Here is a 57,538-nt window from a genome sequence, read left to right on the forward strand (position 1 = left end):
GGCCAGGTTGTCCTGGCTGCGCAGCACGTTGAAATAGCTGTCAGCGGTTTGCAGGATCAGGTTTTGCTCGGTCGCCGAGAGTTGCAGAGCGGCCTGTTCGTTGACTTCCTTGGCGGCCTGGAACTGGAACCAGCGATCGGCGCGGAACAAGGGTTGCGCCAGGGTGGCCTGGTACGAATGAGCATCGCGGTTGGTCGTGCCCGAAGGTTGATCGAGCGACGTACGCACCTCGGAAACATTGGCGCCGCCCGAGAGGTTCGGCAGCAGCCCGGCACGGGCCTGGGGCACGACTTCTTTCTGCGCGCCGTATTGGGCGATGGCAGCCGCCAGGTCGGCGTTGTTGTTGACGGCTTCCTGATAAACGCTGACCAGGTCCGTCTTGGCCGATAAGGGCACATCTGCTGCCCAGGCCATTCCGTTGGACGCACAAGACACGGCAAGGGCCAGTGAGAGTTTGCGCAGCATAGACGATCCCTAGAATTGATATTGCAGAGGTAATTTGAGCGCCAAGGCTAAGGCCCCGCTTTGACAGCGTCAATGCCGGCTCAGCGTAGCGAGTGTAGTTGTGCATTGGGGCTGCAACAATCCTGATACTGCGTGTAATTACGCCATTCATCATGGTCTTTGCCGTGGGGTTGGCGTTCTTTGCCAGTTGTGTCTAGACTGGCCGGGTTCTTGTCGGGGTGCCTTGCTATGAGGCTGAGATCGAATAATTTCGGATCCCGTTGAACCTGATCAGGTTAGCGCCTGCGTAGGGAACAAGATTTCTCGTCACCCGGCGAGTCCTCTTGTGCTTCGTCCGGGATGTTGTTCGACAATCGAACACCCCTCGAGCACTGAGCACAGCACAGCTGGTTTTCCCAGCGCCCGTGCGTCCATTCGTTTACAGGTTCGCTCCGACAAAAATCCACTGCCTGGATGTGTGTCTGGAGAGCCCGTGATGACTACAAAAGCAAAAATCGCCACCAACCTGAGTGACTCGGCCAAGGTCGATCAGCAATCGGTGCAGCCGTTTACCCGCTCGCAAAAAATCTATGTTCAGGGCACTCGCCCGGACATCCTCGTGCCGATGCGCGAAATCAGCCTGGACGTAACGCCGACCGACTTCGGCGGCGAGGTCAACGCACCGGTAGTGGTGTATGACACCTCAGGCCCTTACACCGACCCCAATGTCATCATCGATGTGCGCAAAGGCCTGGCCGACGTGCGTTCGCCGTGGATCGAATCCCGTGGCGACACCGAGCGCCTGAGCGGCCTGAGCTCGAATTTCGGCCAGGAGCGCCTTGCCGATCCGGAGTTGACCAAGCTGCGCTTTGCCCACGTCAACAGCCCGCGCCGCGCCAAGCCGGGTGCCAACGTCAGCCAGATGCACTACGCGCGCCAAGGCATCATCACCGCCGAGATGGAATACGTCGCCATCCGCGAAAACATGAAGCTGGAAGTGGCCCGCGCCGCCGGCCTGCTGGACCAACAACACGCCGGCCACAGCTTCGGCGCCAGCGTGCCGAAAATCATCACCCCCGAATTCGTCCGTGACGAAATCGCCCGTGGCCGCGCGATCATTCCGGCCAACATCAACCACACCGAACTGGAACCGATGATCATCGGCCGTAACTTCCTGGTGAAGATCAACGGCAACATCGGCAACAGCGCCCTGGGTTCGTCCATCGAAGAAGAAGTGGCGAAACTGACCTGGGGCATTCGCTGGGGTTCGGACACGGTCATGGACCTGTCCACCGGCAAGCACATCCACGAAACCCGCGAGTGGATCATCCGTAACTCGCCGGTGCCGATCGGTACGGTGCCGATCTACCAGGCCCTGGAAAAAGTCGGCGGCGCGGCTGAAGACCTGACCTGGGAGCTGTTCCGCGACACGCTGATCGAGCAGGCCGAGCAGGGCGTCGACTACTTCACCATCCACGCCGGTGTGCTGTTGCGCTACGTGCCGATGACCGCCAAGCGCGTGACCGGCATCGTCTCCCGCGGCGGTTCGATCATGGCCAAGTGGTGCCTGGCGCACCACAAAGAGAACTTCCTCTACACCCATTTCGAAGACATCTGCGAAATCATGAAGGCCTACGACGTCAGCTTCTCGCTGGGCGATGGCCTGCGTCCGGGCTCGATTGCCGACGCCAACGACGAAGCGCAGTTCGGCGAACTGGAGACCCTCGGCGAGCTGACCAAGATTGCCTGGAAGCACGACGTACAGTGCATGATCGAAGGCCCGGGCCACGTGCCGATGCAGTTGATCAAAGAGAACATGGACAAGCAGCTGGAGTGCTGCGACGAGGCGCCGTTCTACACCCTCGGCCCGCTGACCACCGACATCGCGCCGGGCTACGACCACATCACCTCCGGCATCGGTGCGGCGATGATCGGCTGGTTCGGTTGCGCCATGCTCTGCTACGTCACGCCGAAAGAACATTTGGGCCTGCCGAACAAGGATGACGTGAAGACCGGGATCATCACCTACAAGATCGCCGCGCATGCCGCCGATCTGGCGAAGGGGCACCCGGGCGCACAGATCCGCGACAATGCCTTGAGCAAGGCGCGTTTCGAATTCCGTTGGGAAGACCAGTTCAACCTGGGCCTCGATCCGGACACCGCGCGTTCGTATCACGATGAAACCCTGCCGAAGGATTCGGCCAAGGTCGCGCACTTCTGCTCGATGTGCGGGCCGAAATTCTGCTCGATGAAGATCACTCAGGAAGTCCGCGAGTATGCGGCCAACCAGCGGATCGAGGCGGTCGACGTGGACGTCGCCCAGGGCATGGCCGAACAGGCTGAGCGCTTCAAGCAGGAAGGCAGTCAGCTTTACCAGAAAGTTTGATCTGACCCGGGATTGACGGTGCCTTTGGTGCCGTCTTCGCGAGCAAGCCCGCTCCCACATTAGACCGCGTCCGCCCGGACAACTCGGTCAACTGTGGGAGCGGGCTTGCTCGCGAAAGCGCCAGTTCAGACACCGAAACTCCCAATAACAAAATGTGTCCCTCTGAGATAACACCCTTGAGCATTCAACCCAGCACTTATTCCCCCGATATCGCGGTGCCGACCGACAAACGTGTCTTCGGCGGCCGCGATCTGTTTTCCCTGTGGTTTTCCCTTGGCATCGGCCTGATGGTGTTGCAGACCGGTGCATTGCTCGCGCCAGGCCTGGGCCTGTCCGGTTCGTTGCTGGCGATTTTTCTCGGCACGCTGGTTGGCGTTTTGCTGCTGGCTGCGGTTGGCGTGATTGGCAGTGACACTGGCCTGTCGTCGATGGCTGCACTCAAGCTCAGCCTCGGTGCCAAAGGCGCGAGCCTGCCGGCGGTGCTGAACCTGCTGCAACTGATCGGCTGGGGTTCGTTCGAAATCATCGTCATGCGCGATGCCGCCAGCCTGTTGGGCGCCAAGGCTTTCAGCGACGGTAGCTGGCTGTCCAATCCGATAATGTGGACGCTGTTCTTCGGCGCACTGGCGACCTTGTTGGCCGTTAGCGGTCCATTGACTTTCGTGCGGCAGATCCTGCGCAAATGGGGTATCTGGCTGCTGCTGGCCGCGTGCATCTGGCTGACCTGGAACCTGTTCGCCAAGGCTGACCTGGCCGCGTTGTGGGCCCAGGCCGGTGACGGTTCGATGCCGTTCGCCGTGGGTTTCGACATCGCCATTGCCATGCCGCTCTCGTGGTTGCCGCTGATCGCCGACTACTCGCGCTTCGGCAAGCGGGCGAAAAACGTCTTCGGTGGCACCGCCATCGGTTTCTTTATCGGTAATTTCTGGTTGATGAGCCTGGGCGTGGCCTACACCCTGGCGTTCGCGCCGAGCGGTGAAGTCAATGCCTTGCTGCTGGCGCTGGCCGGCGCCGGGCTGGGGATTCCGCTGTTGCTGATTCTTCTGGATGAATCGGAAAACGCCTTTGCCGATATTCACTCGGCGGCGGTGTCCAGCGGAATTCTGTTACGCGCCAAGGTCGAGCACCTGGCCCTGGCCATCGGCGTCATCTGCACGCTGATTGCCTTGCTGGCGCCGTTGGCCCAGTACCAGAACTTCCTGCTGCTGATCGGTTCGGTGTTTGCGCCGTTGTTCGGCGTGGTGCTGGTGGACCACTTCATCCTGCGCAAGCGTAGCGCCCAGGTGGCCTCGGCCGCATTGCGCTGGCCGGCGCTGCTCGCCTGGCTGGGCGGGGTCAGCACCTATCACTTGTTGGCCAACCTGTATCCGGATATCGGCGCAACCCTGCCAGCACTGGTAGTGGCAGGGTTGCTCCAGCTAGTGCTGGGCCGGGCCTTCAGTTACGGCCGGGAAACAGCTCGGGCTTGATGATGCCGTTCAGGCGAGGGTAGGGGATCTTCAGTTCGACATGGCCCAGCGCGTAAGGCGCGATGGTGCTGGTTTCGTACTTGAGGATCACACCGCCGTAGGTCAGCGCCACGTTCTGGGTTTTCTGGAACGGCCAGCTCTTCACGAACTCCGGTTCCTGATCGAGCTTGGTGCTGATCAGCCAGCTGTTGTGTGCCACCTGCGCGGCTTTCCAGAACGCGTCTTCCTGCCCTGGCACCAGCATGTCCGACAGCGTCAGCACTTTATGCTGCTGGCGTGAATAGTTGATGAAGCCCCGGCCCGGCGTGCCATGGGCACCGCCGGTGTCCAGATAGCTGGACAATTCGACGATCACCAAGCCGTCATGCTGCTCACGTACCTTTGCCTGCAGATAGCTGCTGAAGCGCGGGCCGGCGGTGCGCAAAAACTCTTCGCGATAGGCCGCCAGGGTCGGGGCAACCGGTGCGTCGGGCGAGGTGCGGGTCATCTGCAGCAGGCGCTTTTCGATGATGCCGTCCAGTGCCGGCTCGTCCGGGAAGTGCAGGGTGTCGATGTTGACCAGAGGGCAATCCGGGTTGCTGCAACCGGGCTTGAGTTGCTCGGAGGCGTCGCGGGTGGTTTCCAGCGGCGCCCGGTAATTGGGCTGGAACAGGCTCGCGCAAGCGCCCAGGGTCAGGGCGATAGCGGCCACGGAAGCAATTTTGAAAAGCGACATGAGCGTCCTTTCTGAAACAAGGGAAGGCAAAAAGTTACCCGCTTCGACTATCAACGGGGCAGTCAGTTCGCCACTAAGCTAATTAGAGTGGGTTTCGCCCTCACCGTCCATCCCGCTGACGGGAAAGGGGCTGCATCAAACATCACGGGCGCGTTAGGATGGCGCGAAGTCGAGGCCCAGGAAAAAAGCAGCCTCGAACAGGATTTGCAGTAAAAGAGGATAGTCATGACGGATTTTGCCAACGCCATTCCGACCGCCGTTGATATCGTGCGGCGCGAAAAGTGCTACGAGGGCTTCTACAAACTCGAGCGCGTGCACTTGCGCCACGAATTGTTCGCCGGGGGCATGAGCCGCGAGATCAATCGTGAAGTGTTCGTTCGCCATGACGCGGTGTGCATGCTGCCTTACGATCCACAACGCGATGAAGTGGTGCTGATCGAGCAGTTTCGCGTCGGTGCCATGGACAAGACCGACAATCCGTGGCTGATCGAACTTGTCGCTGGTCTGATCGACAAGGATGAAGTGCCGGAAGCAGTTGCTCACCGCGAGGCGCAGGAGGAAGCTGGGCTTGAAATCGGGGCGCTCTGGCCGATGACCAAATACTTTCCATCGCCGGGCGGCAGCAACGAATTCGTGCATCTGTACCTGGGGCGTTGCGACACTACCGGGGTTGGCGGCCTGCATGGGCTGGAGGAAGAGGCAGAAGACATCCGCGTCACGGTCTGGGCTTTCGAAGATGCCCTGCAAGCCGTGCGCGACGGGCGTATTGCCAACGCGGCGAGCATCATTGCCTTGCAATGGCTGGCTTTGAACCGCGTTGAAGTGAGGGGGTTATGGTCGTAAACAAGCTGCGCGATCGCTATCGGGTGGACCTGGTGGGGCTGCAAGCATCCTGCGAGGCGAACTACGCGCGCCTGATGCGACTGCTGCCGGACATGCGCAGCGAGCCCGCCGCGCGGCGCATCGCCGTGACCCATGGCGACCAGATGCTCGGCGTGCTGGCGCTGGAAGTGCTGCTGACTTGTCCTTACACCACGACCCTGCAAGTGCGTCAGGAACACAGCCTGCCCTGGCTGCCGGTGCCGCAACTGGAAGTGCAGGTCTATCACGACGCGCGCATGGCCGAAGTGGTCAGCGCCGAACATGCACGACGCTTTCGCGGCATCTATCCTTACCCGAACGCCTCGATGCACCAGCCGGACGAAAAGGCCCAGCTGAACATGTTTCTGGGCGAATGGCTGAGCCATTGCCTGGCGCTGGGGCATGAGTACGAAGTAGTACGTTAGTTGTGAAGCGCAGTTGTGAACTGCGTCAGGTTCACGGATTTCCTCTTTCGATCGTCCCCCAGCATAATTGCGGCACTTACCCATCCCCGTGATCACGCCCTGGGAGAACGCCTTGCCGAGCGTATCCACATTGACCACCGCCGATCCGGCGTTGCTGGTGCAACTCTCCGACAGCCACCTGTTTGCCGAAGCGGACGGCGCGCTGCTGGGCATGAACACCCGCGACAGCCTGCAAAAGGTCATCGAGCTGGTGCGCGCGCAACAGCCGCGGATTGACTTGATCCTGGCCACGGGTGATCTGTCCCAGGACGGGACGCTGGAGTCCTACCAGCAGTTTCGCGACATGACACGCCAGCTTGATGCGCCGGCGCGCTGGATTCCCGGCAATCACGATGAGCCGTGGATCATGGCTGAAGCGGCGGTGCAGAGCGCTTTGCTCGAACCGGTGGTGGATATCGGCAACTGGCGGGTCACGTTGCTCGATTCGGCGGTGCCAGGCTCGGTGCCGGGGTATTTGCAGGATGAGCAGCTGCAGTTGCTTGCCCGCTCATTGAGCGAAGCACCGGAACGTCATCATCTGGTGTGCTTCCACCATCACCCGGTGTCCATCGGTTGTGCATGGATGGAACCGATTGGCTTGCGTAATCCCGAGGCGCTGTTCGCCGTGCTGGACCGTTTCGAACAGGTGCGCGCGGTGTTGTGGGGGCATGTGCACCAGGAAATCGACCAGATGCGCAATGGCGTGCGGTTGATTGCCTCGCCCTCGACCTGCATCCAGTTCGAGCCCGGCAGCGAGGATTTCAAGGTCGGGGAACAGGCGCCCGGGTATCGCTGGCTGCGGTTGCTGCCCGATGGGCGGCTGGAAACCGGGGTGGAGCGGGTTATCGGGTTCGATTTCACTGTGGATTACGGTTCCAACGGCTACTGAGTTTTCATTTTTTCTGGAAAACCTAGTCGCGCCCTTCGCGAGCAAGCCCGCTCCCACAGGGGTGCTTGTGACCGACGCAGGTCCAGTGTGGGAGCGGGCTTGCTCGCGAAGGCGTCTACACAGACGCCGTGAATTCTGCGGATATCCCCGATTCCCCCGAGTCCCTGTAAACTCCGCCTCTTTAGCCGACGCACAGGGAGCTCAAATGTCCGGTTCGATCCTTTATATCCACGGCTTCAACAGCTCGCCGTTATCGAAGAAGGCCTGTCAGTTGATCGAGGTGATGGACCGTCTGGGTCTGAGCGAACACTTGCGCGTTCCGGCATTGCATCATCACCCGCGCCAGGCTATCGAGCAGCTGGAGCAGGCGATTGCCGAGCTGGGGCGGCCACTGCTGGTCGGCAGCTCGCTCGGCGGCTACTATGCCACTCACTTGGCCGAGCGCCTTGGCTTGAATGCCCTGTTGATCAACCCTGCCGTCAGCCCGCACCGGATGTTCGACGGCTTTCTGGGAACGCAGAAAAACCTGTACACCGAACAGACCTGGGAAATGACCCACGACCACGTGGTGGCCCTGGCCGAACTGGAAGTGCCGGCGCCCCAGGATCCGCAGCGTTATCAGGTATGGTTGCAGACAGCTGACGAAACGCTGGACTATCGCCTCGCCCAGCAGTATTACCGGGCATGCGCCTTGCGTATCCAGGCTGGCGGCGACCACAGTTTCCAGGGTTTTGCCACGCAACTGCCGGCCATGTTGAGTTTTGCCGGCATTGGCGCCGATTTGTATCAGGCAATCGATTTCACTGCATTGTGAGCGATAGCCCATGAATTCTTTTTTCACCGAACACTGACGACGAGACCCCATGGCCACTCCCAGCGCTAGCTCTTATAACGCAGACGCCATCGAAGTCCTCTCGGGCCTCGACCCGGTGCGCAAACGCCCCGGCATGTACACCGACACCAGTCGGCCGAACCACCTTGCCCAGGAAGTCATCGACAACAGTGTCGACGAAGCCTTGGCCGGGCATGCCACATCGGTACAGGTGATCCTGCATGCCGACCATTCCGTGGAAGTCAGCGACGACGGCCGTGGCATGCCGGTGGACATTCACCCCGAGGAAGGTGTTTCGGGCGTTGAGTTGATCCTCACCAAGCTGCATGCCGGTGGCAAGTTTTCCAACAAGAACTACCAGTTCTCCGGCGGTCTGCACGGGGTGGGTATTTCCGTGGTCAACGCCTTGTCCACCGAAGTGCGGGTGCGTGTAAAGCGTGACGGCAACGAATACCAGATGACCTTCAAGGATGGCTACAAGGCCACCGAGCTGGAAGTCGTCGGTACGGTCGGCAAGCGCAACACCGGCACCAGCGTGTTCTTCGCGCCGGATCCGAAATACTTCGACTCCCCGAAATTCTCCATCAGCCGCCTCAAGCACGTGCTCAAGGCCAAGGCCGTGTTGTGCCCGGGGCTGCTGGTCAGTTTTGAAGACAAGGCCACCGGCGAGAAAGTCGAATGGCATTACGAAGACGGCCTGCGTTCCTACCTGGTGGATGCGGTCAGCGAATTCGAGCGCCTGCCGAACGAACCGTTCTGCGGCGCTTTTGCCGGTAACAAGGAAGCCGTGGATTGGGCGCTGCTGTGGCTGCCCGAAGGTGGCGACGCGGTCCAGGAAAGCTACGTCAACCTGATCCCGACCGCCCAGGGCGGTACCCACGTCAACGGCTTGCGCCAAGGTCTGCTCGATGCGATGCGCGAGTTCTGCGAGTTCCGCAGCCTGTTGCCGCGCGGCGTTAAGCTGGCGCCGGAAGACGTCTGGGAACGCATCGCCTTCGTGCTGTCGATGAAGATGCAGGAACCGCAATTCTCCGGCCAGACCAAGGAGCGCCTGTCTTCCCGTGAAGCGGCGGCGTTCGTCTCCGGTGTGGTCAAGGATGCGTTCAGCCTGTGGCTCAACGCCAACCCGGAAACCGGCATGCTGCTGGCGGAACTGGCGATCAACAACGCCGGCCGTCGCCTCAAGGCCAGCAAGAAGGTCGAGCGCAAACGCATTACCCAAGGCCCGGCGCTGCCAGGCAAACTGGCCGACTGTGCCGGGCAGGACCCGATGCGTTCCGAGCTGTTCCTGGTGGAAGGTGATTCCGCCGGCGGCTCGGCCAAGCAAGCGCGGGACAAGGAATTCCAGGCGATCCTGCCGTTGCGCGGCAAGATCCTCAACACCTGGGAAGTCGACGGCAGCGAAGTGCTGGCCAGCCAGGAAGTGCACAACATCGCCGTGGCCATCGGCGTCGATCCGGGTGCGGCGGACATGAGCCAGCTGCGCTACGGCAAGATCTGCATCCTCGCCGACGCCGACTCCGACGGTCTGCACATCGCAACCTTGCTCTGCGCCTTGTTCGTCCAGCATTTTCGCCCGTTGGTGGATGCCGGTCACGTCTACGTCGCGATGCCGCCGTTGTACCGTATCGACCTGGGCAAAGAGATCTACTACGCCCTCGATGAAGCCGAACGCGATGGCATCCTCGATCGCCTGGTGGCCGAGAAGAAGCGCGGCAAGCCGCAAGTCACCCGATTCAAGGGGCTGGGCGAAATGAACCCGCCGCAGCTGCGCGAGACCACCATGGACCCGAACACCCGGCGTCTGGTGCAGTTGACCCTGGAAGATTTCGAGGCCACCTCGGAAATGATGGACATGCTGCTGGCGAAGAAACGCGCTGGCGACCGCAAGACCTGGCTGGAGTCCAAGGGCAACCTGGCCGAGGTGCTGGGCTGATGCGTCTGGGCTTTGCCCTGGCCTGTGGGTTGCTGCTGACGTCGATTACGGTATCTGCCGAGCCGGCGCCACAGCTGCGCGTGTTGTCCGGGCATGTCGTCGACGGCATGCGCGGTGGCAACCTGTCCGGGCTGGCGCAGTGCGGCAATGACCTGTGGGCAGTTTCCGACCGCGACGATGATCAGATCTACCGCCTCGATACCCGCGAATCCGTGTGGCAGGCACAAACGGTGCGCATCGACGTACCGCCGGTGCCTGACAGCGGTTTGCCCTGGGGGCTGAAATCTCGCGTCTGGGGGGCTTCGTTCGTGCGTGGCGGTGATCTGGACTTCGAAGGCATCACCTGCGACGGCGCAGGCAATCGCTACATCGTCAGCGAAGGCCATGCCGCTGTCTTGCAAGTGCCACCCGCGGGGCCCGCCATCTGGCTGAAAATCTCGCCGATGCTGGTTCGCGAGGCCCGGGCCCGAGGCCTGCTGTTGCAGTTCAATGCGTTGTTCGAAGGGCTGGCGGTCAATTTGGCAGGCGATCAGATGTGGTTCGCCGCCGAGCGTCAAGGCCGGGGACTGCTGATGATCAAGCGCAAGCAGACGTTGTGGGATTGCGACGGTGGTTGCGTGCTGCTGAGCGAGGCGGGCATGGAAATGCAGCCCGAGCAGTTTCCCCATGCCAAGCCCGCGCCGCGGGACTTCTCTGATCTGTCGCTGTTCAACGGCAAGCTGTTCACCCTTGAACGCAATGCCTACCAGATCTGCCGCCGTGATGCGCAGACGGCCAAGGTCGAGCGCTGCTGGTCGTACGCCGCCGAGTTGTTGCAGGAAAACCGTCGTTATCCACAGAACTACGGGCTGGAAGAAGCGTTGATCGTGGATGCCGATGGCGCCTGGATCGGTGTCGACAACAATTTTGGTGCGCGAGCCGATGGCGAAGTCCGTCCTGTGGTCTGGCGTTTCGCTGCACCGGAAGGTGGCTGGAGTGCCAGGCCATGAGACAACAACGCCCGGGGCAGCGTATCGGCCGGGTGTTCATGGTGCTGGCCTGGTGTGCCGCGCTGTTTCTGGCCACGCGATTTTTCGCTCAGTGGGAAGCGCGTCAGCAAAATCCGAATGTGGTGGTCAGCTCGGAGCAGGGCGAAGGTTTCATCGAGGTGAAACTGGTGAGCAACGCTCAGGGGCATTTCGTCGCCAGCGGCCAGATCAACGGCCAGCCGGTGGACTTCATGCTCGATACCGGGGCGACCGATGTGTCGATTCCGGCGGGCCTGGCCAAGCGCTTGAAGCTCGAAGAAGGATTCGGCGTGACCCTGAGCACGGCCAATGGCCTGAGCCAGGGCTATCGCACCCGTATCGAACGCCTGCAACTGGGCGACATCGTGTTGCGGGATGTACGCGCACTGGTGGCCCCGGGGCTGCATGGCGATCAGGTGTTGCTCGGCATGAGCGCACTGAACAAACTTGAATTTACCCAGCGCGGTGGCACCATGCTGCTGCGCCAGACAACGAACCGATGAGGCCCGCATGAGCGACTCCCTTGATCTCAGCCTGGACGGTGTAGAACGCCGCTCGCTGGCTGACTTCACCGAAAATGCCTACCTCAACTACTCCATGTACGTGATCATGGACCGTGCCCTGCCGCATATCGGCGACGGCCTGAAACCGGTACAGCGCCGCATCATTTATGCGATGAGCGAGTTGGGGCTGGACGCCGATTCCAAACACAAGAAATCGGCGCGTACCGTCGGTGACGTGCTCGGCAAGTTCCACCCTCACGGCGACTCGGCCTGCTACGAAGCCATGGTGCTGATGGCCCAGCCGTTCAGCTATCGCTACACACTGGTCGACGGCCAGGGCAACTGGGGTGCGCCGGACGATCCCAAGTCCTTCGCCGCCATGCGTTACACCGAAGCGCGGCTGTCGCGTTATTCCGAAGTGCTGCTCAGCGAGCTGGGCCAGGGCACGGCGGACTGGGGCCCGAACTTCGACGGCACGCTGGACGAGCCGCTGGTCTTGCCAGCGCGCTTGCCGAACATTCTGCTCAACGGCACCACCGGTATCGCCGTGGGCATGGCCACCGACGTTCCGCCGCACAACCTGCGGGAAGTCGCTACGGCGTGCGTGCGTTTGCTCGATGAGCCCAAGGCCACGGTCGAACAGCTTTGTGAACACATCCAGGGCCCGGACTACCCAACCGAAGCGGAAATCATCACCCCGCGCGCCGACCTGCTGAAAATCTACGAAACCGGTCGTGGTTCGGTGCGCATGCGCGCCGTGTATCACATCGAAGACGGCGACATCATCGTCACCGCACTGCCGCACCAGGTCTCGGGCGCCAAGGTGCTGGAACAGATCGCCGCGATGATGCAGGCCAAGCCGTCCAAGGCCCCGCAAATCGCCGACCTGCGTGACGAATCCGACCACGAAAACCCGTGCCGGATCGTGATCATTCCGGGCGCGCGGAAAAACTTCGACCACGATGCGCTGATGCAGCACCTGTTCGCCAGCACCGAGCTGGAGTCGAGCTACCGGGTCAACATCAACATCATCGGCCTGGACGGCAAGCCGCAGCTGAAGAACCTGCGGGCGCTGCTGGTCGAATGGCTGGAGTTCCGGGTGCAGACCGTGCGTCGTCGCCTGCAATTCCGCCTCGACAAGGTCGAGCGTCGCCTGCACCTGTTGGACGGTTTGTTGATTGCCTACCTCAACCTGGATGAAGTGATCCACATCATCCGTACCGAGGAGCATCCGAAAGCCGCGCTGATCGAGCGTTTCGCCCTGAGCGAAATCCAGGCCGACTACATTCTCGACACCCGTCTGCGTCAGTTGGCGCGACTGGAAGAAATGAAGCTGCGCGCCGAGCAGGATGAACTGCTCAAGGAACAGGCCAAGCTGCAAGCCCTGCTGAGCAGCGAAGCCAAGTTGAAAAAACTGGTGCGCAGCGAACTGATCAAGGACGCTGAAACCTACGGGGATGACCGTCGGTCGCCTATCGTCGAGCGCGCCGAAGCCAAGGCCCTGACCGAGCACGATCTGCTGCCGAACGAGAAAGTGACGGTCGTGCTGTCGGAAAAAGGCTGGATTCGCTCCGCCAAAGGCCACGAAATCGACGCCACCGGGCTTTCCTACAAGGCCGGAGATGGTTTCAAGGCGTTGGCAGCCGGGCGCTCCAACCAGTTTGCCGTGTTTATCGACTCCACCGGCCGCAGTTATTCGGTGGCCGCCCACACCTTGCCGTCGGCCCGTGGCCAGGGCGAGCCGCTGACCGGTCGCCTGACGCCGCCGCCAGGGGCGAGTTTCGAATGCGTGCTGATGCCCGAAGACGATGCGCTGTACGTGATCGCCTCCGACGCCGGCTACGGTTTTGTGGTCAAGGGTGAAGACTTGCAGGCCAAGAACAAGGCGGGCAAGGCCCTGTTGAGCCTGCCGAACAACGCCAAGGTCATGCTGCCGCGCCCAGTGGCCGATCGAGAGCAAAACTGGCTGGCGTCGGTGACGACCGAAGGTCGCCTACTGATCTTCAAGATCAGCGACCTGCCACAATTAGGAAAAGGCAAAGGCAACAAGATCATCGGGATTCCCGGTGAGCGAGTGGCCAGTCGTGAAGAGTATGTGACGGACATCGCCGTATTGCCGGACGGTGCAACGTTGGTGTTGCAGGCCGGGAAACGTACCTTGTCACTGAAAGCGGACGACCTCGAACACTACAAGGGTGAACGTGGCCGTCGTGGCAACAAATTGCCGCGTGGTTTCCAGCGGGTAGATGCGCTACTCGTCGAAAACCTCAATTAGGCGACTTAGAAGCGCCGAACTACGATTTAACCCGTAGTTCGGCGCTTTGCGCTGGAGTCGGAACGCATATTCACGGATGATATGGCCTTTCAAGCGCCGGCACTGCCGCGCGTTCTTCATATTTATTGAGTATTTTCACTGTGGTCAGCCTTTTAGCGATCACCTGGATGGGACGATGACTGCTCTGCGCCTTCCTTTTATTCTTTTGCTCGCCGGCGTTCTTGGCCTGGCGGGTTGCAGCGTTCACCAACCGGTGTCGTTGTATCAGCTGGACGCTGGTAGTCCGGTTCAGCCCGCACAGAACGCGGGCATGGCGGTATTGTTGGGGCCGGTCACCGTGGCTGATTACCTGCAACGCGAAACCCTGTTGCAGCGTCAGCCGGATGGCAGCCTGCAAGCCTCGACCGACGGTCGTTGGGCTGGCAGCCTTTCGTCGGATATCGATCAGTTGCTGCTGCGTCAGGTCGCAGGTCGCCTGGACAGCCAGCGCGTAGTGCTGGCCCCGGCAACAGTGGGCTTCACCCCGGACGTTCAGGTACTGCTGACCATCACGCGCCTGGACTCGGGTGAAAAACAACCGGCGATCCTCGACGCGCAATGGCGCCTGATCGACCGTCGCGGGCAGGTCCGCGACAACCGCATCATCCATTTGCAGGAACAGCATGCCGGTACCACGGCGGCTCAGGTCCAGGCGCAGGGCGTATTGCTGCAACGCCTGGCCGAACAACTGTCGGTGGCGCTCAAGCCGCTGGCCAATCAGCCGCCGATCGCCGACGTCCCGCGCAAGCCGGCAGCCAAGGCGGCAGCACCTGCGGTAGAACAGGAAAAGCAGCCGAAGATCCCGATGGCCGCGCCTATTCGTACGGATATGGAAGTGTTCCGCTTCTAAGCCTGGATGGATTTGAAACAAAGCCCGCATTGATGCGGGCTTTGTTGTTTCTGCAGGTTGGAGATATCTGGCGTCAGTTCCGGCCTCTTCGCGAGCAAGCCCGCTCCCACAATGATCTCTGTGAACACAGATCTTGTGTACGACCACGTCCCCTGTGGGAGCGGGCTTGCCCGCGAAGGCGTCATGACAGGCAACAAAAAAGCCCGCAGACGATCGCTCATCTGCGGGCTTCACTTGGCCGGGCCTAAGGCTTAGGCGCGACGCTCGTGCATCCGCGCCAATTGCCGTTCCAGCATCGATGGATACGGCTCCATCAACCGCTCCACGCAGCACGCACCTTCAGGGCTGGCAATCGGGCGGATCCGTGCGCGCTGGCGAATCAACGCGTCGTCACTGATCTTGCGCTCTACCAGCAGCAGGTTGCGGCTGTGTTGCGACAGGGCCAGGGCGTCCTGGGCGGGGTCGGTCAGCAGCAGGTCGATCTGGCTCAGGCCGAACAGTTCGTCGCCAAGGGTCAGGCCCAGCTGCAGTTGCAGGGTGATGCCGCTGTCCGCGACTTCGATCTGCAACTGGTGGCCGAGGGCCCGCAGCAGCTCGCCACAGCAAATGGCGTTGGTCAGGTAGTCGTCACCGCAGTCTTCCGTGTGGAACAGCATCAGCGTGCTGCCATCGTTCAAGGTCTCCACTTCGCCTTGATACAGCGATGCGGCCTGATCGAGGCAATCGCGATAGCGTTCGAGCAGTTCTTCAAGACGCGCCCGCGGCAGGCGTCGCAGTTGCTCCTGGGAGCCCAGTTGCACTGCCAGCACCGCGCTGTGTTGCGGCACGCTCGGCGTGGCCTTGCGAACCACCGGTTGTGGGGTGCTGTCCAGCGACTCGTCGCGCAGATCGGCGAACGGGTCTTCATCATCGTCGTCTTCGACGGTGCTGACGATCTGCCGTGGCGCTGGCTTGAGTGCCGCTACCGGGCGGCTCTCGTCGAAACTCGGGTCGCGCAGGTTACGGACTTCGAAGGCCGGGTCGGCCTCGTCATCCATGTCGTCGAATTCCGGTTCCGGTTCCGGCACAGGGGCGGGCTCCGGGGCGAAGTTGGCGTGGAGCTGACGCGCCAGGTCGCCGATTTCGTCCTGGCGGTCGGTGGCCGGGGTGTATTCATCGATATTGCGCAGCCACACCCGCAATTGCAGCAGGGGCGTTGAGAGATAACGCCCCATGCGCAGGCTCAGGGCCAGGGACAGGGCCAGCAGGATTGCGCTCAGAATGCCCATGCTTTGCAGGCTGATGGTCATCGGCTGCTGGAACTGGTCCATGTCCAGGCTGATACGCAATTGCCCGGCGGTCACGTCCTGGAAGGTGATCTTGCTCTGGTACATGCCCTCGGCTTCGCCCAGCAGGCCATGCTTGGGACGCTGGCCGGATTCGGCAAGGATGCGGTTGTCCGGACTGTAGATGGCGGCGTGGGCCACCAGCTTGTTCTTGGTCAGGTTATTGAGCAGCACGTTGAGGCTGAGGATGTCGTTGGACACCAACAGCTCGGTGGCCGAGGTGGCCGTCTGCGTGGTCAGGCTTTCGCCCAGCGCATCCGCCTGCTCGTGCATGGCCTGCTTGAACTGCAGGCCCATCACACCGGCATAGATGACCAGGGCCAGGGCGACCAGGATCACGTTATGGCTGGCGATGCGCAATGCAATCGGTACACGGCGGTGGCGCAGTGCCCGGAAGATCAGCAGGAAGAAGTTGTCGGTTTTTACTGGCGTGGGCCGGTTCACTTGAGCTCGGCTCTTTTGTCCGTGGAGTTGACGCGCAGTATAGCGACAGGCCCTAGGCCGTCAAAGCGCTCACGGTGCCCGATGGTCACTGAAAGTGGGTAGAATGCGGTTTTTTTCCACCTGCGGGGGTGCGCCTTGCGCGAAATCGTCCTGATAAACATCACGGGAGTCGACCGTCCGGGTCTGACTGCGGCCATTACCGGCGTTCTGGCCCAGGGTGGTGTGAACATTCTCGACATCGGTCAGGCGGTGATCCACGACACCTTGTCGTTCGGCATCCTGGTTGAAATTCCCGACACCGAGCAAGGCAAGTCCGTGCTCAAGGACATCCTGTTCAAGGGTTACGAGCTCGATCAACAGGTGCGTTTCACACCGGTGTCCGAAGTGGATTACCAGCAGTGGGTCGGTAACCAGGGCAAAAAACGCCACATCGTGACCCTGTTGACCCGCAAGGTGACAGCCGGGCAGTTGCAGGCCGTGAGCTCGATCACCGCCAAATATGGCCTGAACATCGACCACATCGATCGTCTGTCCGGGCGCATGCCGCTGGACACCCCGGCCGACAAGGGCAAGGGCTGCATCGAGTTTTCCGTGCGCGGCGAAGCGGCTGATCCGCAGGCGCTGCGTGCCGAATTCCTCAGCGTCGCCCAGGAACTGAACGTCGACATCGCCTTCCAGGAAGATTCGCTGTTCCGTCGCAACCGTCGCCTGGCGGTGTTCGACATGGATTCAACGCTGATCGAAGCCGAAGTGATCGACGAACTGGCCAAGGCGGCTGGCGTCGGTGACAAGGTCTCGGAAATCACCGAGCGAGCGATGGCCGGTGAACTGGATTTTCGCGCCAGCTTCAAGGAACGCCTGGCCTTGCTCAAAGGTCTGGACGTCAATGTGCTGGATTCCATCGGCGCCTCGCTGCGCCTGACCGAAGGCGCCGAAACCCTGTTCGCCGAACTCAAGCGCCTGGGCTACAAGACCGCGATTCTGTCGGGCGGCTTCACCTACTTCGCCAAGCAATTGCAGGCAAAGCTGGGTATCGACTACGTGTTTGCCAACGAACTGGAAGTGGTCGACGGCAAAGTCACCGGCGTGGCGGTCGAGCCGATTGTCGATGCGCAGCGCAAGGCGGATTTGCTGAAGGAACTGGCACACAAGGAAGGATTGCGCCTGGAGCAGACCATTGCGGTCGGTGACGGTGCCAATGACTTGCCGATGCTGGCGATTGCCGGGTTGGGTGTGGCGTTCCGTGCCAAGCCGCTGGTGAAACAGTCGGCCAAGCAGGCGATATCGACGCTGGGGCTGGATGGCGTGCTGTATCTGCTGGGCTTCCGCGATCGCGACGGGCAGCTCTAGGCACCACAAATAAATGTGGGAGCGAGCTTGCTCGCGATAGCGGTGTATCAGTCAACGAAGAAGTCGACTGACACTATGCAATCGCGAGCAAGCTCGCTCCCACATTAGATCTCTACAGGTCAGGCTTTTGGCGAGCCCATGCCCTGACCCATCTGCACCGCAGTACCGGCGGTCATTTCTTCAGCCCACTTCACCTGATCCGGCCCGAACAGCACGACAGCGGTCGAACCCAGCTTGAAGCGACCCAGTTCCGCACCTTTTTCCAGATGGATCGGCGCGCGCGCGGCTTCGTCGTAGCGGAAGGTTTTCAGCTCGCGTTTCGGCGGTGTGACCAGACCGGCCCAGACGGTTTCAATCGACGCCACGATCATCGCGCCCACCAGCACCACGGCCATCGGCCCGCGCTCGGTGTCGAAAATGCACGCCACACGCTCGTTGCGAGCGAACAGTTCCGGAACGTTTTCAGCGGTGGTCTGGTTGACCGAGAACAGACGACCCGGGATGTAGACCATCTCGCGCAGGGTGCCGGCCAGTGGCATGTGCACGCGGTGGTAGTCCTTCGGCGACAGGTAGATGGTCGCGAAGTCACCACCCATGAACGGCGCCGCGTTTGCCGCATCGCCACCCAACAGTTCCAGCACGCTGAAGCTGTGGCCCTTGGCCTGGAACACGCGGCCGTGCTCGATCGGGCCGAGCTGGCTGATCGCGCCGTCGGCCGGGCTGAGGATCGCGCCCGGGGTTTCGTCCAGCGGACGGGCACCGTCTTTCAGCGCACGGGTGAAGAACGCGTTGAAGTGCTCGTAGGCGGTCAGGTCTTCGACCAGCGCCAGGGACATGTCCACCTGATAACGCTTGGCGAACCAGGCGGTAAAGGCATTCTTGAACCAGCGCACGCGGCATTCGGCGATGCAGCCGGCCAGTCGCGAGAGCAAGTTGTGGGGCAGCAGGTACTGGCCGAGGAGAAACAGACGCTTGTTCATTAACGGTCCTTAAAAATCTTAAATTTCTACCGGGGTATCGGGATGGTTGCCCCATTCGCCCCAGGAGCCGGCGTAGCCTTTGACCCGCGGATAACCGAGAGCCTTGGCCACCAGATAGGTGAAGCCAGAACGATGGTGGGTCTGGCAGTGGGTAATCACTTCTTTGTCTTTGCTGATCCCGAGTTGTTCGAGGATCTGCGGCATGTCGGTGCGGATGCGCAGTTGGCGTGCCCGATCCATGCCGGCGGTCCATTCGAAATTGACCGCGCCGGGAATGTGCCCGCCCTTGGCTGCCAGGACTTTCTCGCCGGAGTACTCCAGCGGCCCGCGTGCATCCCAGATTGCCAGGTCGGCGGCGCCGAGACGGCTTTGCAGGTATTCGCGGGTGGCGGTGGGTTCGTCGTGCAAAGTCAGTTGAACCGGGCCGCCCACGGGTGGCGGGATCTGGATCGACATGGGCAAGCCTTCTGCCAGCCAGGCCGTCAGGCCGCCGTCGACATAGTGGTACTTGCTGTGGCCGATGACATCCAGCAGCCAGATGAAGCGTCCGGCCCAACCGCCGCCTTCGTCGTCATACACCACGTAGACCGCGTCGGGGTTGTGTCCCAACTCACCAAACAGCGTTTCGAGTGCTGCCTGCGGGGGCATCAGCCCCGGGGCAGGGGCCTGGCCGAGCTGCGTGCGCTTCGGATCGACAAAGCGCGCGCCGGGAATGTGCCCTTCGGCGTAGCGGGCGGGACTGGTCAAGTCCACCAGAATCAGTTCGCGGGCGTCGAGGCGAGGGAGCAAGTCGCTCGGCTCGATCACCAGCGGCAAGCCAGAGAAGTCAGACATGTGAGGTCTCCAGAGCACAAAAGGGAGGATTGTAACGCAGCTTATTGGCCACGGTGGCTAAAGCTGTGCAGGGCTTTTTCGATGCACTGTGCGGTTTTGCCGAAGGCCTGTACGGAAATTTCCGAAAACGGCCCGCCGCCTTGATCCGCCACGACGATCATGATCACCCGGCCATTGTTGACCAGCGAACGCAGCAGCAAGTGTTCGCCGCTGAACTGTGAGCGCAGGCCGTTGGGCAGCAGGGCCGAGAATTGCGTGTTGTTGGCTGGCGTCAGGCGCACCTGGGCCTGTTGCGCGAGCAGGCGCTGCAACACGTTGCTCTGGCTGACCACGAAGTTCAGCCCGGCCGCCTCCTTCGGCAGGCCGGCCGTCTGGTGCACGCGCAGGTTGGCGTGGGTGCGGTCGGCCATCAGGATCATCACCCGGCGCATGCCGCAGGCCACGAGGGCGTCCCGGGCGGCGATGGTCAAGTGCATGGCGTTGGTGAAACGACTCGGCTCGACCAGCAATTCGGCGCATTGCTTGCGCCACTTCGCCAGGTCTTCGGCGGTGGGTGCCGCTGCCGGCAGCAAGCCTGCGTGGACACGGTTCATGCCCCACGGCCAGATCAGCGACTCGGCGGGGTGCCAGAGGTCGGGCATGGCGTGTTGGCGTGCGCTGTTGGCGGCCTGCTGGTGTAGTTGTTGCTGCAGCTCGTCCATCGGCATTTGCAGGTAAAGGCTGGTCAGGTACTGCCAGCGCTCACTGTGCGGGCTGTCCCAGGCGTGTTGCGCCGACAGCGCCAGCCCGTTGGCCAGCAGCACCGTATTGGCCGGTTGATTGAGCCAGCGACGCAGGGTCGGATCGTCATCGAGGCGGTTCTGCTGGCGCAGTGGATGCTCGCTGTCACGGGCGATGCGCAGGACTTTCACCAGTTCGCGCTGTTCAGTGAGCAACAGGCGATAGCCCTGTTGCACCCAGATCGGCAAGCGCCAGATCTCCACCAGCGCCTGGCCAATGTCCAGCAGGCGTGCGCCAAACAGTTGCTGTTCGACTTTGCGTGCCGACTCACCTTTATGGATGACCCGCAGTTCCCAGTCTTCGAGCAGTTTTGGATGGGTCAGCGCCAATGGCCACAAGGGCGAAAGAAACAGCAGGCTGCCCCAGTGAATGTCCTGCCACAGGCGCGCCAGACGACTGGCAAAAAAGCCGTTGGCCTGTTGCGTGGCGTGCTGGCTGATCATCTGCAACTGACGCAGGGCTTTGGGAATCTCGGACTGGGGTTCGGCGGGCAGACGCGCGAGCAGCTCTTCGGTGCGCTTCAAACCGAGGCGACTGATCGCAATCTCAAGGTTTTCCGCAGGCTCGGTCATGCTGCCATGGGTATGCCGGTTGGCTTCGCGAATCACGCTCAAGGCCAGGGCCGGACTGCCTTGCATCAAGTCAGCGATGTCGCGCAGCGAGCTGCGATTGTCGCGGATGGCCTTGCAGACACGGTCGTGGCTGGCTTGCGGAACCGGCAGGCGTACGCCATCGAGAAGCTTGACCCAGCCTTCGAGAGTGGTCGGTTTCGGGGTTGGAACGTTCGTTTCGTTAACCATGGTGGGAGGCGATCATCGTCAACATTACCTGTGCCCGGATGGGGTCAAATCAGTTTTTCGCCTGAACTGGCTATAGTCTGGCGCAGTTTTGCCGATAAGGAGAAGAAGAGATTTTTTAACTTCCGAATATGACCTTGAACCCGACTCAGTAAGTGCTCTCCTAACCTATGGCTAAAATTATCGGCATCATCGTCGTATTCGCGAGCGTGCTCGGCGGATACGTGCTTTCCCACGGCAAGATTGCCGCCCTGATCCAGCCTTTCGAGGTCATGATCATCGGCGGTGCCGCCCTCGGCGCATTTTTGCAGGCCAACCCCGGCTACATGACGATGCACGTGCTCAAGAAGTCCCTGAGCATGTTCGGTTCGCGTTTCAACCACGGCTTCTATCTGGAAGTGCTGGGCCTGATCTACGAGATCCTCAACAAGAGCCGCCGCGAAGGCATGATGGCCATCGAAGGCGACATCGAGGATGCTGCCGCGAGCCCGATCTTCGCCAAGTACCCGACCGTTCTCAAGGACGAACGCATGACCGCGTTCATCTGCGATTACCTGCGCATCATGTCCTCCGGCAACATGGCTCCGCACGAGCTGGAAGGCTTGTTCGACATGGAACTGTTCAGCCTCAAGGAAGACCTGGAACACCCATCCCACGCCGTGAACGGCATCGCCGACGCCATGCCCGGTTTCGGTATTGTCGCGGCGGTACTGGGGATCGTGGTGACCATGGCTTCGCTGGGTGAGGGCGATCAGAAGTCCATCGGCCTGCACGTGGGTGCGGCACTGGTTGGTACCTTCTTCGGTATTCTCGCCGCCTACGGCTTCTTCGGCCCGCTGGCCCATTCCCTGGCCCACGATGCCAAGGAAGAGCTGAACGTCTACGAAGCCATCAAGGCCTCGCTGGTGGCTTCGGCTTCCGGCATGCCGCCATCGCTGGCCGTGGAGTTCGGGCGCAAGGTCCTGTACCCGGCACACCGTCCAAGCTTCGCCGAGCTGGAACAAGCGGTTCGCGGTCGTTAGTGCTTTGTTTCGCAAATACGTTCCTTTTTTGGCAAGTGACTGTTGTTGCCAGACAAGGCGCCGCGACGAGTCATAGCCCGCTATGGCGAGGAGCGGCAACGCGGTATGGCGACAACAGGCACTGCCAAAAAGGAACAGTATTTGTGAGACAGAGCACTTAGGTCATGGAAAATAACCAGCCGATAATCATCAAGCGCGTCAAGCGCATCGCCGGCGGGCATCACGGGGGCGCCTGGAAAATCGCCTTCGCCGACTTCGCCACGGCGATGATGGCGTTCTTCCTGGTGTTGTGGCTGCTGTCCACCGCCACGCCGGAACAGAAGATCGCCATCGCCGGTTACTTCAAGGACCCGATCGGCTTTTCCGAAAGCGGCACGCCCTACATCATCGATCTGGGCGGCACGCCGACCCTGGCGCCGGAAAATACCCTCAACCCCGAGGTGAAGTCCCAGCCGCAGCCGGACAAGGTCACCATCGATACCGACCAGGTCGAAGGCATGGCCGAGCAGGTCGAAAAAGAGCGCCTCGAGCTGTTGTTGCAAGAGCTGCAGAACAAGGTCGAAGAAAACCCGCAGCTGCAGAAGTTCAAGGATCAGATCCTGTTCGAAATCACGCCGGACGGCCTGCGTATCCAGATCATGGACGCGGAAAACCGCCCGATGTTCGACTCGGGCTCAGCTCGCTTGAAGCCGTATTTCGAAGACATCCTGCTGGCAATGGCCGACACCATCAAGGCGGTGCCGAACAAGATCAGCATCAGCGGCCACACCGATGCCAAGCCATACACCGGCACTGGTGATTTCGGTAACTGGGAGCTTTCGGCCAACCGTGCCAACGCCGCACGGCGTGCGCTGGTGGCGGGCAGCTATCCGGATGCACAGGTGGCGCGCGTGGTCGGTTATGCCTCGTCGGCTTTGTTCGATCGCGAGCATCCGTTCAACCCGGTGAACCGCCGTATCGACATCGTGGTGCTGACCAAGAAAGCCCAGCGTGCGATCGAAGGTTCGCAAGGTGCGGAGCCTGCTCCTGATGCGCCGCAAGGTTCGGCTGCTCCGGGAGCCGCACCGGCCGCACCGGTCGACCCGAACGCGTTGCCGGCGGACAAGGAGCCTCTGCCGGCTCACGAGCTTCGTGAGCGTCTGAACCTGTTCGATGACCCGACGCCGAAACCGGCTGAACCGCCCAAGCAGTGATCGACAAAAAAGCCGACAGCGATGTCGGCTTTTTTGTCGGCGCTTTCTGTATTAAAGGCCGCGGATGATTCGCGACTTGAGGTCGGCGTGAAAGCGATCCGCATTGGATTTGTTGACGCTGCGCACCGACTCGCTACCCGTCACCGATTCCAGCGACATCGAGCGCTTGAGTGTCGATTCATTGCGATAGGCATCAATGAAAAACTCGATGTCCCGCTCGCTGGTCAGCTTCGGCCACTTGTCCAGGTACAGCGGCAGCTCCGTCGGGCCGGTTTTGAACGAGCAGATACGTCGGTTGGTGATGGTCGCCTCGCCGATTTCGAACGGCACCCACCAGGACAGCGCGGTTTTCTCCGACACCACCGCCAGCAGGTGCGTGCATTCGCTGATGTTGCGGGTGATCACCCCGGTGATGTCATCGGTGGTCTGGGATTCGATATCCAGTACGTCGAGGTAGGTCTTGATATTGGCCTGGATCAGGCGCCCGTTGATTTTGACCGCGTGGGCGCGATCCATGTGGCGGTAGCTGATAAAAACTGGCATCAGAAATGTCCCTTGATCGCGAGTTCGCGGTAATAGGCGCCGAGGGCGGTGAGGCGGCAGCCGGTGGAGTGGATGGCGGCGTAGTACATGTGTTCGGCGTCCACCGGTTCGACCAGGCTGTGGCGGTTGCACTTTTGCAGTTGGGCGAAGACTTCGCCCTGTTCCGGGTTGAACTCGGGTTCGGTGGGCTCAAAGCTGGGGGCGAGGGGGTATACCGACTCCGCTTCGGCAAACCATTCGGGGAGTTTGCGCAGGATTTCCTTGGGGATCAGCGGCGACACTTCGCGCAGGGAAATGAACTGCGAGACGTTGGTCTTGAACACCGGACGCTGTTCCCAGGCGTCGAGGGCATTGTCGACAAACGAATAAAGGCTGCCGGGGGTGATCTTGCCCAGGATGTTCGCGGCTCCACCGTGCAGGGCCTGGAGCAGCAATCCGGTGAACACACCGTGCTGCCCTCCCTCCATCGCCGGCTCTTCCTTTTTGCAGGCGGTCAGAATGGTCATGCCTTCGCCGACCACGCTGCCTTCACTGCGCAAGGCGCGCAGTTCGCCGGCCGAGCCGCTCTGGCAACAGTCGAGAATGATCACTTTGTTTTTGATCTTGGTGGCCTTGCTCGCCCAGTTGAGAATGTCGCTGAGGCGAATCCCGTCCTTGGCGCTCTTGTAATCCTGCGGGATCAACATGCCTTCGTCGGTGTCGGTGTCGAAGCTGCCGTGGCCGGCGAAATACAGCAGCGCGACATTGCAGTCCCCGGCAAACAGCTCGCGGATCTGGTCTTCGAGTTTTTCCCGGCCCAGGTAGTCCTCGGCGGAGGTCAGTACGATGTTCTTGAAGTTCGGATCGCCATTGGCGTCGGTCTTCAAAACGGACGCCATGGCCATGGCGTCATTGCTGCAGCCGCTCAGGCGCGACACATGGGTGTAGTCGTTGATGCCGATAAACAGTCCCTTGCGCATGGTTACACCGCCGTGTGCTGGCGAATCGCATCGATGATGCTGTTGGTGTTCCACGCACATTCGGCATGTGCCGCGTCACGTACCACCGTGGAAATGCGCTCGGCACCGAACGGCTTGATCGCAATGATCACCTTGCCCATGCGCTTGGCGATCTCGATTTCCTTGTTGATCCACTTGCTGTAGGTGGAGTACATCCCGGCCATGATCAATACCGCCGAACACGGGCGGATCTTGTTTTCGATGGCCTCCTCAAGTTGTTTGTCGGTTTTCGCGCCGACAATCGGGTTGTCCGGTGGCACCGAAAAGTTCTTGTAGGTGAAACCGGGCTTGGCGTTAAGCAGGCGCACGAGATTGTCGTGGGCGTCGGGGTAGTTCCACGAGTGGCTGATGAACAGGTGGTAGGTTTGCATGGGTGTCCCTCGGTGTCGCTGGAGTGCGAAGAGGGTCTGAAACTAGGCTATTGGCTGGCGGCTACAAGGGGATGTGACTTAAAGAGAAATGCCCTACAAGCGCCGGTGCGGGTGTCTTACAGAAAGGTCTGGTGTTTAAGCAGGGGAAGATCCAGCCGCCGGCCGCCCCGCTGAAGGCAGGGCGGTCGGCATGTCTGTTTAGTAGCCGTTTTCCGGCAGGCTGGCGATGATCGAGCGGTAGCTGTTCATCCGTTGCTGCTGCACGCGGCCGTCTTCAAGGGCCTTGAGCAGGGCGCAGCCGGGTTCGCGATCATGCTTGCAGTCACGGAAGCGGCAGGTGCCGAGCAGATCGTTGAACTCGATGAAGCCGGCTTCGACGTCGGCACGGCTGACGTGGCCCAGGCCGAATTCACGGATACCCGGGGAGTCGATCAACTCACCGCCACCGGGGAAGTGGAACAACCGCGCGGTGGTGGTGGTGTGAGTGCCCTGGCCGGATAGCTCGGACAATGGGCCGACACGGGTTTCGACTTCCGGCAGCAGGCTGTTGACCAGCGACGATTTGCCGACACCAGACTGGCCGACGAACACGCTGATACGTCCGTCGAGTTGCTTCTGCAACTGCTCCATACCGTTGCCGTGGTGCGCCGACACTTCCAGCACCGGGTAGCCGAGGGTGCGGTACACCGCGAGCAAGGCATTCAGCGCTGGTGCGTTGTTGTCGTCGATCAGGTCGAATTTGTTCAGCAGCAACAGCGGCTTGATGCCCGCATGCTCGGCTGCGACCAGATAGCGGTCGATCAGGTTGGCGTGGGGCTCGGGCAGCGGTGCAAACACGATGACGATCATGTCGACGTTGGCCGCAACCGGCTTGAGCTGGCCACGGCTGTCCGGGCGACACAGCTCGGTGTTGCGCGGCAGTTGCGCCACGATCACGCCGATACCCTGGTTGCCGGCACGCCAGACCACCTGATCGCCGGTCACCAGCGCCGGCAGGTTGGCGCGCAGGTGGCAACGGAATACCTGGCCGGCCAGTTCGCCGTCGCGGGCCTCGACCTCGACCTGCACGCCGAAGTGCGCGATCACCAGGCCGTGCTGTTCCGGGCCCAGATCGCCGCCCTCAAGCGCCTCGACAGCCGAGGACTCGCGTTTGGCGGCGCGGGCAGCGCGTTCGCCCTGAATCTTTTCGATGCGCCAGTTTTGACGACGATTGAGTTGGCGTTTGGCCATGGGTGTTCCGTATAAAGAATGCAGCGATTAGGTAAAACGGCCGCGAGTTTAGCACGCCCGGCTACCGGCCTAGGCTAAACTGCGCAGCATTGCCTAGGAGCCGACACATGCAAAACCCACAGAACCTGATCTGGATCGACCTGGAAATGACCGGTCTGAACCCGGACACCGACGTCATCATCGAAATGGCCACCATCGTCACCGACAGTGACTTGAACACCCTGGCCGAAGGCCCGGTGATCGCCATTCACCACAGCGACGAAATCCTCGCCGGCATGGACGAGTGGAACACCCGTCAGCACGGCGGTTCCGGGCTGACCCAGCGGGTTCGCGACAGCCGCATCAGCATGGCCGAAGCCGAAGCCGAAACCATCGCCTTCCTGGAGAAGTGGGTGCCGAAGGGCAAGTCGCCGATCTGCGGCAACAGCATCTGCCAGGACCGTCGCTTCCTTTATACCCACATGAAATCTCTGGAAAGCTATTTCCACTACCGCAACCTCGACGTGTCCACGCTCAAAGAGCTGGCTGCGCGCTGGGCACCGGATGTGCGTGACAGCTTCAAGAAGGGCAGCACCCACCTGGCGCTCGACGATATCCGTGAATCGATCGCTGAGTTGCAGCACTACCGCACGCATTTCATCAAGTTCTGATTCACGGTTGTCCGTACCGGCCCCATCGCGAGCAAGCTCGCTCCCACAGGTAGAGCGTCGACCCTGTGGGAGCGAGCTTGCTCCGGGCGGCGTTCCGACGATGACGTCAGTTCAGTCACTTTGGATGTTGAGGCGAATCTCAGACGCCCTCTTTTGGTGCCTGAGTGAACTGAGTAGACTGCGCGCCTTTCTGCAAGGACCGCCACTATGCTGCTGATGCTCTACCTGATCGCCATCACCACCGAAGCCATGACCGGCGCCCTGTCTGCCGGTCGTCGTGGCATGGACTGGTTCGGTGTGGTGTTGATCGCTTGTGTCACGGCGCTGGGTGGCGGTTCGGTGCGCGATGTGCTGCTCGGGCACTACCCGCTGACCTGGGTCAAACACCCGGAATACCTGGTGCTGACCACGGCTGCCGCCATGATCACGGTGTTCACTGCGCGCTGGATGCGCCATCTGCGCTCACTGTTCCTGGTGCTTGATGCCATGGGGCTCGTGGCATTTACCCTGATCGGCTGCATCACCGCCCTGGAAATGGGCCATGGCATGTTGGTGGCATCGGTCAGTGGCGTGATCACCGGCGTCTTCGGCGGCATCCTGCGGGACATCTTCTGCAACGATATTCCGCTGATCTTCCGGCGTGAGCTCTATGCCAGCGTCTCGTTTGCGGCAGCGTGGTGCTACATGCTCTGCATCTATCTGCAATTACCCGATGAACAATCGATTCTGATCACCTTGTTCGGCGGTTTTCTGCTGCGCTTGCTGGCGATCCGTTTTCATTGGGAAATGCCCAAGTTCGTCTACAACGACGAAGCCTGACGTTCGGCGTGTTGCCGCAACGCCCATTCGACATGCTCACGCACCAGTTGCGAAGGATGCTGTCGTCGCGCCTTCAGCGCTTCCAGCACCGGAATCGTTGAAGGCGCATTGCCCAACCCCACCGCCAGGTTGCGCAACCAGTTTTCGTAACCGGTCCGGCGCAGCGGCGAACCTTCGGTGCTGCTCAGGAATTTCTCTTCATCCCACATGAACAGTTCTGCCAGCCCGGCGTTGTCCAGGTTGTGCCGCGGCTTGAAGTCGCTTTCACCGGACGGGCGGGCGAAGCGGTTCCACGGGCAGACGATCTGGCAGTCATCGCAACCGAACACCCGATTGCCGATCAGTGGCCGCAGGTCTTCAGGGATCGGGCCTTTGAGTTCGATGGTCAGGTAGGAAATGCAGCGTCGGGCATCCAGCACATAGGGGCCGACGAAGGCGTTGGTCGGGCAAATGTCGAGACAGGCGCTGCACCGTCCGCAGTGTTCGGTGGCGTGGGGCGGGTCGACCGGCAGCGGCAGGTCGACGAACAGTTCGGCGAGGAAGAAATAACTGCCTGCCTTGCGATTCAAGACCAGGGTATTTTTGCCGATCCATCCAAGACCCGCCTGTTCGGCGATGGCTTTTTCCAGCACCGGGGCACTGTCGACAAAAGCGCGGAAGCCGAACGGTCCGATCTCGGCCTGAATTTTTTCCGCCAGTTGTTGCACGCGTTTGCGGATCAGCTTGTGGTAATCGCGACCCAGGGCATAACGCGAGACGTAGGCTTTTTCCGGTTGGGCGAGCATTTTTGCCATCTGCGTGTCGCCGGACAGGTAATCCATGCGCAGGGACACCACGCGCAAAGTGCCCGGCACCAGCTCTTCGGGGTGCGAGCGCTTGCTGCCGTGGGCCCCCATGTAGTCCATTTCGCCGTGGTAGCCGGCTTCGAGCCAGCGTTCCAGGTGCTGCTCATGCTCGGCCAGGTCGAGGCCGCTGATGCCGACTTGCTGGAAGCCCAGCTCGCGACCCCAGTCCTTGATGGATTGGGCGAGGGCAGGCAGGTCTGTGGTAATAGCGGGCATGAGGCGAGAGAAACCGGAGCTGAGGTGCGTATAATTCTGCCAGACATCGGAGCCCGAAGACGCATGCCGCACACTAAAGATGAATTACCCGACGTGCTGTACAGCACCGCCCAGGTGCGAGCACTCGACGCGAGCCTGATCGCCGCCGGCACAGCGGGCTTCGAATTGATGCAGCGCGCGGCGCGGGCGACGTGGCGGGCGCTGGTGCGGCAATGGCCGACAGCGAACGAACTGAGCGTACTGGCCGGTCATGGCAACAATGCCGGAGACGGGTATCTGGTAGCCGTATTGGCCCAGCGTGCCGGTTGGTCGGTGCGGGTGCTGGCGGTAGGGGATCCGCAGCGCTTGCAGGGTGATGCGGTGTTGGCCCATGCCGAGGCGGTGTCTGAAAACGTGCTCATCGAGCCCTGGACGGCACAATCCGGATTGCGCGGCATTGTGCTGGATGCTTTGCTTGGCACTGGTCTGAGCGGCGATGTCCGTGAGCCGTATGCCAGCGCCATCGCCGCGATCAATGCCAGCGGACTGCGGGTTGCTGCGGTGGATATTCCGTCAGGGTTGTGCGCTGATACGGGGCGCATCCTTGGTCGTGCCGTGCATGCCGACCTGACGGTCACGTTCATTGGCTTGAAGGTGGGGGTGTTCACCGGCGAGGCGGCGGATGTGGTCGGCGAACTGGTGTTCAATGACTTGCACGCCGATTCGCAGTTGATTGGTGGCGCGGTGTTCACCGCTCGTCGTCTGACGGCCGCTAACCTTCCGCGTCCAGCGCCCCGGCCCCCGACCTCCCATAAAGGCCGATTCGGCCATGTGTTGCTGATCGGTGGTGATCGTGGGTTGGGCGGCGCGATCCTGCTGAGCGCGCAAAGTGCGCTGCGTAGCGGGGCGGGCATGGTGTCGGTGGCGACCCGCAGCGAACACGTGTCCGCCGCGCTGGCGCGGATCCCCGAGGCGATGGTGCTGGGCACTTCGTCGGCCAATCAGCTGATGGTTTTGCTGCAAAAAGTTTCCGTGTTGGTTGTCGGTCCGGGGCTGGGGCAGGCTGGCTGGGGGCGCAGCTTGTTATCGGCTGCTGCCAATGCACCGCTGCCGCAAGTCTGGGACGCCGATGCGCTGAACATGTTGGCCGAGGAGCGCGTGAGTTTGCCCGGCAATTGCGTGATCACTCCGCATCCGGGCGAAGCGGCACGTTTACTTGGAGTGAGCACTGCCGACGTTCAGTCTGACCGTCCCGCCGCAGCCCATGCCTTGAGTAAAAAATATACAGCTGTCGTCGTCCTGAAAGGTGCCGGCAGCCTGATCGCCCATCCTGATGGGCGCCTGGCGCTGTGTCATCAGGGCCATCCGGCGATGGCCACCGCCGGTTTGGGCGACGTGCTGGCCGGTTTGCTCGGCGCATTGCTGGCCCAGGGCATGGAGCCATTCGACGCAGCCTGCCTGGCGGTCTGGCTGCACGCCAATGCCGGCGAGCAACAAGGAAAATCGGGCCGTGGGCTGGCGGCCAGTGATCTGATCCCAGCCATTCGTCAGTTGTTGGAGGAGCAAGCACCGTGTCTGAAGTAACCCTGTACCTGGCCGATGAGCAGGCCATGAGCGACTTTGGCGCACGCATTGCCCGAATCACCCTGGGCCATGGCCTGATCTTCCTCGAGGGCAACCTGGGGATGGGCAAAACCACGTTGTCCCGAGGCATCATCCGCGGCTTTGGGCATGTCGGGGCAGTCAAAAGCCCGACCTTCACCCTGGTTGAACCCTACGAGATCGGCGACATTCGCGCCTTCCATTTCGATTTGTACCGTCTGGTCGATCCGGAAGAGCTAGAGTTCCTCGGTATCCGCGACTACTTCGAAGACGATGCCCTGTGTCTGATCGAATGGCCCGATAAAGGTGCAGGCTTTTTGCCAAAGCCTGACCTGACCATTACCATTAGCCCGCAAGACAGCGGGCGTTCGCTGAAAATTTTATCCCAGGGCTCGCGTGGCGAGGCCTGGTGTGCCGCTTTGGCATTGGAATCCAAATAGATGATGGGGTTAGGTATGCGCTTTCGCGCGTTGGTGGCTGCCGTAGGGGTGTTGTTTTTGGCGGTGACCGTCGACGCTGTGGCCGATTCGAAGGTCAACAGTGTTCGTCTGTGGCGGGCACCGGACAACACGCGACTGGTGTTTGACCTGACCGGCCCGGTGCAACACAGCGTCTTTACCCTGACGGCTCCGGATCGCCTGGTCATCGACATCAATGGCGCGACCCTCGGTGCGCCGCTCAACGTCAACACCTCGAACACCCCGATTACCGCCATGCGCTCGGCCCAGCGCACGCCGACCGACCTGCGGGTGGTCATCGACCTGAAAAAGGCCGTGACGCCGAAAAGCTTTTCCCTGGCGCCGAACGCCCAGTACGGCAACCGGTTGGTGGTCGATCTGTTCGATAACGCCGCAGACGCCGCGCCTCCTCCAGCGCCGACGCCGTCGGTCGCCACGGTGCCCGCCGTACCGGTCACGCCGACGGAACCTGCAATCAAATTGCCGCCAGCCCCGGCCGGCAAACGCGACATCATTGTGGTGATCGACGCCGGACACGGTGGCGAAGATCCGGGTGCCTCGGGCTCCCGTGGTCAACGGGAAAAAGACGTGGTACTGGCCATCGCGCGTGAACTGCAACGGCAGGTCAACGGCATGAAAGGCTTCCGCGCCGAACTGACCCGTACCGGCGACTACTTCATTCCGTTGCGCGGCCGTACCGAAATTGCCCGCAAGAAAGGCGCCGACCTGTTCGTCTCGATCCACGCCGACGCCGCGCCTTCGGCTGCTGCTTTCGGTGCATCGGTATTTGCCCTGTCCGATCGCGGCGCGACTTCTGAGACCGCCCGTTGGCTGGCCGACAGTGAAAACCGTTCCGACCTGATCGGTGGTGCCGGTAACGTCAGCCTCGATGACAAGGACCGCATGCTCGCCGGCGTACTGCTTGACCTGTCGATGACGGCATCCCTGACATCCAGCCTGAACGTTGGCCAGAAGGTGCTGAGCAACATCGGTCGGGTGACACCGCTGCACAAGCAACGGGTCGAGCAGGCCGGGTTCATGGTGCTGAAGTCACCGGATATTCCATCGATCCTGGTGGAAACCGGGTTTATCTCCAACGCAAATGAAGCCTCGAAGCTTGCCGCGTCGAGCCACCAGCAGGCGCTGGCGCGTTCGATCAGCAGCGGCGTGCGCCAGTTCTTCCAGCAGAACCCGCCGCCGGGCACTTACATTGCCTGGCTGCGTGACTCCGGCAAGATTGTGCAGGGGCCGCGTGATCACCGCGTCAACCCGGGCGAGACCCTGGCGATGATCGCCGTGCGCTATCAGGTATCGCCCGCGACCCTGCGCAGCGCCAACAACCTGCCGAGCGATGAGCTCAAGATCGGTCAGCACCTGACGATTCCGGGCACTGAACTGGCGGCCAAAGAATGAATCAGGTCGTGAACAGTAGCGCTCGAATCGAGTTGCTCAGCCCGCGACTGGCGAACCAGATTGCTGCGGGTGAGGTGGTCGAACGTCCGGCTTCGGTGATCAAGGAGCTGCTGGAAAACAGCCTCGACTCCGGCGCCAAACGCATCGACGTCGATGTGGAGCAGGGCGGCGTCAAGCTGCTGCGGGTGCGCGACGATGGCAGCGGCATTTCCGCCGATGACCTGCCGCTGGCCCTGGCCCGTCACGCCACCAGCAAGATCCGCAACCTGGAAGACCTCGAACAGGTCATGAGTCTGGGGTTTCGCGGCGAGGCCCTGGCATCGATCAGCTCCGTCGCGCGCCTGACCCTGACCTCCCGCACCCGCGACGCCGATCAGGCCTGGCAGGTCGAGACCGAAGGCCGTGACATGGCGCCCCGCGTGCAGCCTGCGGCCCACCCGGTGGGCACTTCGGTTGAAGTGCGCGACCTGTTCTTCAATACGCCGGCGCGGCGCAAGTTTCTCAAGACCGAAAAAACCGAATTCGATCACCTGCAAGAAGTGATCAGACGCCTGGCTTTGGCGCGCTTCGATGTGGCGTTCCATCTGCGCCACAACGGCAAGACCATCCTCAGCCTGCACGAGGCCCATGATGATGCGGCCCGTGCCCGGCGCGTGGCGGCGATCTGCGGTCCGGGTTTCCTCGAGCAAGCGCTGCCGATCGAAATCGAGCGCAATGGCCTGCATCTATGGGGCTGGGTCGGCCTGCCGACCTTCAACCGCAGCCAGGCCGATTTGCAGTATTTCTTCGTCAATGGCCGTGCCGTGCGCGACAAACTGGTGGCCCACGCCGTACGCCAGGCTTATCGCGACGTGCTGTTCAACGGTCGGCACCCGACCTTCGTGCTGTTTTTCGAAGTCGATCCGACCGGTGTCGATGTCAACGTGCACCCGACCAAGCACGAAGTGCGCTTCCGTGAAGGCCGCATGGTCCACGATTTTCTCTACGGCACCTTGCACCGCGCCCTGGGCGATGTGCGCCCCGACGATCAACTGGCGGCGCCGGTTGCCACGGCCATCGTCCGGCCTTCCGGCCTCGAGGCCGGTGAATTCGGGCCCCAGGGCGAAATGCGCCTGGCCGCCAATGCGCTGCTGGAACAGCCCCAGGCTCAGCCGTCGTTCAATGCGCCGGCGGGTTCGGGGGCTGGCGCGGGTTATCAATATCAGTACACGCCGCGTCCGCAGTCCGGAGTTCCTGTCGCCGAAGCGCAGGCCGCCTATCGCGAGTTTTTTGCGCCACTGCCCGAGGCCAATGCCGTCGCGCTCCCGGCAGGGCAGGACGACATCCCGCCGCTGGGTTATGCGCTGGCACAACTCAAGGGTATCTACATTCTTTCGGAAAACGCTCAGGGCCTGGTTCTGGTGGATATGCATGCCGCCCACGAGCGGATCATGTATGAGCGTTTGAAGGTGGCGATGGCCAGCGAGGGCCTGAGCGGCCAGCCGTTGCTGGTGCCGGAGACCCTGGCCGTCAGTCAGCGTGAAGCCGATTGCGCCGAGGAACATGTCGCCTGGTTCCAGCGCCTGGGCTTTGAATTGCAGCGCCTGGGCCCGGAAACCCTGGCGATCCGGCAGATCCCGGCGCTGCTCAAACAGGCCGAAGCCAACCGGCTGGTCGCCGACGTCCTGGCTGATCTGATGGAGTTCGGCACCAGCGACCGCATTCAGGCGCACCTGAACGAATTGCTCGGGACCATGGCCTGCCACGGTGCGGTTCGTGCGAATCGGCGCCTGGCCTTGCCGGAAATGAACGGTCTGCTGCGTGACATGGAAAACACCGAGCGCAGCGGTCAATGCAACCATGGCCGACCGACCTGGACCCAACTGGGCCTGGACGATCTGGACAAACTGTTCTTGCGCGGTCGTTGATGAGCCAGTTCCCACCTGCGATTTTCCTGATGGGCCCGACCGCCGCCGGCAAGACCGACCTGGCCATCGAACTCACCAAAGTCCTGCCTTGCGAGTTGATCAGCGTCGATTCGGCGCTGGTCTATCGTGGCATGGACATCGGCACCGCCAAGCCTTCCAAAGAGCTACTGGCGCAGTATCCGCATCGTCTGATCGATATTCTCGACCCGGCCGAGAGCTATTCGGCCGCGGATTTCCGCCGTGATGCCCTGGAAGCCATGGCCGATATCACCGCGCGCGGAAAAATTCCGCTGCTGGTGGGCGGCACCATGCTCTATTACAAGGCTTTGGTTGAAGGTCTGGCGGATATGCCGGCCGCCGATCCCGAGGTCCGTGCGCAAATCGAAGAAGAGGCTGCGCGCCTTGGCTGGCAAGCCTTGCACGAACAATTGGCGGTGGTCGATCCGGAGTCCGCGGCGCGAATACATCCGAACGATCCCCAGCGATTGAGTCGAGCCCTGGAGGTTTATCGTGTCAGCGGTCAAAGCATGACCGCCCTGCGATTGCAACAATCTGTGCAAAGTACCGAAGCAGCCGCTTCGGGACTGCAACAATTGCCCTATACTGTCGCGAACTTGGCCATTGCTCCGGCAAATCGCCAGGTACTGCATGAGCGAATTAAACAAAGATTCACTTTAATGTTGGAACAGGGATTCATTGACGAGGTCGTAGCCCTGCGTAATAGAGGTGACCTGCATGCCGGGTTACCGTCTATACGTGCAGTAGGCTACCGCCAAGTCTGGGACTACCTGGATGGCAAGCTGACGTCAGCCGAGATGCAGGAGCGTGGAATCATTGCCACGCGCCAATTGGCGAAACGCCAGTTCACCTGGCTGCGCAGTTGGACTGATCTGCATTGGCTGGACAGTCTGGATTGCGACAATCTGCCGCGCGCCTTGAAATACCTTGGGACCATCTCCATATTGAGCTGAGTCCTTGCAATTGCCGTCTATCCTTTGGGGGTGTGGCGGCCAAAGCCATCTGTTTACCTATTTTTTATATTGAATCCTTAAAGGAGTGCGGCACATGTCAAAAGGGCATTCGCTACAAGACCCTTACTTGAATACTTTACGCAAAGAGAAAGTTGGGGTGTCCATCTACCTGGTCAACGGTATCAAACTGCAAGGCACGATCGAGTCTTTCGACCAGTTCGTTATCCTGCTGAAAAACACCGTCAGCCAGATGGTTTACAAACACGCGATCTCTACAGTGGTGCCGGTTCGTCCAATTCGTCTGCCTAGCGCAACCGAATCCGAAGCAGGTGACGCTGAGCCAGGTAACGCCTGATAGGAGTCTCCTTTGTTCTTTGAGCGCCACGGTGGTGGTGAGCGAGCCATTCTCGTTCACTTGGATGGACAGGACCCTGAGGCGCGCGAAGATCCGCAGGAGTTTCAGGAGTTGGCTATTTCGGCTGGCGCCGAGACCGTCGCGTTTTTTAACGTGCCGCGTCATCGGCCAACCGCCAAAACCCTGATCAGCAGCGGCAAGGTCGAAGAATTGCGCGACCTGGTCCAGGCCGAACAGGTCGATCTGGTGATTTTCAATCACATCCTCACGCCCAGTCAGGAACGTAACCTCGAACGTATTTTCGAGTGTCGCGTGATCGACCGCACGGGTTTGATTCTCGATATCTTCGCCCAACGCGCCCGCACCCATGAAGGCAAGCTCCAGGTCGAACTGGCCCAGCTTGAGCACATGAGTACGCGGCTGGTTCGCGGCTGGACTCACCTTGAACGGCAGAAAGGCGGTATCGGCCTGCGCGGTCCGGGTGAAACCCAGCTGGAAACCGACCGGCGTCTGTTGCGGGTTCGCCTGAGGCAGATCAAGGGACGCCTGGAAAAGGTCCGCAGCCAGCGTGAGCAATCGCGCCGTGGCCGCAAACGGGCTGACATTCCGACGGTTTCACTGGTGGGTTATACCAACGCCGGCAAATCGACGCTGTTCAACTCGGTGACCGATTCCGACGTCTTCGCGGCTGACCAGTTGTTCGCCACCCTCGACCCGACCTTGCGCCGACTCGAGCTCGATGACCTGGGTCCGATCGTGCTGGCGGACACTGTGGGCTTCATTCGCCACTTGCCGCACAAGCTGGTCGAGGCATTTCGGGCTACGCTCGAAGAGTCGAGCAACTCTGACCTGTTGCTGCACGTGATCGACTCCCATGAACCCGAGCGCATGGCCCAGATTGAACAGGTCATGGTGGTGCTCGGAGAGATCGGCGCTCAAGACTTGCCGATCCTGGAGGTCTATAACAAACTCGATTTGCTCGAGGGCGTGGAGCCGCAGATCCAGCGCGATGCCGATGGCAAGCCGCAGCGGGTCTGGCTTTCGGCGAAAGATGGCACCGGTCTTGACCTGCTCAAGCAGGCCGTGGCCGAGTTGCTTGGCGATGAGTTGTTTGTTGGCACCTTGCGCTTGCCGAACCGATTTGCTCGACTGCGTGCGCAGTTTTTCGAACTCGGAGCGGTACAGAAAGAAGAACACGACGACGAAGGCATCAGTTTACTGGCCGTTCGTTTGCCACGAGCCGAATTGAATCGGCTGGTGAGCCGCGAAGGTTTGCAACCGATGGAATTCATCGAGCAACACACTTTGCAATAAAAGCCTGAGAAAGCGGTTGTGCCGCGGTGACAGGCATTCTGTAGCATTGGTCGGCGCGCCGTGGGTGCGTCTTTGCTTTATCAGATGGAGAGCGCTATGGCTTGGAATGAGCCGGGTGGCAACTCGAATAATCAGGATCCTTGGGGTGGCAAGCGTCGTAACAACGGCGACCGCAAGGGACCACCGGATCTCGACGAGGCCTTCCGAAAGCTGCAGGAAAGCCTGAACGGTTTGTTCGGTGGCGGTAAGAAACGTGGTGGCGACGACGGCGGTGGTCCGGGCAAGAGTGGCGGCTTTGGCGGCCTGCTCGGCATCGGTCTGGTCGTGCTGGCCGCCGTTTGGCTGTACAGCGCGGTTTATGTTGTCGACGAGCAGGAGCAAGCTGTAGTGCTGCGCTTCGGCAAGTACTACGAAACCGTGGGTCCGGGCCTGAACATCTACTTCCCGCCGATCGACAAGAAGTACATGGAGAACGTCACGCGCGAGCGTGCCTACACCAAGCAGGGCCAGATGCTGACTGAAGACGAGAACATCGTCGAAGTGCCGCTGACCGTGCAGTACAAGATCAGCAACCTGCAGGATTTCGTGCTGAGCGTCGATCAGCCGGAAATCAGCCTGCAGCACGCGACCGACAGCGCCTTGCGCCATGTGGTGGGTTCCACCGCGATGGACCAGGTACTGACCGAAGGTCGTGAGTTGATGGCCAGCGAGATCAAGGAGCGTCTGCAACGCTTCATGGACACCTATCGCACCGGTATCACCGTCACCCAGGTCAACGTTCAGAGCGCAGCGGCACCGCGTGAAGTCCAGGAAGCCTTCGATGACGTGATCCGCGCCCGTGAAGACGAACAGCGTTCGCGTAACCAGGCTGAGACCTATGCCAACGGCGTCGTGCCGGAAGCCCGTGGTCAGGCCCAGCGCATTCTCGAAGATGCCAATGGCTACCGTGACGAGACCGTCTCGCGCGCCAAGGGTGAGGCCGATCGCTTCACCAAACTGGTCGCCGAGTACCGCAAGGCTCCTGAAGTCACCCGCCAGCGTCTGTACCTGGACACCATGCAGGAAGTCTTCACCAACACCAGCAAGGTTCTCGTGACCGGCAACAAGAACGGCCAGAACAACCTGCTGTACCTGCCGCTGGACAAGATGGTCGAAAGTGGTCGCAGCACCAGCACTCCGGTGACCGGCGCGGCAGCCACCAGCAATGAAGCGAATGCGCGTGCGGCAGCAGATCTGCAGCAACAGCAAGCACGTACCAGGGAGAGTCGCTGATGAGCAATAAATCGCTGATCGCCCTTATTGTTGGCGTCGTCGTGGCGATCGCTGCCTGGAACTGCTTCTACATCGTGGCTCAGACCGAGCGTGCGGTGTTGCTGCAGTTCGGTCGCGTGGTCCAGACCGATGTCCAGCCAGGCCTGCATGTGAAAGTGCCTTACGTTAACCAGGTGCGTAAATTCGACGCACGCCTGATGACGCTGGATGCACCGACACAACGCTTCCTGACGCTGGAAAAGAAAGCCGTGATGGTCGATGCCTACGCCAAGTGGCGCGTGAAGGACGCAGAGCGTTACTACACCGCGACTTCCGGCCTCAAGCAGATCGCCGACGAACGTCTGTCCCGTCGTCTGGAATCGGGCCTGCGTGACCAGTTCGGTAAGCGCACCCTGCACGAAGTGGTGTCGGGTGAGCGTGATGCGCTGATGGCGGATATCACGGCTTCGCTGAACAAGATGGCCGAGAAAGAACTGGGCATCGAAGTGGTCGATGTTCGGGTCAAGACCATCGACCTGCCGAAAGAAGTGAACCGCAGTGTGTTCGAACGTATGAGCACCGAGCGTGAGCGTGAAGCTCGCGAGCACCGCGCCAAGGGTAACGAGCTGGCTGAAGGCATCCGTGCCGACGCCGATCGTCAACGCCGCGTGCTGCTGGCTGAAGCCTATCGTGAATCCGAAGAGGTTCGCGGTGACGGTGATGCCCAGGCTGCTGCGATCTACTCCAAGGCCTACGGTCAGGATCAGGAGTTCTACGCGTTCTACCGTAGCCTGCGCGCCTACCGTGAAAGCTTCGCGAACAAATCCGACGTCCTGGTCCTCGACCCAAGCAGCGACTTCTTCCACTACCTGGAAAAAGCCAAGCCTTGATACGACGTTGACCTGATTTATCCCCCGCCGGGCGGCTAAAACCTCTGGCGGGGTGATCCTTTGGGAAAACGTGTGTATGATGCGGCAGCCGGGAAATTCCCGGCTTTTTTGCGTCTGCATGTTTGATTGCTGTTTTCAAGCAGATGCCGGGCCGATTGGCTCGACAGTTTTTCGAGGAAAGTGGTTGGCGAAGCCGGTAGAAGGGCTTTTCGCTCCGTCGCTCATGCGCGTGGTTTGTGCGCAAGCCGATCATTTTCTGCTTCACTCAAGGCTCGCCGACAGGCTGGTCGCCAGGAGATAGGGGAAGGCGTAATGGCAACGGTAGACCGCTGGCTTCTGCCAGATGGCATCGAAGAAGTACTGCCACCGGAAGCTGCGCGTATTGAAGTCGCGCGTCGTCAGGTGTTGGATCTGTTCCAGAGCTGGGGTTACGAGTTTGTCGTGACTCCCCATATCGAGTACCTGGAATCCCTGCTGACCGGCGCGGGCCAGGACCTGGATCTGCGCACCTTCAAGGTCATCGACCCGCAATCGGGCCGGCAGATGGGTTTCCGTGCCGACATCACGCCGCAAGTGGCGCGCATCGATGCGCACACCCTGCGTCGTGAAGGCCCAAGCCGTCTGTGCTATGCCGGTAGCGTGCTGCATGCTCAGCCTCGCGCCTTGTCGTCCTCGCGCAGTCCGATTCAGCTGGGTGCCGAGTTGTACGGCGACGCCAGTCCGAGCAGCGACGTCGAAGTCATCAGCCTGATGCTGGCCATGCTGCAACTGGCCGATGTGCCGGATGTGCACATGGACCTCGGTCATGTCGGTATCTACCGTGGCCTGGCCCGCGCCGCCGGTTTGTCCGGTGAAGTCGAGCAGCAGTTGTTCGATGCCTTGCAACGTAAGGCCATCGACGAGGTCATTACCTTGACCGAAGGCTTGCCTGCCGATCTGTCGGGCATGCTGCGGGCGTTGGTCGATCTGTGTGGCGGTCGTGAAGTATTGAGCGCGGCCCGCGAGCGTCTGGCCAAGGCGCCGGCCCCTGTTCTGGCAGCGCTGGACGACTTGCTGGCGATTGCCGAGCGGCTGTCCGTGCGTTTCCCTGAGCTGCCGCTGTATTTCGACCTGGGCGAGTTGCGCGGTTACCACTACCACACCGGTGTGGTGTTCGCTGTGTTCGTACCGGGTGTTGGCCAGTCCATTGCCCAGGGCGGTCGTTACGACGACATCGGCGCCGACTTCGGTCGCGCCCGTCCGGCGACCGGCTTTTCCACCGATTTGAAAACCCTGGTGACCCTGGGGCGTGCTGAGATCGAGCTACCGTCTGGCGGTATCTGGATGCCTGACAGTACGGATGCGGCACTCTGGCAGCAGGTTTGCCAGTTGCGCAGTGAGGGTCAGCGTGTCGTTCAGGCCTTGCCTGGACAGCCTTTGGCCGCCGCCCGTGAAGCGGACTGCGACCGGCAATTGATTCAGCAGAACGGGCTTTGGCAAGTATCGCCACTGGCTTCTTGAGTTTTCCCGCCGGCTGCCGCCGGCACCAAGTTTGCGCGAATGAGGACAAGTGTTATGGGTAAGAATGTCGTAGTCCTGGGCACCCAATGGGGTGATGAGGGCAAAGGCAAGATCGTTGATCTGCTGACCGAACATGCTGCCGCCGTAGTGCGTTACCAAGGTGGCCACAACGCTGGCCACACCCTGGTGATCGACGGTGAGAAGACTGTCTTGCACCTGATCCCGTCGGGCGTGCTGCGCGAAGGCGTGCAGTGCCTGATCGGCAACGGCGTGGTGGTTGCACCAGACGCCCTGCTGCGCGAGATCACCAAGCTGGAAGAAAAAGGCGTACCGGTGCGCGAGCGCCTGCGTATCAGCCCGTCCTGCCCGCTGATCCTATCCTTCCACGTTGCGCTGGACCAGGCCCGTGAAAAGGCCCGTGGCGAGCTGAAGATCGGTACCACCGGTCGCGGTATCGGCCCGGCCTACGAAGACAAGGTTGCACGTCGTGGCCTGCGTGTGGGCGACCTGCTCAACATGCCGCGCTTTGAAGACAAGCTGCGTGAGCTGGTGGATTACCACAACTTCATGCTGGTGGGTTACTACAAAGAGCCAGCCATCGAATTCGACAAGACCCTGGCCGAGTGCAAGGAATACGCTGAGCTGCTCAAGCCGCTGATGCTGGACGTGACTGCCGAGCTGCACGACCTGCGTCGCGCTGGCAAAGACATCATGTTCGAAGGCGCCCAGGGTTCGTTGCTGGACATCGACCACGGCACCTACCCGTACGTGACCAGCTCTAACACCACTGCTGGCGGCGTTGCTACCGGTTCGGGTGTTGGCCCTATGTTCCTGGACTACATCCTGGGTATCACCAAGGCTTACACCACGCGTGTAGGTTCGGGTCCATTCCCGACGGAGCTTTTCGACGAAGTCGGTGCGCACCTGGCTAAACAAGGCCACGAGTTCGGCGCGACTACCGGCCGTGCTCGTCGTTGTGGCTGGTTCGACGCTGTTATCCTGCGTCGCGCTATCGATGTGAACAGCATCTCGGGCATCTGCCTGACCAAGCTGGACGTACTCGACGGTCTGGAAACCATCAACATCTGCGTCGGCTACAAGGATGCGGAAGGTAAGGCCGTTGCCCCGACTGATGCTGACAGCTATGTGGGCCTGCAGCCTGTGTACGAAGAAGTGCCGGGCTGGACCGAGTCGACCGTGGGTGCCAAAACCCTGGAAGAGCTGCCGGCTAACGCCCGTGCTTACATCAAGCGCGTTGAAGAGCTGATCGGCGCGCCGATCGACATTATTTCGACGGGCCCGGACCGCAACGAAACCATCGTTCTGCGCCATCCGTTTGCTTGATAAGTCGTTGATGTAAAACACAAAGGCCCCTTAATTGGGGCCTTTGTCGTTTATGCCTGTCGGACGGCATGACCTTTGCTGTGAACATTAAAAAAGCATTGCTTCCGGCGTGCTATCAATTTAATGGCGCCAAAGCAGAGGGATTTCAGATGTCGGCCGTTCTCTCGTTGTTACAAAGCCGTTTGTTGCGGCCTGTGTTCGTTACTCTTGGTATCGCCCTTTTGGTGCAGGTGCTGGTGGCTGTTGCTCTGACCCGGAGCACGGTGACCGCACTGGAAGCCGACTTGGGCCAGCGCCTGGGTGCTGACAGTCAAAAGCTATCCGCTGAGCTTGAACAGGCTGGGCGCGAAGTCACGTCGAGCCTCGACAGCCTCTCCACCAGTACGCGTCAGCGCCTGACAGCCGGTTTGTCCTCGCGTCTTGAGCAAGAGCAGGCGCAATTGCGTTCGACCCTGGAGAAGGACCTGAAGGACTCCGCCAGCGACATGGCGCAGCTTCTGGCTTCCGTCGCGCCCCGCGCCATGTGGGACAACGACGTTCCGACACTTTCCGAGTTCGCCCGCCGGGCCCAGCGCAATCCCAATGTGCTGTTCGTGGTCTATGACGACGCCACCGGCCAGCACCTGACGCGCTACCTCAACCGGGAAAACCCGATCAACAAGGCGCTGCTGGAAAAGGGCCAGGGCGAGCGTGCGCTGGACAAGGTGCTGGATGCGGCGAAGAACGATCCTTCGGTGTTCTACATCGAGGCCCCGATCAATCCTAACGGCGTAGAAATCGGCAAGGTCCTGATGGGGGTCTCGACGGCTTCGGTGGAGACTGATCTGGCGGCCCTCGACAAGCGCTTCTCGGCCTTGATCGCCAGCAGCGATCAACTGGTGGGCGACAGCCTCAAGGGCGCGGCCGCCGACAGCGCCACGGCCATGCGCTCGCGCCTGCAGTCGGCGCAGTCCACGGCGGCTGAAATGAAGGCCAATACCACCAGCACCGTGCAGGAAGCTGCTGCGACATTGCGCTGGCGCATCGGCGTGTGTCTGGCGGTGGTGGGTTTCGGTGTCCTGCTGTTGTTAGCGGTGGTGCTCGGTCGCCGAGTGGTCAATCGCCTGAAAATGCTGATCGAAGCCATGGATGACCTGGCGGCGGGCGAGGGCGATCTGACCAAGCGTGTGCAGATCAACAGCAAGGATGAAATCGGCGACATGGCCTCGGCGGTCAATCGCTTTGTGGATAAGTTGCAGCCGATCGTGCGCGAGGCGGGCGATGTGGCCCAGCGTACCGGAGTGGAGATCGGAGCGATGACCTTGCGCAATGCCGGTGCGGATGCAGCGGCTGGCATGCAGCGAGACGAGGTGGCGGAGAGTTTGCGTGCGCTGTCGCAAATGGCTGATGAGGCCCAGTCGGAAAGCCACGCGATGCAGGCGGCGCTGAAGCAGGTGGTGGACATTCGCCAGGCCACCGATGAAAACACTCGGACGTCAGCGAAAGTAGGCAGCCTGATCGAGGAGCTGGCGGGTCAGGTTAATACCGGGGCGCAAGTCATCGAGCGCCTGGCGCAGCAAAGTGAGCAGATTGAGGTGGTGCTGACGGTGATTCACGGCATCGCCGAACAGACCAATCTGCTGGCGCTGAACGCGGCGATTGAGGCGGCGCGTGCCGGCGAGACCGGGCGCGGGTTTGCCGTGGTGGCCGATGAGGTGCGGGCGCTGGCGAGCAAGACGCAAAGCTCCACTGGCGATATTCAGGCGCATATCGTGGCGTTGCAGCAGGGCGCGCGTGAGGCGGTGGCGGCAATCGGTCAGGCCGGGCGCCAGGCCAGTGAGGGTTTGCTGGTGTTGCGTGACAGTGCGCGGTTGCAGCAGTCGGTGCAGGCGTCCGTCGAGCAGGTCCATGCGGCGATCGGTCTGGCCACCCAGGCGGCGGCGCATCAGGCACAGGGCGCGCAGGCAGTGCGAGGGCGGGTCCAGACCATTCATGCCCAGGCCGAGAAGGCGGCGCAGGCTGTCGTGGAGACCACAGCGAGCGGCAAGGTGCTCGATGGTCTGGCGGCGCAGTTGAAGGCGAGCCTGGGGCAGTTCAGGGCTTGATCTATTGTCTGTGCCAGCCCCTTCGCGAGCAAGCCCGCTCCCACATTGGCTCTTTTTGAACATCATATTTGTGTTCGACAGAGGACCACTGTGGGAGCGGGCTTGCTCGCGAAAGCGGTTTCAACGACTCAGATACATCCGGGTCGTCAGCAAATAGACCGGCAACCCCGACACCAATATCAACAACGCCGCATAAGGCGCAGCCGCCGCAAACTCCACATTCGCCGTATGCGCCCAGACTTCCGTCGCCAGTGTATTCAGCCCGGTTGGACTCAACAGCAAGGTCGCCGTCAGTTCCTTCATCGCATCCAGGAACACCAGGGCAAAAGCCGCGCCCAGCGCCGGGAAAATAATCGGCAGTGTCACTCGGCAAAAGGCACTGAATGACGAGGCGCCCAGAGTGCGGGCCGCCTCCTCAAGCTGCGGCGCCGCCTTGTTCAGGGCGGTGCGGATCGGCGCCTGGGCCAGCGGCAGAAACAGCAGGGCGTAGGCGATCAGCAGCAATGCCGAAGTCTGGTAAAGCATCGGCACGTAGTGCAGGGCGAAATACACCAGGGTCAGGGCAATGACCAGCCCCGGCAGGGCGTGCAGCAGGTACGGCAGGCGCTCGGCCCAGATCGCCAGTTGGCCTTTGTAGCGCACGACCAGCAGACCGACCGGCACCGCCAGCACCAGGCACAGTGCCGCGCCACCCAGCGACAGGGCGAGGGAGGACAGCAATGCTTCGCCAATTGCCGTCACGGGAAAGGCGGCCGATGATCCCACCGCCAGCCAGTAGGCCAGCATGCCGAGCGGAATCCCGCTGCCAATGATTGCCAGCAGCAAGCAATAAAGTTGTCCTGCCACGGTCCAGTATCCCAGTTGAACCTGTTCCGCGCGTCGCGCTGCACCCTGGCCGGTGCGCACGTGTCGACCCTTGCCGCGCACGCGCAACTCCAGCCACAGCAGCGCCAGGCACAACATCAGCAGTACGGCGGAGAGCATCGCCGCGTTGGCATTGCTGAACTCCAGTTCGAACTGTTGATAGATCGCCGTGGTGAAGGTTTGCAGGCCGATGATCGACAAGGCGCCGAACTCCACCAGCATGTGCAGGGCAATCAGCAACGAACCCGCGAGCAGCGAAGGCCAGAGCAGGGGCAGGGTGACCTTGAAAAATACGCCCCAACGATTCTGCCCCAGCGTGCGCGCGGACTCTTCGAGGGACGGGTCAAGGTTGCGCAGCGTTGCCGCTACGGGCAGGAAAATCAGCGGGTATTTTGACAGACTCATCACCAGGATAGCCCCGCCAAGTCCCTCGAAATGAGCGCTGAGGGAAACCCAGGTGAAGCTGCTGACAAAGGCTGGAACGGCGAACGGCAAGCAGAGGATCACGCCCCAAAATCGTCGGGCCGGCAGATTGCTGCGCTCCAGCAACCAGGCCAGCGACAAGCCGATTATCCCGCAAACCACGGTGACGCCAATCATCAATGCGAGTGTGTTGCGCAGCAAGCCGAACACATAAGGTCGCCATAGCAAATGCAGTGATTCTGCCCAACCCGCCTGCCAGGCTTTCAGGCCGACATACAGCAGCGGCAGGAGGCTGAGCGCCACCAGCAGCAACACGGGCAGTATCAGCCAGATAGACGGCCGCTTGCGCCGTGGTGCGTACGCGTGATGCGCGGACAGTGAGGCACCCATCAATTCAGGCCAACGTCACGTTCCAGGTCCAGCGCTTCTTCGGCGTTGCCGAGGTCGGCAGGCGTGACTTTTGGTGCTTCCAGTTCGCTGAATGGCTTGAGCCCGCGATCAGATTCCATGCCTTTGTGCAGCGGGTATTCGGCGGTGGTCTGGGTGATCACGCGCTGGCCTTCCTCGCTGGCCATGTAGGCGAGCAATTGTTGTGCTTCCTTGGGGTGTTTGCTGGATTTGAGTACCGCTGCACTGGAAACCGTGATGAGTCCGCCGACGTCGCCGCCGGTGAAGTAATGCAGTTTCGAGTCGAGCTGGCCTTTTTCACGCTGCAGGGCGAACCAGTAGTAATTGTTCACCAGCACGGTGGCGACTTCGCCATTTTCCACCGCTTTCAAGGCAACCATGTTGTTGCTGTAGGTCTTGCCGAATGCGCGCAGCCCGGTCAGCCATTCTTCGGCGGCGTCCATGCCGTGCACCTTGATGATCGCTACCGCTTGTTCCTGGAAAGCGCCGCTGGTAGGAACGAAACCGACTTTGCCTTGCCATTTCGGATCGGAGAATTCCATCACCGAGGTCGGCAGGTCTTTTTCATCGATCAGCTTGGGGTTGAACGCAACGACGCGCACCCGGGCGGTCACGCCAATCCAGGTGCCGTTGCCGGCGACGTATTCCTTGGGCAGAACGGCCAGCGTGGTGTCATCCGTCTTGGCCAGCAGGCCTTGCTCGCCGAGTTTGTTCAGGGGTGGTGATTCTTCGGTGTAGATCACGTCGGCGGGAGAGCGATCGCCTTCTTCGACGATCTGGCTGGCGAGCTGGTTGCTGCTGCCTTTACGCACATTGACGTGGATGCCTGTCTTGGCTTCGAAGGCTTTGGCGACCGCGTCGCCGACTTCTTTGTGCTGGCCGTTGTAGAGGGTCAGGGCAACCGGATCGGCGGCTTGGGTGAGGGGAGTGGCGAGTGCCAGGCCGAGGAGGGTGGTGATCAGGCCGCGGCGCAGGGTATTTCGAAACATCATTCGCAGGGTTCCTCACTGTCACATTGCAAAAACTTGTAACAATGATAAACGATATTGTTTCTCAAATGCGGACGCTGATTCCTGTAGGAGCGAGCTTGCTCGCGATGGGCGTGAACGATGGCGCGTTCTATCTGTTAGCAACCGTTAAATTTGAGTGCATCGTCGGAACGCCGCCCGGAGCAAGCTCGCTCCTACAGAAGAGGGCAGGTTGTTTTTGAGGGGCCAGAAACGCAAAAACCCGCTTTCGCGGGTTTCTGTGAAATCCAAGGTCGTAACCTTGAATTTGAATTGGTGCCCAGAAGAAGACTCGAACTTCCACGACCTTGCGGTCACCAGCACCTGAAGCTGGCGTGTCTACCAATTTCACCATCTGGGCATTCATCGCAAGCGTTGCCGCTGTTGATGTGGCGCACTATACGGAGAGCATTTTGATCTGTAAACCCCTGATTCTAAAAATAATAAACCAGTGGTCAAAAAAGCAAAAACCCGCTTTCGCGGGTTTTTGTGTGAGCCTTGAAATTGAACTAATCTCAAGCTCGAAATTGGTGCCCAGAAGAAGACTCGAACTTCCACGACCTTGCGGTCACCAGCACCTGAAGCTGGCGTGTCTACCAATTTCACCATCTGGGCAGTATCGGCAACGTTGTCCGTCGTCGATGGCGCGCACTATACGGAGCGTCTTTTTAACTGTAAACCCCCGACATCAAAAAAACCTGGAAAATTTCGCCAGCGGTCTTCAAAACAGCTTTGCGGTGTCGATACAGGGCTTTAGATGGGTCGTCTTAGCCTGAAATTTCCCGTTTCATTACGCCTATGCCAAACTAACCCGCATATAGACAAGGTGAAAACTCTCTAATGGCCGATTGGCAGTCCCTCGATCCCGAGGCCGCTCGTGAAGCGGAAAAATATGAAAACCCTATTCCTAGCCGCGAACTGATCCTTCAGCACCTTGCTGATCGAGGTTCGCCTGCTAACCGCGAGCAGCTGGTCGAAGAGTTTGGTCTGACCACAGAAGACCAGATCGAAGCCCTGCGCCGCCGCCTGCGCGCCATGGAGCGCGATGCTCAACTCATCTATACCCGTCGCGGCACTTATGCGCCGGTGGACAAGCTTGATCTGATCCTGGGTCGCATCAGCGGTCACCGTGATGGCTTCGGCTTCCTGGTGCCGGACGACGGCAGCGATGACCTGTTCATGAGCCCGGCGCAGATGCGTCTGGTGTTCGATGGTGACCGTGCGCTGGCCCGGGTATCCGGCCTGGATCGTCGTGGTCGTCGCGAAGGCATGATCGTAGAAGTGGTTTCCCGGGCTCACGAGAGCATCGTCGGCCGCTACTTCGAAGAGGGCGGCATCGGTTTCGTGGTTGCCGACAACCCGAAGATCCAGCAGGAAGTGCTGGTGACGCCGGGTCGTAACGCCAACGCGCAGATCGGTCAGTTCGTCGAAGTGAAGATCACTCACTGGCCGACGCCACGCTTCCAGCCGCAAGGGGATGTGGTTGAAGTCGTGGGCAACTACATGGCGCCGGGCATGGAGATCGACGTTGCCCTGCGTACCTACGACATTCCTCACGTCTGGCCTGACGCCGTGCTCAAGGAAGCCGGCAAGCTCAAGCCGGAAGTCGAAGAGAAAGACAAAGAGAAGCGCATCGACTTGCGTCATCTGCCGTTCGTTACCATCGACGGTGAAGATGCCCGCGACTTCGACGATGCGGTCTACTGTGAAGCTCGTCCGGGCAAGCTGCGCCTGTTCTCGGGCGGCTGGAAGCTGTACGTGGCGATTGCCGACGTATCCAGCTACGTGAAGCTCGGTTCGGCGCTGGATGCCGAAGCGCAGGTTCGCGGCAACTCGGTGTACTTCCCTGAGCGCGTGATCCCGATGCTGCCTGAGCAGCTGTCCAACGGTTTGTGCTCGCTGAACCCGCAAGTCGATCGTCTGGCCATGGTTTGCGAGATGACCATCTCCAAATCCGGCGAAATGACTGACTACTGCTTCTACGAAGCAGTGATCCACTCCCATGCCCGCCTGACCTACAACAAGGTCAGCGCCATGCTGGAAACGCCGAAAGCCACCGAAGGGCGCAAGCTGCGCGGTGAATACACCGACGTTGTGCCGCACCTCAAGCAGTTGTACTCGCTGTACAAGGTGTTGCTGGCGGCACGTCACGTACGTGGCGCGATCGATTTCGAAACCCAGGAAACCCGGATCATCTTCGGTTCCGAGCGCAAGATCGCCGAAATTCGTCCGACCGTGCGCAACGATGCGCACAAGCTGATCGAGGAATGCATGCTGGCGGCCAACGTGGCCACCGCCGAGTTCCTGAAGAAGCACGAAATTCCTGCGCTGTACCGCGTTCACGATGGCCCGCCACCGGAGCGCCTGGAAAAGCTGCGCGCCTTCCTCGGCGAGCTCGGCCTGTCCCTGCACAAAGGTAAGGACGGCCCGTCGCCGAAGGATTACCAGGCACTGCTGGCCGGCATCAAGGATCGTCCGGATTTCCACCTGATCCAGACCGTCATGCTGCGTTCGTTGAGCCAGGCGGTGTACAGCGCCGACAACCAGGGCCACTTCGGCCTGAATTACGAGGCGTACACCCACTTCACTTCACCGATCCGTCGCTACCCGGACTTGCTCACGCACCGGGCGATTCGCAGCGTGATCCATTCGAAGCAGAATACCCCGCACGTTCGCCGTGCAGGTGCGATGACCATTCCGAAAGCACGCATCTATCCGTACGACGAAGCGGCCCTGGAGCAACTCGGCGAGCAGTGCTCGATGAGCGAGCGCCGTGCCGACGAAGCGACCCGCGACGTAGTGAACTGGCTCAAGTGCGAGTTCATGAAGGATCGCGTGGGCGAATCGTTCCCGGGTGTGATCACCGCCGTGACCGGTTTTGGTCTGTTCGTCGAGCTGACCGATATCTACGTCGAAGGCCTGGTGCACGTCACCGCGCTGCCGGGCGATTACTACCACTTCGATCCAGTGCACCACCGCCTGGCCGGTGAGCGTACCGGTCGCAGCTTCCGCCTGGGCGACACCGTGGAAGTGCGGGTCATGCGCGTCGACCTCGACGAGCGCAAGATCGACTTCGAGATGGCTGAAAAGACCATCAGCGCGCCGATCGGCCGCAAAAAGCGTGGCACCGAAGCGGCAGCGCCTGCGGCTAAAGCCGAAGCAGAACCGACCCCGGCGAAAACCGGTCGTCGTCCTGCCAAGGAAAAGGCTGTCGAGGCCTATCGCCCGAGCGATGCAGCGGCGAAAAACGCCGAAGTTCGAAAAAGCCGTGAAATGAAACAGGCGTTGCTCGCCGGTGCGAAAAGCGGCGGTAAAGCGGCGTCTGGGGGAAAGACCAGTCGGTCGACGCCTGACAAGGCCGTCGGCGGCAAGCCAGCCAAACCGAGCAAACATCGTAAAGGCCCGCCAAAAGCGGGTTCCGCCCCAGCCGCCAAAAGTGGCGGGGCGCGTAAACCTAAGGCCAAGCCATGAGTCAGTTGGAAAAGATCTACGGCGTACATGCTGTAGAAGCGTTGTTGCGTCACCACCCGAAACGCGTCAAGCAGATCTGGTTGGCCGAAGGTCGCAATGACCCTCGGGTCCAGACGCTGATCGAGTTGGCCAACGAAAACCGGGTCCAGGTCGGCCAGGCCGAGCGCCGCGAAATGGACGCCTGGGTTGAAGGCGTGCACCAGGGCGTGGTCGCGGACGTGAGTCCGAGCCAGGTCTGGGGCGAGGCGATGCTCGACGAGCTGCTCGATCGCACCGACGGCGCGCCGTTGTTGCTGGTGCTCGATGGCGTGACCGATCCGCACAACCTCGGCGCCTGCCTGCGTTCCGCCGATGCGGCGGGTGCGCTGGCAGTGATCGTGCCGAAGGACAAGTCGGCGACCCTGACTCCGGTTGTACGAAAAATCGCCTGCGGTGCGGCGGAAGTGATTCCGCTGGTTGCCGTGACCAACCTGGCGCGCACCCTGGAAAAGCTCCAGCAGCGCGGCTTGTGGGTTGTCGGTACGGCCGGTGAAGCTGAGGTCAGCCTGTATGACCAGGACCTGACCGGCCCGACCATCCTGATCATGGGCGCTGAAGGCAAGGGCATGCGTCGCCTGACCCGCGAGCATTGCGACTACCTGGTGAACCTGCCGATGGCCGGTAGCGTCAGCAGTCTCAACGTTTCCGTAGCGACGGGTGTATGCCTGTTCGAAGCGCAGCGTCAGCGCAGTGTCAAAGCCAAGGCTGCTGCCAAGAAGTCCTAAGCTCGACGCAATCAAAATGTGGGAGCGGGCTTGCTCGCGAAAGCGGAGTAACATTCAGCAAATATGTTGGATGTAGTACCGCATTCGCGAGCAAGCCCGCTCCCACAGTGTTTTGTGGTGTGGCATGAGTTGGTGGCTGTTCAAATATTCACCAATTACCTTGCGCCTCCCTCGCCCCTTCTCTACAATTGCGCCCCTTGCTGTGATGGCAGGCACCAACGTGTCTAGCGTCCGCAAGTCCATAAGTGTCATTCACTCCTTGTCTGACCGCTTTTGAGCGGCAGGCTACAACCCGTAAGGAGCATTCATGCGTCATTACGAAATCATCTTTTTGGTCCACCCGGATCAAAGCGAGCAAGTCGGCGGCATGGTTGAGCGTTACACCAAGCTGATCGAAGAAGACGGCGGCAAAATCCACCGTCTGGAAGATTGGGGCCGTCGTCAACTGGCCTACGCAATCAACAATGTTCACAAGGCTCACTACGTGATGCTGAACGTTGAGTGCACTGGCAAGGCCCTGGCCGAACTGGAAGACAACTTCCGCTACAACGATGCAGTGATCCGTAACCTGGTCATCCGTCGCGACGAAGCCGTTACCGGCCAGTCCGAGATGCTCAAGGCTGAAGAAAACCGCAGTGAGCGCCGTGAGCGTCGCGACCGTCCTGAGCACGAAGGCGCTGAAAGCGCTGATAGTGATGACAGCGACAACAGCGATAACGCTGACGAGTAATCCACGGACCTTTTAAGGAGCCAATTACATGGCACGTTTCTTCCGTCGTCGTAAATTCTGCCGCTTCACCGCTGAAGACGTGAAAGAGATCGATTACAAAGATCTCAACACTCTGAAAGCCTACGTATCCGAGACCGGCAAAATCGTTCCAAGCCGCATCACCGGTACCAAAGCTCGTTATCAGCGTCAGCTGGCCACCGCTATCAAGCGCGCCCGCTTCCTGGCCCTGCTGGCCTACACCGACAGCCACGGCCGCTGAGACCGGGCAGTCGACACGTAGCAAAGGATTGAATGCATGCGGGCCATAGCTGAGTTCATCATGCGCGGCCGTATGCAGGCCACTCTGGTAGTGGCTGGATGCGCGGCGATGCCGTTGTTGTATTGGTTGGGTGCTGCCGCCGGATGCCTTGTGCTCTTGCGGCGCGGATTGAGGGACGCCCTGGGCGTTCTTGCTCTGGGACTGCTGCCGGCATTGGCCTGGTGGCTTTACTCCGACGACCCACGGGCACTTCTGGTGCTGCTGGGGTCTGCGAGCCTTGCGTTGGTTTTGCGCGCAAGCGAGTCCTGGAACCGCGTGCTGCTGGTCAGCATAGCGATGGGAGTGGTGTTTTCAGTGGTGTTGGGGACAGCTTTTGCTCCCCAGATCGAGATGCTGGCGCAGGCTTTGATCAAAGTCATGCCGTCGCTACTCGGTGATGTCTACCAGAAGTTGTCGGTAGACGAACAAGCGCGTTTCGCGTCCCTGATTGCACCGGTCCTGACCGGCCTGATTGCGGCGTTGTTGCAAATCGTCAGCTTGCTGAGCCTGCTTGTCGGGCGCTATTGGCAGGCGTTGTTGTACAACCCGGGCGGTTTTGGTCGCGAGTTTCGCGCCATCCGCATCCCGCTGTTGCCGGCGATGTTGCTGCTGGCGTGCATGCTTCTGGGGCCGAACATCGGCCCACAGATGGCCATGTTGACGCCGTTGTGCAGCGTACCGCTGGTGTTCGCCGGGCTGGCCCTGATTCACGGGCTGGTGGCGCAGAAGCGACTGGCCAGGTTCTGGCTGGTGGGGTTGTACGTGACGCTGTTGCTGTTCATGCAACTGATCTATCCGTTGCTGGTGGTCCTGGCCATCGTCGACAGCCTGATTGATTTTCGCGGTCGTTCGGCACCGAAAGATGCCGATAACGCGAACGGTGAAGGTTAAAAGTTAAGAGGATTTTCACATGCAACTGATCCTTCTGGAAAAAGTCACCAACCTGGGCAACCTGGGTGACAAAGTGAACGTTAAGGCTGGTTACGGTCGTAACTACCTGCTGCCTTACGGCAAAGCTACCGCTGCGACCCCAGCCAACCTGGCTGCGTTCGAAGAGCGTCGTGCCGAGCTGGAAAAAGCAGCAGCAGATCGTAAATCGTCGGCTGAAAGCCGCGCTGCCCAACTGGCCGAGCTGGAAGTGACCATCACTGCCACCGCTGGCGACGAAGGCAAGCTGTTCGGTTCGATCGGTACTCACGACATCGCTGACGCACTGACCGCCTCCGGCGTTGAAGTGCAGAAGAGCGAAGTTCGTCTGCCGAACGGCACCATCCGCAACGTAGGCGAATTCGACGTAGCCGTGCACCTGCACGCCGAAGTTGAAGCCACCGTACGCGTTGTCGTGGTAGCAGCTTAAGCAGCACTTGTCGGCTGGCACCCTCGGGTGCTTGCCGGTAACATCGGGCACGATCCTGTTTACAGGTCGTGCCCTTTGTCTTTCTGAAACCCCTGCTTTTTATCACCAAGAATCAAGAGGCCATGAACGATATCTCCGCTCCTGAGCAATACGATCTGCAAACCGCCGCGCTGAAGGTGCCGCCGCATTCCATCGAAGCCGAACAGGCTGTACTCGGTGGTCTGATGCTGGACAACAACGCCTGGGAACGCGTGCTCGATCAAGTCTCCGACGGCGATTTCTATCGACATGACCACCGCCTGATTTTCCGTGCGATCGCCAAACTGGCCGATCAGAACATGCCGATCGACGTCGTGACCCTGTCCGAGCAACTGGACAAGGAAGGTCAGACCTCGCAAGTCGGCGGCCTCGGTTACCTTGGCGAGCTGGCGAAAAACACCCCGTCTGTCGCCAACATCAAGGCCTATGCGCAGATCGTTCGCGAGCGGGCAACGTTGCGCCAACTGATCGGTATCAGTACCGAGATTGCCGACAGCGCGTTCAACCCTGAGGGTCGCACTGCTGCCGAGATTCTCGACGAGGCTGAACGGCAGATCTTCCAGATCGCCGAGGCTCGACCGAAAACCGGTGGCCCGGTGGGCGTCAATGACCTGCTGACCAAGGCCATCGACCGCATCGACACCTTGTTCAACACCGACAACGCCATTACCGGGCTGTCCACGGGTTACACCGACCTCGACGAGAAAACCAGCGGCCTGCAACCGTCCGACCTGATCATCGTCGCTGGCCGTCCATCGATGGGTAAAACCACCTTTGCGATGAACCTGGTGGAAAACGCCGTGTTGCGCAGCGAGAAGGCCGTCCTGGTTTACTCCCTCGAGATGCCAGGCGAATCGCTGATCATGCGTATGCTGTCTTCCCTGGGGCGTATCGACCAGACCAAGGTCCGTTCCGGTCAGCTTGAAGACGACGACTGGCCACGCCTGACCTCGGCGGTCAACCTGCTCAACGACCGTAAGTTGTTCATCGACGATACCGCCGGCATCAGCCCGTCGGAAATGCGCGCCCGAACCCGCCGTCTGGTGCGTGAACATGGCGAAGTCGGCTTGATCATGATCGACTACCTGCAACTGATGCAGATCCCGGGTTCCAGTGGCGATAACCGGACCAACGAGATTTCCGAAATCTCCCGGTCCCTGAAAGCCCTGGCGAAAGAATTCCAATGCCCGGTGGTGGCGTTGTCCCAGCTCAACCGTTCCCTGGAGCAGCGGCCGAACAAACGCCCGGTGAACTCCGACTTGCGGGAATCCGGAGCGATCGAGCAGGACGCCGACGTGATCATGTTCGTTTATCGCGACGAGGTGTATCACCCGGAGACCGAGCACAAGGGCATTGCTGAAATCATCATCGGCAAGCAGCGGAACGGCCCGATCGGCTTTATCCGCCTGGCGTTCATCGGCAAGTACACCCGCTTCGAGAACCTGGCGCCGGGTAGCTATAACTTCGACGACGACGAGTAACCTGTGGGAGCGGGCTTGCTCGCGAAGGCGGTATGTCAGATAACATCAATGTTGACTGATGCACCGCCTTCGCGAGCAAGCTCGCTCCCACATGTGCTCCACCAATTTCCGACCATAACCGTCGGAATTGGTCAAAATTTGTGCTATATTCCGCGCCCGCGAAATTCAATGAAAGCCAACACCGGTTATCGACATGCAAGCAGCCAAGCCGTTATTTGACTATCCCAAGTACTGGGCCGAATGTTTCGGGCCAGCGCCGTTCCTGCCCATGAGCAGGGAGGAGATGGATCAGCTCGGCTGGGATTCCTGCGACATCATCATCGTCACCGGTGATGCGTACGTCGATCACCCGTCGTTCGGCATGGCGATCATCGGCCGGCTGCTGGAGTCCCAGGGCTTCCGCGTCGGGATCATTGCCCAGCCGAACTGGCAGTCCAAAGACGATTTCATGAAGCTCGGTGAGCCGAACCTGTTCTTCGGTGTCGCGGCCGGCAACATGGACTCGATGATCAACCGCTATACCGCGGACAAGAAAATCCGTTCCGACGATGCCTATACGCCGGGTGGCTTGGCCGGCAAGCGGCCGGACCGCGCCAGCCTGGTCTACAGCCAGCGCTGCAAGGAAGCCTACAAGCACGTGCCGATCGTACTCGGCGGTATCGAAGCATCCCTGCGCCGCATCGCGCATTACGATTACTGGCAAGACCGTGTCCGCAACTCGATCCTGATCGACGCCTGCGCCGACATCCTGCTTTATGGCAACGCCGAGCGAGCAATCGTTGAAGTCGCCCAGCGTCTGTCGTTCGGTCACAAGATCGAAGACATCACCGACGTGCGCGGCACCGCGTTCATTCGTCGTGACACGCCGAAAGACTGGTATGAAGTCGACTCCACGCGCATCGACCGTCCGGGCAAGATCGACAAGATCATCAACCCGTACGTGAATACCCAGGACACCCAAGCCTGCGCCATCGAGCAGGAAAAGGGGCCGGTCGAGGATCCGCAGGAAGCCAAGGTCGTACAGATCCTGGCCAGCCCGCGCATGACCCGCGACAAGACCGTGATCCGCTTGCCGTCGGTTGAAAAAGTCCGTGGCGATGCGGTGCTTTATGCCCACGCCAACCGCGTATTGCACCTGGAAACCAACCCGGGCAACGCCCGTGCGCTGGTGCAGAAGCACGGCGAAGTCGACGTCTGGTTCAACCCGCCACCGATTCCGATGACCACCGAAGAAATGGACTACGTGTTCGGCATGCCTTATGCGCGCATTCCGCACCCGGCGTACGGCAAGGAGAAGATCCCGGCCTACGACATGATCCGTTTCTCGGTGAACATCATGCGTGGCTGCTTCGGCGGCTGCACCTTCTGCTCGATCACCGAGCACGAAGGCCGGATCATCCAGAACCGTTCCCACGAGTCGATCATTCGCGAAATCGAAGAAATTCGCGACAAGGTCCCGGGCTTTACTGGCGTGATCTCCGACCTCGGTGGCCCGACTGCGAACATGTACCGCATCGCCTGCAAGAGCCCGGAAATCGAATCCGCGTGCCGCAAGCCATCGTGCGTGTTCCCTGGCATCTGCCCGAACCTGAACACCGACCACTCGGCGCTGATCCAGCTATACCGCAGCGCCCGTGAGTTGCCGGGCGTGAAGAAGATCCTGATCGCTTCCGGCCTGCGCTATGACCTCGCGGTCGAGTCGCCGGAGTACGTCAAGGAACTGGTGACCCACCACGTCGGTGGCTACCTGAAGATCGCCCCGGAACACACCGAGGAAGGTCCGCTCAACCAGATGATGAAACCGGGCATCGGCAGCTATGACAAGTTCAAGCGCATGTTCGAGAAGTACTCCAAGGAAGCGGGCAAGGAGCAGTACCTGATTCCGTACTTCATCGCCGCCCACCCGGGCACCACCGATGAAGACATGATGAACCTGGCCCTGTGGCTCAAGGGCAACGGCTTCCGTGCCGATCAGGTGCAGGCGTTCTACCCGTCGCCGATGGCCACCGCCACCGCGATGTACCACTCGGGCAAGAACCCGCTGCGCAAGGTCACCTACAAGAGTGACGCGGTGACCATCGTCAAGAGCGAAGAGCAGCGTCGTCTGCACAAGGCGTTCTTGCGTTATCACGACCCGAAAGGCTGGCCGATGCTGCGTGAGGCGTTGACCCGCATGGGCCGCGCCGACCTGATCGGGCCGGGCAAGAACCAGTTGATTCCTTTGCATCAGCCGTCGACTGACAGCTACCAGAGCGCCCGTCGCAAGAACTCGACGCCGGCTGGCAGCCACAAGGTTGCGGGGGAAAAGACCACCAAGATCCTGACCCAGCATACCGGCCTGCCACCACGTGCCAGCGATGGCGGCAACCCGTGGGACAAGCGCGAACAGGCCAAGGCTGCGGCGTTTGCCCGTAACCAGCAGGCGGCCAAGGAGCGCAAGGACGCGGCCAAGGGCAAGGGCCCCAAACCGACCCGCAAGCCGGTCGTGCCGCGCTAAGCCGCGCTTGAGCTGAACAGAACGCCAACCTTCGGGTTGGCGTTTTGCATTGTGCGCCAGGCAT

General features: G+C 60.8%; 49 protein-coding genes, 2 tRNA genes and 1 riboswitch (1 of these 52 cut by a window edge). Of the genes, 36 read left to right on the plus strand and 15 right to left on the minus strand.

Features of this window, described 5'->3' with window-relative positions; all coding sequences use genetic code 11:
* Positions 1–465, minus strand: the 5' portion of a protein-coding gene (locus AC3IT6_RS02320) for a TolC family outer membrane protein (RefSeq protein ID WP_489354164.1). The gene continues 975 nt to the left of window position 1, outside the view; only the first 465 of its 1,440 coding nucleotides appear in the window; the start codon lies at positions 463–465; its stop codon lies off the left edge, out of view.
* Positions 466–669: 204 nt separating this feature from the next.
* Positions 670–775, plus strand: a riboswitch (TPP riboswitch).
* Between the two features lie 165 nt (positions 776–940).
* Here AC3IT6_RS02320 and thiC point away from each other — a divergent pair.
* Together thiC and cytX are read left to right on the plus strand one after the other, a co-directional pair.
* Entirely contained in the window at positions 941–2,830 is a 1,890-nt protein-coding gene (gene thiC / locus AC3IT6_RS02325) for a phosphomethylpyrimidine synthase ThiC (protein WP_489354165.1), read from the plus strand.
* Positions 2,831–3,006: 176 nt separating this feature from the next.
* Positions 3,007–4,299: a putative hydroxymethylpyrimidine transporter CytX gene (gene cytX, locus AC3IT6_RS02330; RefSeq protein ID WP_489354166.1), complete on the plus strand. Its 1,293-nt coding sequence runs from the start codon at positions 3,007–3,009 to the stop codon at positions 4,297–4,299.
* Here the strand turns inward: cytX and AC3IT6_RS02335 are convergent.
* Positions 4,268–5,014 carry an RsiV family protein gene (locus AC3IT6_RS02335; RefSeq protein WP_150727906.1) on the minus strand — a complete coding sequence of 249 codons (747 nt, stop codon included), beginning with the start codon at positions 5,012–5,014 and terminating at the stop codon, positions 4,268–4,270. The genes cytX and AC3IT6_RS02335 overlap by 32 nt on opposite strands.
* Before the next feature lie 225 nt (positions 5,015–5,239).
* Between AC3IT6_RS02335 and AC3IT6_RS02340 the strand changes: the two genes are divergently transcribed.
* The 9 genes from AC3IT6_RS02340 (at position 5,240) to AC3IT6_RS02380 (ending at position 14,670) form a co-directional block, all read left to right on the plus strand.
* Positions 5,240–5,857: an NUDIX domain-containing protein gene (locus tag AC3IT6_RS02340; protein WP_150754798.1), complete on the plus strand. Its 618-nt coding sequence runs from the start codon at positions 5,240–5,242 to the stop codon at positions 5,855–5,857.
* Positions 5,848–6,300, plus strand: a complete 453-nt coding sequence (locus AC3IT6_RS02345; protein ID WP_007977461.1) for a DUF1249 domain-containing protein — start codon at positions 5,848–5,850, stop codon at positions 6,298–6,300. The genes AC3IT6_RS02340 and AC3IT6_RS02345 overlap by 10 nt, the downstream gene beginning before the upstream one ends.
* Before the next feature lie 112 nt (positions 6,301–6,412).
* Positions 6,413–7,228, plus strand: a complete 816-nt coding sequence (gene cpdA, locus AC3IT6_RS02350; RefSeq protein WP_489354167.1) for a 3',5'-cyclic-AMP phosphodiesterase — start codon at positions 6,413–6,415, stop codon at positions 7,226–7,228.
* A gap of 205 nt (positions 7,229–7,433) precedes the next feature.
* A complete protein-coding gene (locus tag AC3IT6_RS02355) occupies positions 7,434–8,042 on the plus strand; it encodes a YqiA/YcfP family alpha/beta fold hydrolase (protein ID WP_489354168.1) in 609 nt (202 codons plus the stop codon).
* Positions 8,043–8,091: 49 nt separating this feature from the next.
* Positions 8,092–9,996 carry a DNA topoisomerase IV subunit B gene (gene parE / locus AC3IT6_RS02360; protein WP_150754800.1) on the plus strand — a complete coding sequence of 635 codons (1,905 nt, stop codon included), beginning with the start codon at positions 8,092–8,094 and terminating at the stop codon, positions 9,994–9,996.
* The gene (locus tag AC3IT6_RS02365) at positions 9,996–10,985 is read left to right on the plus strand and encodes an esterase-like activity of phytase family protein (protein ID WP_489354169.1); all 990 of its coding nucleotides are present in this window, start codon (positions 9,996–9,998) and stop codon (positions 10,983–10,985) included. The genes parE and AC3IT6_RS02365 overlap by 1 nt, the downstream gene beginning before the upstream one ends.
* The gene (locus AC3IT6_RS02370; RefSeq protein ID WP_223447581.1) at positions 10,982–11,506 is read left to right on the plus strand and encodes a retropepsin-like aspartic protease family protein; all 525 of its coding nucleotides are present in this window, start codon (positions 10,982–10,984) and stop codon (positions 11,504–11,506) included. The genes AC3IT6_RS02365 and AC3IT6_RS02370 overlap by 4 nt, the downstream gene beginning before the upstream one ends.
* 7 nt (positions 11,507–11,513) lie before the next feature.
* Positions 11,514–13,781, plus strand: a complete 2,268-nt coding sequence (parC, locus tag AC3IT6_RS02375) for a DNA topoisomerase IV subunit A (RefSeq protein ID WP_150754803.1) — start codon at positions 11,514–11,516, stop codon at positions 13,779–13,781.
* A 175-nt stretch (positions 13,782–13,956) separates the two neighbouring features.
* Positions 13,957–14,670 (plus strand): PqiC family protein, encoded by a 714-nt coding sequence (locus AC3IT6_RS02380; RefSeq protein ID WP_223447583.1) that lies wholly within the window; start codon positions 13,957–13,959, stop codon positions 14,668–14,670.
* Between the two features lie 251 nt (positions 14,671–14,921).
* Here the strand turns inward: AC3IT6_RS02380 and AC3IT6_RS02385 are convergent, their stop codons facing one another.
* Complete coding sequence (locus AC3IT6_RS02385) at positions 14,922–16,439, minus strand: AhpA/YtjB family protein (RefSeq protein ID WP_489354170.1); 1,518 nt, start codon at positions 16,437–16,439, stop codon at positions 14,922–14,924.
* A 135-nt stretch (positions 16,440–16,574) separates the two neighbouring features.
* On the opposite strand from AC3IT6_RS02385, the gene serB reads away from it, so the two are divergent.
* Positions 16,575–17,789 (plus strand): phosphoserine phosphatase SerB, encoded by a 1,215-nt coding sequence (gene serB / locus AC3IT6_RS02390; RefSeq protein WP_046039796.1) that lies wholly within the window; start codon positions 16,575–16,577, stop codon positions 17,787–17,789.
* A 119-nt stretch (positions 17,790–17,908) separates the two neighbouring features.
* Here serB and asd read toward each other — a convergent pair whose 3' ends face one another.
* Genes asd through AC3IT6_RS02405 form a run of 3 tightly spaced genes read right to left on the minus strand, consistent with a single transcriptional unit; the run spans position 17,909 to position 21,183 of the window.
* Complete coding sequence (asd, locus tag AC3IT6_RS02395) at positions 17,909–18,769, minus strand: archaetidylserine decarboxylase (protein ID WP_223466323.1); 861 nt, start codon at positions 18,767–18,769, stop codon at positions 17,909–17,911.
* Positions 18,770–18,787: 18 nt separating this feature from the next.
* Complete coding sequence (locus AC3IT6_RS02400; RefSeq protein ID WP_223447588.1) at positions 18,788–19,603, minus strand: rhodanese-like domain-containing protein; 816 nt, start codon at positions 19,601–19,603, stop codon at positions 18,788–18,790.
* A 41-nt stretch (positions 19,604–19,644) separates the two neighbouring features.
* The gene (locus AC3IT6_RS02405; protein WP_489354171.1) at positions 19,645–21,183 is read right to left on the minus strand and encodes an HDOD domain-containing protein; all 1,539 of its coding nucleotides are present in this window, start codon (positions 21,181–21,183) and stop codon (positions 19,645–19,647) included.
* Positions 21,184–21,350: 167 nt separating this feature from the next.
* Between AC3IT6_RS02405 and motA the strand changes: the two genes are divergently transcribed.
* Together motA and motB are read left to right on the plus strand one after the other, a co-directional pair.
* Positions 21,351–22,202 (plus strand): flagellar motor stator protein MotA, encoded by an 852-nt coding sequence (gene motA, locus AC3IT6_RS02410; protein WP_150754807.1) that lies wholly within the window; start codon positions 21,351–21,353, stop codon positions 22,200–22,202.
* 164 nt (positions 22,203–22,366) lie between these two features.
* The gene (gene motB, locus AC3IT6_RS02415; protein WP_489354172.1) at positions 22,367–23,395 is read left to right on the plus strand and encodes a flagellar motor protein MotB; all 1,029 of its coding nucleotides are present in this window, start codon (positions 22,367–22,369) and stop codon (positions 23,393–23,395) included.
* A 51-nt stretch (positions 23,396–23,446) separates the two neighbouring features.
* Here motB and AC3IT6_RS02420 read toward each other — a convergent pair whose 3' ends face one another.
* From AC3IT6_RS02420 to rsgA, 4 genes are all read right to left on the minus strand, one after another.
* Positions 23,447–23,938: a toll/interleukin-1 receptor domain-containing protein gene (locus AC3IT6_RS02420; RefSeq protein ID WP_489354173.1), complete on the minus strand. Its 492-nt coding sequence runs from the start codon at positions 23,936–23,938 to the stop codon at positions 23,447–23,449.
* On the minus strand, positions 23,938–24,897 hold the full coding sequence (locus AC3IT6_RS02425; RefSeq protein ID WP_489354174.1) for a caspase family protein: 960 nt from the start codon (positions 24,895–24,897) through the stop codon (positions 23,938–23,940). Before AC3IT6_RS02425 ends, AC3IT6_RS02420 begins: the two co-directional genes overlap by 1 nt.
* Before the next feature lie 2 nt (positions 24,898–24,899).
* Positions 24,900–25,307: a TIR domain-containing protein gene (locus AC3IT6_RS02430; protein ID WP_007995042.1), complete on the minus strand. Its 408-nt coding sequence runs from the start codon at positions 25,305–25,307 to the stop codon at positions 24,900–24,902.
* A 198-nt stretch (positions 25,308–25,505) separates the two neighbouring features.
* A complete protein-coding gene (rsgA, locus tag AC3IT6_RS02435; protein WP_095943175.1) occupies positions 25,506–26,537 on the minus strand; it encodes a small ribosomal subunit biogenesis GTPase RsgA in 1,032 nt (343 codons plus the stop codon).
* A 107-nt stretch (positions 26,538–26,644) separates the two neighbouring features.
* On the opposite strand from rsgA, the gene orn reads away from it, so the two are divergent.
* Positions 26,645–27,187: an oligoribonuclease gene (gene orn / locus AC3IT6_RS02440; protein WP_489354175.1), complete on the plus strand. Its 543-nt coding sequence runs from the start codon at positions 26,645–26,647 to the stop codon at positions 27,185–27,187.
* A gap of 207 nt (positions 27,188–27,394) precedes the next feature.
* Complete coding sequence (locus AC3IT6_RS02445; protein WP_057712247.1) at positions 27,395–28,006, plus strand: trimeric intracellular cation channel family protein; 612 nt, start codon at positions 27,395–27,397, stop codon at positions 28,004–28,006.
* Here AC3IT6_RS02445 and queG read toward each other — a convergent pair.
* Positions 27,988–29,067 carry a tRNA epoxyqueuosine(34) reductase QueG gene (queG, locus tag AC3IT6_RS02450; RefSeq protein WP_489354176.1) on the minus strand — a complete coding sequence of 360 codons (1,080 nt, stop codon included), beginning with the start codon at positions 29,065–29,067 and terminating at the stop codon, positions 27,988–27,990. The two genes, AC3IT6_RS02445 and queG, sit on opposite strands and share 19 nt — an antisense overlap.
* Positions 29,068–29,130: 63 nt before the next feature.
* On the opposite strand from queG, the gene AC3IT6_RS02455 reads away from it, so the two are divergent.
* From AC3IT6_RS02455 to AC3IT6_RS02510, 12 genes are all read left to right on the plus strand, one after another.
* A complete protein-coding gene (locus AC3IT6_RS02455) occupies positions 29,131–30,630 on the plus strand; it encodes an NAD(P)H-hydrate dehydratase (RefSeq protein WP_489354177.1) in 1,500 nt (499 codons plus the stop codon).
* Positions 30,618–31,088: a tRNA (adenosine(37)-N6)-threonylcarbamoyltransferase complex ATPase subunit type 1 TsaE gene (gene tsaE, locus AC3IT6_RS02460; RefSeq protein ID WP_489354178.1), complete on the plus strand. Its 471-nt coding sequence runs from the start codon at positions 30,618–30,620 to the stop codon at positions 31,086–31,088. Before AC3IT6_RS02455 ends, tsaE begins: the two co-directional genes overlap by 13 nt.
* On the plus strand, positions 31,089–32,519 hold the full coding sequence (locus AC3IT6_RS02465; protein WP_489354179.1) for an N-acetylmuramoyl-L-alanine amidase: 1,431 nt from the start codon (positions 31,089–31,091) through the stop codon (positions 32,517–32,519).
* Positions 32,516–34,426, plus strand: a complete 1,911-nt coding sequence (gene mutL, locus AC3IT6_RS02470; protein WP_489354180.1) for a DNA mismatch repair endonuclease MutL — start codon at positions 32,516–32,518, stop codon at positions 34,424–34,426. The genes AC3IT6_RS02465 and mutL overlap by 4 nt, the downstream gene beginning before the upstream one ends.
* On the plus strand, positions 34,426–35,397 hold the full coding sequence (gene miaA, locus AC3IT6_RS02475; RefSeq protein WP_489356472.1) for a tRNA (adenosine(37)-N6)-dimethylallyltransferase MiaA: 972 nt from the start codon (positions 34,426–34,428) through the stop codon (positions 35,395–35,397). The genes mutL and miaA overlap by 1 nt, the downstream gene beginning before the upstream one ends.
* A gap of 94 nt (positions 35,398–35,491) precedes the next feature.
* Positions 35,492–35,752: an RNA chaperone Hfq gene (gene hfq / locus AC3IT6_RS02480; protein ID WP_007902656.1), complete on the plus strand. Its 261-nt coding sequence runs from the start codon at positions 35,492–35,494 to the stop codon at positions 35,750–35,752.
* Between the two features lie 12 nt (positions 35,753–35,764).
* Positions 35,765–37,066, plus strand: coding sequence for a ribosome rescue GTPase HflX (hflX, locus tag AC3IT6_RS02485; protein ID WP_057712241.1), 1,302 nt, complete (start codon positions 35,765–35,767; stop codon positions 37,064–37,066).
* 96 nt (positions 37,067–37,162) lie between these two features.
* Entirely contained in the window at positions 37,163–38,338 is a 1,176-nt protein-coding gene (gene hflK / locus AC3IT6_RS02490; protein ID WP_150727880.1) for an FtsH protease activity modulator HflK, read from the plus strand.
* Positions 38,338–39,207 carry a protease modulator HflC gene (hflC, locus tag AC3IT6_RS02495; RefSeq protein WP_056725458.1) on the plus strand — a complete coding sequence of 290 codons (870 nt, stop codon included), beginning with the start codon at positions 38,338–38,340 and terminating at the stop codon, positions 39,205–39,207. The genes hflK and hflC overlap by 1 nt, the downstream gene beginning before the upstream one ends.
* A 312-nt stretch (positions 39,208–39,519) precedes the next feature.
* A complete protein-coding gene (locus AC3IT6_RS02500; RefSeq protein WP_489354181.1) occupies positions 39,520–40,707 on the plus strand; it encodes an ATP phosphoribosyltransferase regulatory subunit in 1,188 nt (395 codons plus the stop codon).
* 54 nt (positions 40,708–40,761) lie between these two features.
* On the plus strand, positions 40,762–42,051 hold the full coding sequence (locus tag AC3IT6_RS02505; protein WP_046039830.1) for an adenylosuccinate synthase: 1,290 nt from the start codon (positions 40,762–40,764) through the stop codon (positions 42,049–42,051).
* A gap of 149 nt (positions 42,052–42,200) precedes the next feature.
* The gene (locus AC3IT6_RS02510; protein WP_489354182.1) at positions 42,201–44,135 is read left to right on the plus strand and encodes a methyl-accepting chemotaxis protein; all 1,935 of its coding nucleotides are present in this window, start codon (positions 42,201–42,203) and stop codon (positions 44,133–44,135) included.
* A 120-nt stretch (positions 44,136–44,255) separates the two neighbouring features.
* On the opposite strand, the gene AC3IT6_RS02515 is transcribed toward AC3IT6_RS02510, so the two are convergent.
* From AC3IT6_RS02515 to AC3IT6_RS02530, 4 genes are all read right to left on the minus strand, one after another.
* Complete coding sequence (locus AC3IT6_RS02515) at positions 44,256–45,812, minus strand: ABC transporter permease (protein WP_489354183.1); 1,557 nt, start codon at positions 45,810–45,812, stop codon at positions 44,256–44,258.
* Complete coding sequence (locus AC3IT6_RS02520; RefSeq protein ID WP_489354184.1) at positions 45,812–46,822, minus strand: extracellular solute-binding protein; 1,011 nt, start codon at positions 46,820–46,822, stop codon at positions 45,812–45,814. The genes AC3IT6_RS02515 and AC3IT6_RS02520 overlap by 1 nt, the downstream gene beginning before the upstream one ends.
* Before the next feature lie 289 nt (positions 46,823–47,111).
* A tRNA-Leu gene (locus AC3IT6_RS02525) sits at positions 47,112–47,198 on the minus strand.
* Positions 47,199–47,365: 167 nt separating this feature from the next.
* A tRNA-Leu gene (locus AC3IT6_RS02530) sits at positions 47,366–47,452 on the minus strand.
* Between the two features lie 225 nt (positions 47,453–47,677).
* On the opposite strand from AC3IT6_RS02530, the gene rnr reads away from it, so the two are divergent.
* From rnr to AC3IT6_RS02570, 8 genes are all read left to right on the plus strand, one after another.
* The gene (gene rnr, locus AC3IT6_RS02535) at positions 47,678–50,308 is read left to right on the plus strand and encodes a ribonuclease R (protein WP_489354185.1); all 2,631 of its coding nucleotides are present in this window, start codon (positions 47,678–47,680) and stop codon (positions 50,306–50,308) included.
* Positions 50,305–51,072 (plus strand): 23S rRNA (guanosine(2251)-2'-O)-methyltransferase RlmB, encoded by a 768-nt coding sequence (rlmB, locus tag AC3IT6_RS02540; protein ID WP_007973273.1) that lies wholly within the window; start codon positions 50,305–50,307, stop codon positions 51,070–51,072. Before rnr ends, rlmB begins: the two co-directional genes overlap by 4 nt.
* 307 nt (positions 51,073–51,379) lie before the next feature.
* The gene (gene rpsF / locus AC3IT6_RS02545) at positions 51,380–51,802 is read left to right on the plus strand and encodes a 30S ribosomal protein S6 (RefSeq protein ID WP_008048087.1); all 423 of its coding nucleotides are present in this window, start codon (positions 51,380–51,382) and stop codon (positions 51,800–51,802) included.
* A 28-nt stretch (positions 51,803–51,830) separates the two neighbouring features.
* Positions 51,831–52,061, plus strand: a complete 231-nt coding sequence (gene rpsR, locus AC3IT6_RS02550; RefSeq protein WP_002551829.1) for a 30S ribosomal protein S18 — start codon at positions 51,831–51,833, stop codon at positions 52,059–52,061.
* Between the two features lie 36 nt (positions 52,062–52,097).
* A complete protein-coding gene (locus AC3IT6_RS02555) occupies positions 52,098–52,991 on the plus strand; it encodes a hypothetical protein (protein ID WP_489354186.1) in 894 nt (297 codons plus the stop codon).
* A 19-nt stretch (positions 52,992–53,010) separates the two neighbouring features.
* Positions 53,011–53,457: a 50S ribosomal protein L9 gene (gene rplI, locus AC3IT6_RS02560; RefSeq protein ID WP_034149636.1), complete on the plus strand. Its 447-nt coding sequence runs from the start codon at positions 53,011–53,013 to the stop codon at positions 53,455–53,457.
* 122 nt (positions 53,458–53,579) lie between these two features.
* Positions 53,580–54,977: a replicative DNA helicase gene (gene dnaB / locus AC3IT6_RS02565; protein ID WP_223447618.1), complete on the plus strand. Its 1,398-nt coding sequence runs from the start codon at positions 53,580–53,582 to the stop codon at positions 54,975–54,977.
* A gap of 193 nt (positions 54,978–55,170) precedes the next feature.
* Positions 55,171–57,474 carry a YgiQ family radical SAM protein gene (locus AC3IT6_RS02570; RefSeq protein ID WP_150727873.1) on the plus strand — a complete coding sequence of 768 codons (2,304 nt, stop codon included), beginning with the start codon at positions 55,171–55,173 and terminating at the stop codon, positions 57,472–57,474.
* Positions 57,475–57,538 lie beyond the last annotated feature (64 nt).

The sequence above is a fragment of the Pseudomonas sp. KH_017 genome, assembly GCF_057840285.1.

Excerpts from the sequence above, each read along its gene's own strand:
- thiC (WP_489354165.1), top strand. The coding sequence starts at position 941 with ATGACTACAAAAGCAAAAATCGCCACCAACCTGAGTGACTCGGCCAAG.
- AC3IT6_RS02335 (WP_150727906.1), bottom strand. The coding sequence starts at position 5,014 with ATGTCGCTTTTCAAAATTGCTTCCGTGGCCGCTATCGCCCTGACCCTG.
- AC3IT6_RS02340 (WP_150754798.1), top strand. The coding sequence starts at position 5,240 with ATGACGGATTTTGCCAACGCCATTCCGACCGCCGTTGATATCGTGCGG.
- AC3IT6_RS02345 (WP_007977461.1), top strand. The coding sequence starts at position 5,848 with ATGGTCGTAAACAAGCTGCGCGATCGCTATCGGGTGGACCTGGTGGGG.
- AC3IT6_RS02355 (WP_489354168.1), top strand. The coding sequence starts at position 7,434 with ATGTCCGGTTCGATCCTTTATATCCACGGCTTCAACAGCTCGCCGTTA.
- parE (WP_150754800.1), top strand. The coding sequence starts at position 8,092 with ATGGCCACTCCCAGCGCTAGCTCTTATAACGCAGACGCCATCGAAGTC.
- AC3IT6_RS02365 (WP_489354169.1), top strand. The coding sequence starts at position 9,996 with ATGCGTCTGGGCTTTGCCCTGGCCTGTGGGTTGCTGCTGACGTCGATT.
- AC3IT6_RS02370 (WP_223447581.1), top strand. The coding sequence starts at position 10,982 with ATGAGACAACAACGCCCGGGGCAGCGTATCGGCCGGGTGTTCATGGTG.
- parC (WP_150754803.1), top strand. The coding sequence starts at position 11,514 with ATGAGCGACTCCCTTGATCTCAGCCTGGACGGTGTAGAACGCCGCTCG.
- AC3IT6_RS02380 (WP_223447583.1), top strand. The coding sequence starts at position 13,957 with ATGACTGCTCTGCGCCTTCCTTTTATTCTTTTGCTCGCCGGCGTTCTT.
- asd (WP_223466323.1), bottom strand. The coding sequence starts at position 18,769 with ATGAACAAGCGTCTGTTTCTCCTCGGCCAGTACCTGCTGCCCCACAAC.
- AC3IT6_RS02400 (WP_223447588.1), bottom strand. The coding sequence starts at position 19,603 with ATGTCTGACTTCTCTGGCTTGCCGCTGGTGATCGAGCCGAGCGACTTG.
- AC3IT6_RS02405 (WP_489354171.1), bottom strand. The coding sequence starts at position 21,183 with ATGGTTAACGAAACGAACGTTCCAACCCCGAAACCGACCACTCTCGAA.
- motA (WP_150754807.1), top strand. The coding sequence starts at position 21,351 with ATGGCTAAAATTATCGGCATCATCGTCGTATTCGCGAGCGTGCTCGGC.
- motB (WP_489354172.1), top strand. The coding sequence starts at position 22,367 with ATGGAAAATAACCAGCCGATAATCATCAAGCGCGTCAAGCGCATCGCC.
- AC3IT6_RS02420 (WP_489354173.1), bottom strand. The coding sequence starts at position 23,938 with ATGCCAGTTTTTATCAGCTACCGCCACATGGATCGCGCCCACGCGGTC.
- AC3IT6_RS02425 (WP_489354174.1), bottom strand. The coding sequence starts at position 24,897 with ATGCGCAAGGGACTGTTTATCGGCATCAACGACTACACCCATGTGTCG.
- AC3IT6_RS02430 (WP_007995042.1), bottom strand. The coding sequence starts at position 25,307 with ATGCAAACCTACCACCTGTTCATCAGCCACTCGTGGAACTACCCCGAC.
- rsgA (WP_095943175.1), bottom strand. The coding sequence starts at position 26,537 with ATGGCCAAACGCCAACTCAATCGTCGTCAAAACTGGCGCATCGAAAAG.
- orn (WP_489354175.1), top strand. The coding sequence starts at position 26,645 with ATGCAAAACCCACAGAACCTGATCTGGATCGACCTGGAAATGACCGGT.
- AC3IT6_RS02445 (WP_057712247.1), top strand. The coding sequence starts at position 27,395 with ATGCTGCTGATGCTCTACCTGATCGCCATCACCACCGAAGCCATGACC.
- queG (WP_489354176.1), bottom strand. The coding sequence starts at position 29,067 with ATGCCCGCTATTACCACAGACCTGCCTGCCCTCGCCCAATCCATCAAG.
- AC3IT6_RS02455 (WP_489354177.1), top strand. The coding sequence starts at position 29,131 with ATGCCGCACACTAAAGATGAATTACCCGACGTGCTGTACAGCACCGCC.
- AC3IT6_RS02465 (WP_489354179.1), top strand. The coding sequence starts at position 31,089 with ATGATGGGGTTAGGTATGCGCTTTCGCGCGTTGGTGGCTGCCGTAGGG.
- mutL (WP_489354180.1), top strand. The coding sequence starts at position 32,516 with ATGAATCAGGTCGTGAACAGTAGCGCTCGAATCGAGTTGCTCAGCCCG.
- miaA (WP_489356472.1), top strand. The coding sequence starts at position 34,426 with ATGAGCCAGTTCCCACCTGCGATTTTCCTGATGGGCCCGACCGCCGCC.
- hfq (WP_007902656.1), top strand. The coding sequence starts at position 35,492 with ATGTCAAAAGGGCATTCGCTACAAGACCCTTACTTGAATACTTTACGC.
- hflK (WP_150727880.1), top strand. The coding sequence starts at position 37,163 with ATGGCTTGGAATGAGCCGGGTGGCAACTCGAATAATCAGGATCCTTGG.
- hflC (WP_056725458.1), top strand. The coding sequence starts at position 38,338 with ATGAGCAATAAATCGCTGATCGCCCTTATTGTTGGCGTCGTCGTGGCG.
- AC3IT6_RS02500 (WP_489354181.1), top strand. The coding sequence starts at position 39,520 with ATGGCAACGGTAGACCGCTGGCTTCTGCCAGATGGCATCGAAGAAGTA.
- AC3IT6_RS02505 (WP_046039830.1), top strand. The coding sequence starts at position 40,762 with ATGGGTAAGAATGTCGTAGTCCTGGGCACCCAATGGGGTGATGAGGGC.
- AC3IT6_RS02510 (WP_489354182.1), top strand. The coding sequence starts at position 42,201 with ATGTCGGCCGTTCTCTCGTTGTTACAAAGCCGTTTGTTGCGGCCTGTG.
- AC3IT6_RS02515 (WP_489354183.1), bottom strand. The coding sequence starts at position 45,812 with ATGGGTGCCTCACTGTCCGCGCATCACGCGTACGCACCACGGCGCAAG.
- AC3IT6_RS02520 (WP_489354184.1), bottom strand. The coding sequence starts at position 46,822 with ATGATGTTTCGAAATACCCTGCGCCGCGGCCTGATCACCACCCTCCTC.
- rnr (WP_489354185.1), top strand. The coding sequence starts at position 47,678 with ATGGCCGATTGGCAGTCCCTCGATCCCGAGGCCGCTCGTGAAGCGGAA.
- rlmB (WP_007973273.1), top strand. The coding sequence starts at position 50,305 with ATGAGTCAGTTGGAAAAGATCTACGGCGTACATGCTGTAGAAGCGTTG.
- rpsF (WP_008048087.1), top strand. The coding sequence starts at position 51,380 with ATGCGTCATTACGAAATCATCTTTTTGGTCCACCCGGATCAAAGCGAG.
- rpsR (WP_002551829.1), top strand. The coding sequence starts at position 51,831 with ATGGCACGTTTCTTCCGTCGTCGTAAATTCTGCCGCTTCACCGCTGAA.
- AC3IT6_RS02555 (WP_489354186.1), top strand. The coding sequence starts at position 52,098 with ATGCGGGCCATAGCTGAGTTCATCATGCGCGGCCGTATGCAGGCCACT.
- rplI (WP_034149636.1), top strand. The coding sequence starts at position 53,011 with ATGCAACTGATCCTTCTGGAAAAAGTCACCAACCTGGGCAACCTGGGT.
- dnaB (WP_223447618.1), top strand. The coding sequence starts at position 53,580 with ATGAACGATATCTCCGCTCCTGAGCAATACGATCTGCAAACCGCCGCG.
- AC3IT6_RS02570 (WP_150727873.1), top strand. The coding sequence starts at position 55,171 with ATGCAAGCAGCCAAGCCGTTATTTGACTATCCCAAGTACTGGGCCGAA.